We start from the raw sequence: 57,671 nt of genomic DNA, 5'->3' as shown, positions 1-57,671 counted from the left end.
GATGCGCCCCCATAGGGCTCAAGCCCACCCCGAAGGCGAGTCCGTTGGCGCGGCACTGGCGCGCCAGCTCGGCGAGATCCGCCAGCTGCTGCTCGGGCCAGGGGAGGGCCCAGTGCTTGCGCAGATAGCCATCCTCTTTCGGGGCATAGATATAGAAGCCGTAGCCGTGGCGTGGCAGCCACTGGGCGTAGCGGGCGCGGGCCTGCCAGCTCCATCCCTTGCCAAAAAAGCCTTCAATGACCCCCAGATTGGCAGCGGGGGGCAGGGGGCCGGACAGCAAACTTTGATATGGCATAACACTCTCCCTTCTTGCTGGGGACTTGATACGGGACGGTCGGTCAGACCGGGTCCTCTTCCTGAAAGCGCACCCCGATCTTGCTCGGCACGCTCTCGTCCATTTCGGCCACGGTCCAGATCAGGCCCTGCCATTCGATGTTGTCACCGACCACCAGATTATCGCCCAACTGGCTGGCAATAAAATCACCCAGTGTCTGATCCGCCACCTCGCTCACATCCAGCCCGTAGAGAGGGGCGAGATCCACCAGCCGCGCGGCTGCTTCCAGCAGGAAGTCACCGAAGAAGCGGGGGCCGAGATCCTGCTCCGGTGCCTGGCTAAAGAGCTGGCCGAGGGCAGGGAGGTCACGTTCGTGGCCGATCACGCAGAGGATGTCATCGGCCTGCAGACAGGTACTGCCTGAGGGGTGGAGCAGCTCGCGGCCACGAAACAGGGCGCAGATCCGGGTGCCGGCGGGCATCTGCAGATCCCGCAGCGGCGAGCCGATGCACCACTTCTCCTCCCCCAGCTGGTAGACGAAGGTCTCCCACTGGCTGTCGAGATCGATCTCGAGCCCCGAGCGGTTGATGGGCGACGGCGGGGCCGGTACTTCCACCCGCGCCAGTTTTGAGGCCAGCGGCAGCGAGCTGCCCTGCAAAATTAGCGAGACCAGCACCACGAAGAAGGCGACGTTGAAGTAGAGCTGGGCGTTGGGTAGCCCCGCCATCATGGGGAACACCGCCAGAATGATGGGCACCGCGCCGCGCAGGCCAACCCAGGAGATAAACCAGCGCTCGCGGGGGGCGAAGTTCTTGAATGGCAGCAGTCCGATCCAGACCGACACCGGGCGGGCAAACAGGATCATCCACATCGCCAGCGCCAGTGCGGGCAGGGCGATGGGCAGCAGTTTGTGGGGTGAGGCGAGCAGCCCCAGCACCAGAAACATGCCGATCTGGCTGAGCCAGGTCAGACCGTCCAGCACCGACAAGGTGGTGCTGCGGCTGCGCAGGGCGAGGTTGCCGAGCAACAGACCTGTGAGATAGATGGCGAGAATGCCGCTGCCACCGACCGCTGTGGTGAGGGCGAAGATCAGCAGACCGCCGCTGACGGTGAGCAGCGGATAGAGCCCCGGCGCCAGGCGGGCGGTGTTGATGAGACGCCACAGCAGCCAGCCGCCAACAAGGCCAATCCCGGCGCCAAGACCAAACTGCTTGACCAGTTGCAGCAGCAGGAAGCCCCCATCCAGCCCTTGCTGGGCGGTGGCGAGCACCTCGATGAGGGTGACGGTGAGAAACACCGCCATGGGATCGTTGCTGCCCGATTCTATCTCCAGCGTCGCGCTCACCCGCTCGTTGAGACTGCGCCCGCCAAGCAGGGAGAAGACCGCCGCCGCATCGGTGGAGCCGACGATTGCACCGATCAGCATCCCCTGCATCAGGTTGAGGTCAAACAGCCAGGCGGCGGCCAGACCCGTCAGGCCGGTGGTGATGGCCACCCCGACCGTCGCCAGCGACAAGGCAGGCCAGAGTGCAACCCGAAACGAGGAGACCCGGGTGCGCATGCCGCCGTCGAGCAGAATGATGGCCAGCGCCAGGTTGCCCACCAGATAGGCGATGGAGTAGTCAGCGAAGTGGATACCACCGGGGCCATCCTCACCGGCCAGCATGCCGACGGCGAGGAAGATAACCAGAATGGGAATACCGAGGCGGGAAGAGAGGGCGCTCAACAGTACGCTGGCTCCCACCAACAGGGCAGCGACAAAAAAGAAACTGTTGATGGTAGCGGCATCCAAGGGCGAACTCCTTCCTGGTAATGTGCAAAGTAGGCACATTATATGCAGTTAGGCCCCCCTTGTGTGGCTTATTTGTGCATCAATTTGCACTTTCTTACATTTTTCATCCCTTTTTTCAGCATGGCCGCGCCATATTCTGACAGTGACGGGGTTAACGAAAGCGGAGTCAAAGGAGCGTCGATTTCAGGATGCGCAGGGAGGAGAGGGCGGGGAAAAGCGAAACGGCACAGCAGAGGGAGAGGGGAGCACAAGGGCGCTCCCCACGGGATGGGGGCGGGATTCAGTCGTCCTCGTCATCCTTCACTTCGCGGATCTTGTCCTTGTAGTTGGGCAACTGCTTCTCCAGCCGTTTCATGTCTTTGATGGCATTGAGAAACAGCCCGAGCAGGAACAGCAGCGGCAACCCTATCCACAGCCAGAGATTCATGGGATTTTCCTTTCGTCAGGACAGGTGGTGACATAACGGGCCAAAATTTCATCAAGGTTGGCCAATATGGTCGACTTGCCTTCAATATCCGCCTGTTGCAGGCAAAGCGCCAGTGCTGCGGGATCGAGCCGCTGCTCATCGGACTCCAGCGAGAAGCTGATATGCCAGGGCTCGTAGGCGACCCCGCTCTCTGCCCCGACCGGCTTGGCATAAGGGAGGAAGAAGCCAAAGTCGCTCATATGGTCGCTGAGCCACTCGCTGAGATCTGCAAACCAGCCCCCGGCTTCATACTCCCAGGGCTCCAACGCCAGTTTGGTATCGGCAGGTAGGCAGTCCGGGTCGTAGATATCGAGATCGGTCCCCCAGTGGTGACGGCTGGTGCCGGGCAGGGCGCTCCAGCGCAGGATGGCGTGCAGCCGCTCTGTCTCACTCAGTTGCAGGGCATCGATGGGCTGACTGTTGGCATCGAGCAGTGGCCGCTCGCCGCGCCACTTGCCATTCCAGATGGCGAGCTGGCGCTCGAAGCTGCGCCAGCTGGAGGCCGCATGCAGGTTGAACCCCTCATAGGCGGCTGCCACCTGCATGTCGTTGAAGGCCGCCGCGGTGGCAGCAGTCAGCCGATGGGGGCCGCGCCCCACCAGAATAAGGTGGCTCTCGTCGAGCCCCAGCAGTTGTTCCTGCGTCATGCCAGCAATCTCTCGAGCACCCCTTGGTACATGTCTGCCAGCAGATCCAGATCGTCCGCCTTCACGCACTCGTTCACCTTGTGAATGGTGGCGTTGACGGGGCCGAGCTCAATCACCTCGGCGCCGGTGGGAGCGATAAAGCGCCCGTCCGAGGTGCCGCCGGTGGTGAGCAGGGCTGGCTGCTGACCGTTCACCGCCTCGATGGCCGCCACGGCGGCATCGAGCAGCGCACCGGTGTCGGTGAGGAAAGGCTGGCCGGAGAGGGTCCAGCTCAGTTGATAATCGAGGCCATGTCTATCCAGCAACGCTTCGACCCGCTCGCGGATATCCATGTCGGTCAGTTCGGTACTGAAGCGGAAGTTGAACTGGACGTGCAGCTCGCCCGGAATGACGTTGGAGGCGCCGGTGCCGGCCGAGATGTTGGCGATCTGGAAGCTGGTGGGGGGGAAGTAGGCGTTGCCCTCATCCCACACGGTGGCGGCAAGCTCTGCCAGTGCTGGCGCCGCCTTGTGGATCGGGTTGTCCGCCAGATGGGGATAGGCCACATGGCCCTGCACCCCGCGCACCAGCAAATCGCCGGTGATGGAGCCGCGGCGGCCATTTTTCACCACATCCCCGACCACGGCGGTAGAGGAGGGCTCGCCGACGATGCACCAGCGGATCTTCTCGTTGCGGGCCTCCAGGGTGTCGATCACCCGGGTGGTGCCATTGATAAAGGGCCCCTCCTCATCGGAGGTGATGAGAAAGGCGATGGACCCGGCGTGATCCGGATGCTCGGCGACGAAGCGCTCGACCGCCACCACCATGGCAGCCAGCGAGCCCTTCATGTCGGCGGCACCACGCCCGTAGAGCACGCCATCCTTGATGGTCGGCTCGAACGGCGGGGTGTGCCATTTGTCCAGCGGCCCGGCGGGCACCACGTCGGTGTGACCGGCGAAGCAGAACAGCGGCCCCTCGCTGCCACGGCGGGCCCAGAGGTTGGTGGTGTCCTCAAACACCATGGGCTCGATAACGAATCCAAGCTTGGCGAGGCGCTCCGCCATCAGGGTCTGGCACCCTTCATCCAGCGGGGTAACGGAGGGGCGGCGGATCAGATCCTTGGCCAGTGCGATGACATCCGACATCAGTTGTCCTTAGTTGTCCTTAACGGGAGAAGAGGGATTGGTAGTGATCAGCCTTGAAACCCAGAGTCAGTTCGCCGTCACGATCCAGCAGCGGGCGCTTGATCATGGCCGGATGTTCCAGCAGCAGGGCGCGTGCCTTGGCGGTGTCGAGCCCCTGTTTGGCCTCATCCGGCAGGGCGCGGAAGGTGGTGCCGCGGTTGTTGAGCAGCGCTTCCCAGCCGAGTTTTGCCAGCCAGCTGTCCAGATCGTCCGGGTTCAGGCCGTCGGCGCGGTGGTCGTGAAAGCGGTAGTCGATACCGGCCTCATCCAGCCACTTGCGGGCTTTCTTGATGGTGTCGCAGTTCTTGATGCCATAGAGGGTGGTGGCCATGGGGAGTCCTTCTCTTGTGGGCGCTGGCCGTGGCCGTGCCCGAAAATCCGAATCAACAGAGTGCAAGGGCCCGATTCTGGCATTGTGGCAATCCCATGGCAACGCTGATGGTCCGGCTTGCGGGTTTTACCGGAACTGGTCACACCTGAGCAGCGCTTTTGAAATCAAGATCAGAAGCGGTGCGGTGGGGATGCCCGATGGGGCGGTGATTGCGGAGAAAAGCCGCTATTGCAAGAGAAAAAGAGAAGGGGGCAAACGCCAGATAGCCAAAACGCGCCAGCGGGCGCGTTTTGGTCGGCATTATCAAGCATGTCAATCAGTGCAGGGTGGTCCACTCATGGTCAAAGACCCGGGCCCGTTCCCAAGGTGCATCAGGCAGGCTGGAAGAGAGGCCAGTGTATTTGCCCACGTCGTCCACCACGATGGCGGAGAGGATCGGCAGGTTGTTTTCGGTGCAGTACATGCGGATGCGTTGCAGCAGGGTGCGCAGTTCATCCTGGCACTGCTCCAGCCCGGCCTGCTTGGCCAGTTTGGAGTAACGAATGGTAGTGCGTTCCTTTGCAGACTCGACGAGGATGTCCCACAGCTTGTAGTCGCAGGTCGAAGCACCTGCGGTGGCTTGGCTTGTCATAACTCTCTCCGGCGCGAAATGGTCGCTATGTGTCGAAGCGCATCTTCGCCAGTTCGGCGCCGTCAGATGTTGATCCAACGCAAAAAAGAGGGGAGTCGCGTCACACAATTCCCGGATATGGGGTGATAAAGGTTTTTCGGTAGTTGAAATAACGAAAAATTGTTACATGACCGACATATTATGCTAATGAATCACGGTGACAGCACCTTTATTGATAGGGATCAAAGGCAAACAGTGGTCAGATCACTAGATTTCGCTCTTCGATAAATTTATCAGGAGTGAATATTGGAACTTTTATTCGTCTTGCTCGTTCTGGTCGCCGTGGTCTACGGCATCATCAAGGATTACAACCCGCAGGCGGTGCTGGCGCTGGCGGGCATGGCCATTTTTGCGGTGGCCTACTGGCTGGGGCTGCACCCCATTCTCCCCGCTGACAAGAGCACCGGTTTCGCCCTGTTCGACCTGTTCGAAGTGTTCAAGGGGATCTTCTCCTACCGTGCGGCGGGACTTGGCCTCACCATCATGGCGGTGGCGGGTTTTGCCACCTACATGTCCCATATTGGGGCCTCCCAGGCGCTGGTGCGTGTTGCGGTCAAACCGGTGGCGGGCATCCAGTCCAGCTATCTGATGCTCTCCATCTGCTATCTGGTGGCGGTATTCGTCTCCCTGTTCGTCACCTCCGCCACCGGCCTTGGCCTGCTGTTGATGGTCACCATGTATCCGGTAATGCGCAACCTCGGCATCAGCCCGGCCTCCGCTTGTGGCGTCATCGCCACCTCACAGGCGTTCGAGATTGGCCCGACCCAGACCAACGCCATCTTCTCCGCCGGTCAATCCGGCATGGATCCGACCAGCTATTTCGTCGACTACCAGATCTGGCTGGTGGCCCCCATGCTGCTGGTGACCATGGTGCTGCACTTCTTCTGGCAGCGTCACTGCGATCGCAAGGATGGTTGGGATCCGGCGCTCCATCGCGGCGATCACGCCGAGCTGGACGAGCAGGGCACCGAGAGCGTGCAGGCGCCTACCTGGTATGCCCTGCTGCCGATCATCCCCTTCGTGCTGATGATGACCTTCTCCAAGCTGCTGGTGAGCGATATCAAGATGAGCGTGGAGGTGGCTATGCTGCTGTCGGTCTTTATCGGCATGCTGTGCGAGCTGCTGCGTAGCCGCTCGGTGCGTACCGCGTTTGCCGGGCTGTCGAGCTTCCTCGACGGTATGGGCAAGGTGTTTGGCCCCGTGGTGGCGCTCATCGTCTGTGCCGAGCTGTTTGCCGAATCCCTCAAGGCCATCGGCGCCATCGATACCCTGCTGCACTCTGCCAGCAATGCCGGTATCGGCAGCGGTCTGATGACGCTGGTGATGGTGGCGCTGATCATGGTAGCGGCGGTCATCATGGGCTCCGGCAACGCGGCGTTCCTCAGCTTCTCGACCCTGGCACCGGCGGTGGCGGCCAAGTTTGGCGTACCTGCGGTAACCATGCTGCTGCCGATGCAGCTCGCTTCCAGTATCGGCCGCACCGTCTCCCCCATCGCGGCTGTGCTGATCGCCTGTGCGGGGATTGCCAAGGTGTCGCCCTTTACCGTGGTCAAGCGCACCAGCGTGCCGATGGCGGGGGCGCTGGTGACGGCGCTGACCCTCAACTATCTGCTGTTCATGTAGTGATGTGGGTTATGTAGTGGTGTTTGGAATTTACCGGTCGGGCGGGTGGCATGGCTGCCCGCCTTTTTCTCACTGTGTCGCATTGTTGCAATAGACGATCGGCCATCAACGCTGATTGTTGCATGGAGAAGATAATGACAGTTGTAAAGAGCCCGTTTTCCCTCGATAACTATCTGGCCGATTTGGCCCCGCTCATCAACCTCGATTGCGGTACTCGCACCCCGGCCGGAGTAGCGAAGGTGGCCGACATCATGACCGAGAAATATGAGGCCATCGGCTGGCAGGTGACTCGCCACCAGTTTGCTGCCGAGTGCGGCCCCTGCCTCGAGATCACCAATGCGCCGGGTGCCGATCACTACGACGTGATGCTGTGCGGCCACATGGATACCGTCTTCCCCGAGGGGACGGCGGCCAAGCGCCCGCTCAAGATTGAAGGCAATCAAGCCTTTGGCCCCGGTGTGTCGGACATGAAGAGCGGCCTGCTCTCTATCTGGTATGCCCTCAAAGAGATGGATCCGGCATTGCTTGCCAAGCTCAAGGTGCTGGTCTGCTACAACTGCGACGAAGAGATTGGCTCCCCCTGGTCGAAAGATTGGCTGGTGGAGAAGGCCAAACAGAGCGGCTGCGTGCTGGTGGCCGAGGCAGCCCGTCCCAACGGGGATCTCATCAGCGCCCGCAAGGGCAATGCCAAGTACCGCATCACCTTCCACGGCAAGGCGTCCCACGCCGGTTCGGCCCTGACCGAGGGGGTCTCTGCCATCACCGAGCTGGCGCATTGGGTGCTGGCCATCAACGAGCAGGTCAACATGACCACGGGCACCACCATGAACGTTGGCGTGGTACAGGGCGGCACTGGTGTCAACGTGGTGCCGGACTTTGCCGAGGCGATCGTCGATCTGCGCTTCTGGAGCAACGAAGAAGCCGCTGCGGTGCACGACCGGCTCACCTTTATGGCCAACAACCCCTTCCTCGCCGGTTGTCGGGTCGAGGTGGATCGCCAGACCTTCAAGCCGGCGATGCGCCCGAGCGGTGACACCGAGGCGCTGATGGCGCTGGTGGAGGCGGCAGCCAACGAGGAGGGGATCCCCTTCAACTGGCTGGAGGCCGGTGGCGGCTCGGATGCCAACTTCACCGCCGCCGCAGGTGTGCCGTCGCTGGATGGCTTCGGCCCCATGGGCGGCGGCTTCCACTCGGAGGCGGAATTCCTGATGCTGGAGAGCATCGAGCCGCGCATCCGTCTGTTGCAACGGGTGCTGGGCAAGCTGGCGAAATAAGCCGTTTTATCCCTTGTTCGGGTCGTCATGGCCCGCTCAAAACTGGTCCGTTCAAATCCAAACGGGAGGCTGTTGCCTCCCGTTTTTTTATCTCGATTTTTCGCGCGCTGAGTGAGCGGGCCAGATGGTTTGAGGCCGTTACCCCTGTGGCTCGGCCAGATAGGCCAGATGATCCTGCCGCGCCACCTGCCAGCCATCGAGGCGTAGCGGGGCGGCAAAGCACGGGCCGTCGGTCACCATGGTGTGGTACTCCCCCTGCTCGCCGCAGGCATCGAAGCCCTGTATTGCAGCAAGCTGCTGCAACTCGGCGAGGGTGGCGGCATCGAGGGTGCGTCCCACCCACTCGGGGGCCAGCACCCGGGTATCGACGCAGGAGAGGTGGGCGACGATGCCGCGGGCCAGCATATCCGCCAGCAAGGCTTGACGAGATTGCTGCCAGAGCGGGGTATGGACGGTGAGACCCAGCGGCTGGCAGCGTTCGCGGATCCAGTTTGGCGCGCCGCCCACGCTGTCGATATCGCCGGTCACCACCCCGTCGAGGTTCCACTCCTGCTGCAAGCTGCTCAGCGCCGTCTTATAGCTCTGCTCTAACGGCGCTTCTATGGTGACCAGCAGATGGGGCAGCCCGAGGGCTTCCGCCTGACGGCGCACCAGCGGCAAGGGGTGAGCGAGAAATCGGGGCTCTGGCGGGGCAAAGGTGGCCAGTGCCACCACCTGATGGCCCGCTTGGCGGGCATGACAGAGGGCCAGCATGGCATCTTTGCCACCGCTCCAGAGCAGGATGACGCGAGACATGGATGAGATTCCGGTGGTGAACGAGGAGGGGGCATGCTACCCAGCGGCGGGGGCAGAGGTAAAGGCATAGTGTCCGGAAATGGCGGCGGGGAAGTGGTTGAGGTAACTGAGCGGGGAAAAAAGCAGGCCCCCGAAGCGGGGGCCTGTATTGCAATAGCGTGGTAAACGCCGCTGCGATTAGAGCAGGATGCTGGTGAGGATAAAGCCCAGCGAGCAGGAGGTCACCACCCCGATCAGCCCCGGAATGATGAAGCTGTGGTTGATGATGAACTTGCCGATGCGGGTGGTGCCGGAGCGGTCGAAACCGATACAGGCCAGATCGCTCGGGTAGGTCGGCAGCACGAAGTAGCCGTAGCTCGCCGGCAGGAAGGCGATCAGCAGCTTCGGCTCCACACCCAGCGCCAGACCCATGGGGGCGATGGCGGTGAGGGCGGCGGCCTGGCTGTTTACCAGCTTGGAGATGAGGAACAGCACCAGGGCGTAGGTCCAGGGCTGGGCCTGTACCACATGGGCCAGAGTCTCTTTGAGCAGCGGCATGTGAGCCTGGAAGAAGGTCTCGCTCATCCATGCCACCCCGAATACGGAGAAGATGGCGACCATGCCTGCCTTGAAGACTGCACCGTTGGCGATCTCGCCCGGCTTGACCTTGCAGCGCATCAGTATGATGGCACCGGCGATCAGCATCATCATCTGGATCACCAGGTTCATGGAGAGCGGGCCAGTTTTGTCCTTGATGGTGAACACCGGACGCAGACCTTCGTTGGCACCGAGCAATACCACGGCAGCGATGGCGGCGAAGAAGATCCAGGTAGACCAGTAGGCCTCTTTCGGGAACTTGGTGTTAAGCAGGGTCTCGCCACCACCGTAGATGAAGGCACGCTGCTCCGGGTCTTTGATCTTGGCCTGGAACTCTTCGTCCTTGTCCAGATCCTTGCCGCGACGCAGGCTCCACAGGGCCGCCACGATGACACCGGTCAGGGAGGAGGGGATGGCGATCGTCAGGATGTCGAGCAGGCCGTAAGCCTGACCGATACCGTGACCGGCCGCCAGAATGGAAACCATGGAGACCACGGCAACGGAGACCGGGGAGGCGCAGATGGCCATCTGGGAGGCAACGGAGGCCACGGCCATCGGGCGCTCGGGACGGATGTTCTTCTGCAGCGCGATGTCAGCGATGATGGGGAACATGGTGTAGACCACGTGGCCGGTACCGCACAGGAAGGTGAGGGTCCAGGTGGTGAGCGGCGCCAGGATAGTGATGTATTGCGGGTGACGGCGCAGCAGACGCTCGGCCACTTGCATCATCAGGTTGAGGCCACCGGCAGTCTGCAGGGTGGCGGCACAGCCGATCACCGCCAGAATGGTCAGCATCACCTGCACCGGCGGTTCGCCTGGCACCAGGCCGAAGACGAAGGTCAGCAGGAAGAGACCGATACCACTGATGAGACCGAGTCCCATGCCCCCAAAGCGGGTACCCAGCAGCAAGCAGCCGAGTACCACTAAAAATTCCATCAAGATCATTCCGTTACCTCGTGTGATTCAACCCATATTGCCGCGGGTAGCCTGAACCATGAATTGTCATTGTCTGTTTTATTTAGCCCAAAAGGGTTAGTTGCTATTCTGCTCCCCTGAAAAAGTGAAAAAATTGAGTTACTTCAATAACTCGATGAATTTTTGATTAAACCACTTAAAAACCACGTACTAACAAAAACATCATTTTTGTCACCAAGTGGTATCACTCGGGGCCAAGCCATCGGGTGGTCATGGTGGCAGCACAGAGCGGCAACAGAGCTGCAGGGGAGGGACATAAAAAGGGCTCGATTGCGGCAGAAGAGGGTGAAAAAGCCAGCGCTCAGGCTATTTTTGCCAACAAGGGCTGACTTCGGCGGGTTGGCTCACTTGGCCGCAGGTGCTTGCTGCAGATAGCGGCGCTGATAATCCTCGCTCAGCTTGGCAATATCGAGTCTGGCAATGGCCTGTGCCACCCGTTGCTGCAACGCCTGCTGATCGGGGCGAAACATGATGTGCAGGCTCTTGTGTTCGAGGATCTTCGGGTGAAATTGCAATCCGGCGCTGCTCAGCTTGCGATCATGGTTGATGAGCCAGTGAAAGACATCCCTATCGATCACCGCTAGATCGAGCCGGTCGCGCTGTAATTTGCGCAGGTTGAGCAGGTCGGAATCGACGGCGGCAGTGTTGAGGCGCTTGCTGGCCATCAGAGCATCGAATTCCTGGGTGTTGACGTACCCCTCCACCACGCCGATCCGGTAGGTGGCGAGATCCGTGAGCTGCTGCCAGGGAATAGGGGGGCCTGAGCGCTGCGCCATACCCAGCACACTGTCGCCCACGCTGGGGGAGCTGCGCCACAGGGTGGGCAGGGTGTCGGAGAGGTACTCGGGAAAATAGCCGCTATAAGGCTGGGTCGGGTCGGCCGCCAGCCGTACCGCCCGCTGCCAGGGATAGAAGTCGAACGTCACCTCCAGTCCCGCTTCGGCAAAGGCGCGTTTGACGATATGACCGGTGAGGCCGCCATCGGGCAGGCTCTGGCTGGTGTAGGGGGGCCACTCCAGGGTGGTCAGACGAACGGGCTCGGCCCACAGTTGAACAGGTATGCAGGACAGCAATAGCGAGAGCAGCAGGCGATATCCCATAGGCGACGAGTTCCTTGTGCCGGTTGATCCTGAGTATCACCCATAACGGTGACAATAAAAAAGCCGACCCACAGGTCGGCTTTTGCAATGCAGTGACAAGATGCCGCTGATCAGAACTCGGCGGTACGCGGAGTACGCGGGAACGGGATCACGTCGCGGACGTTGCCCATGCCTGTCACGTATACAACCAGACGCTCGAAGCCCAGACCGAAGCCGGAGTGCGGCACGGTACCGAAGCGACGCAGGTCGCGATACCACCAGTAATCTTCCTTGTTCAGGCCCATCTCGGCCAGACGGGCATCCAGCACGTCCAGACGCTCTTCACGCTGGGAACCACCGATGATCTCGCCGATGCCCGGTGCCAGTACGTCCATCGCGGCAACTGTCTTGCCGTCGTCGTTGAGGCGCATGTAGAAGGCCTTGATATCTTTCGGGTAGTTCTTCACCACCACCGGAGACTTGAAGTGCTCCTCAGCCAGATAGCGCTCGTGCTCGGAGGAGAGATCGATGCCCCAGGAGACCGGGAACTCGAACTTCTTGCCGCAATTTTTCAGCACTTCGATGGCGTCGGTGTAGTCGATCTGGGCGAAGTCGGAGGAGACGAAACGCTCCAGACGGTCGATGGCATCCTTGTCGACGTGCTGGGCGAAGAACTCCAAGTCGTCGCGACGCTCGGTCAGTACGGCATTGAAGACGTACTTCAGCATGGCTTCGGCCAGTGCGGCGTTATCTTCCAGATCGTTGAAGGCCACTTCCGGCTCAACCATCCAGAACTCGGCCAGGTGACGGCTGGTGTTGGAGTTTTCGGCGCGGAAGGTCGGGCCGAAGGTGTAGACCTTGGACAGCGCACAGGCATAGGTTTCGGCGTTCAGCTGGCCGGATACGGTCAGGAAAGCCTCTTTGCCAAAGAAATCTTCGTTGTAGTCCACCTTGCCAGCGTCGGTGCGCGGCAGGTTTTCCATGTCCAGAGTGGAGACGCGGAACATCTCGCCGGCACCTTCGGTGTCAGAGGCGGTGATGAGCGGGGTCGCAACCCAGAGGAAACCCTCTTCGTGGAAGAAGCGGTGGATGGCTTGCGCCAGGCAGTGACGAACGCGGGTCACGGCGCCAACGATGTTGGTACGCGGGCGCAGGTGAGCCTGTTCACGCAGGTATTCGATGCTGTGGCGCTTGGCGGCCATCGGGTAGGTGTCCGGATCTTCGACCCAGCCGACTACCTTCACCTCGGTCGCCTGCAGTTCGAAAGCCTGGCCGCTGCCCTGAGAGGCGGCAACCACGCCGGTCACTTCCACGGAGCAGGCAGTGGTCAGACGCAGCACTTCATTCTCGTAATTGGCCAGGGTATTGGGGACAACTGCCTGTACCGGATGGAAACAGGAGCCATCGGAAATGGCCAAAAATGAGATCCCCGCCTTGGAATCACGGCGAGTCCGGATCCACCCTTTGACAGTTTGGGTGGTGCCGACCGGATACTTACCGGCCAGCACATCTACTACGGATGCGTGCGTCATCGAAATATTGTCTCCAGCTTGTTCTTGCAGCGCTATTTGCAACACTAGGGAGTCTGGCCCGGGCACAGATGGCCCACCATGGCAGACTAAGCCGTCAATCTTACCCGCGCGGGTTTGATAAACAAGCAAAAATGTCGGACTCTGGTGGGGTTTTCGGCATGGTTCACTCAACAAGAGTGTCACGGGCGCAGGAGAGGTGGGTGAAAGATCGGCGGCATGGGCCAGATTGGCTGACACGGGTGTTACAGGGGCTGGTGATGCTCTGCTGGGGCGGCTTTATCGTGCTGCTCTCCCTTTACCACTATGCCCGGCCCGAAATTGCCTACGGTTTTCTGGTCTATGGCGGGATCGAGGTGCGCGATTATTGGGACCCGGCCCTTACCCCTTGGCTGGTCTACGGGCTCTGGAGCTGCTGCGCCCTGACGCTGGCGGTGTTGCTGCTGGAGCGCAGCCGCAGCCGCCGTCAGGATGACTCCCGGCATGTCAATCTGGCCATCCTGCTATTGGTGCTGATCGCCAGTCTGCTTTTCTACTACGTCGGTTAAGCGCCCGCCTCAGTGGGGCTGATCCGGCTCCTGCCTGCTGGCCTTGGTGCGCTTGCCGAGTTGGCGCTCCACACTGTCGAGCATCTGGTTGTAGGCCACCGCCACCCGGCCAATCTCGTCGCCGTCATCCCCCTCCAGCCGGTGGCCGAAGTCGTGCAAGTCGGTGGCCTCTTCCATGGAGCGGGTGAGCTGGTTGAGGGGGCGCACGATCCAGGTGCGGATGACCCAGAGGGTCAGCAGCAGTCCCATCCCGAAGATGCCGGTGAGAATGAGCGCCGAGGTGAGAATATTCTGCTCGACCCGGGTAAACAGCGAATCGAGGGAGTAGTCAAAGCGCACCGCACCAAGCACAGTGTTCTCCGGCACCAGATGACAGCTGGTGCAGTCGGTGCCGCGAAAATCCTTCTTGGCCAGCAGCGGTCGGGTGACCACCAGACGGCTGTGCATGCCGTTGTGCACCACCTCCAGACTCCCTTTGCCCGCCAGAGCCAGCTCATCAAACTCATCTTTTACCTGCTCTGTCTCTCGTCCCGGCCCGAACTGTTTGCTCACCGCGTCGCCACGGACGATGCGGGCATCCTCCACATGGGCATGGTCGAGAAATTTGCCGCGCAGGGTATCGCGGGCATCCATCTTGCCGGTCAGCATCAGCATGTTGAGGCCGTCGAAATAGGCTTCGGTCTGCTCGCGGCTCTGCTCCTTGATGAGGGTCAGGATGAGATCGCGCTCGCGCACCGCCTGATAGGCTGCGGAGAAGACCAGTACCATGGAGAAGATGAAGAGCAGGAAAAAGTTGATTTTGGCAGCAATGGAGAGGCGCATGAGCAGTCTTTCTTGATGGTAAAACCGCAGCAGTTTACCCCTCTTGGGGCCTCAGGTCTGGTGTTTTGCTCACATTACGGCAAGTGAAACTGCACTGAAGTGGATAAAGTTGCCCTTTTTATATATCAAATGCCGGTAGTCAAACGGGCGGCTGCGATGGCCGCCCGCTGCATGCCTTAAAACTCGCCTTCGGTAATGGCCTGACTGATGGCGCCGGTCAATACCCGCAACTCTTCAGGGGGGATGACGAACGGGGGCATCAGGTAGACCAGCTTGCCAAAGGGGCGGATCCAGGCGCCCAGTTCGACAAATTTGCGCTGGATGCGCGCTACATCCACCCGCTCTTTCATCTCCACCACCCCGATGGCGCCGAGCACCCGCACATCCGCGACCGCCGGGTGCAGGGTCAGCTCTACCAGTTCTGTTCGCAGCTGATGCTCGATGGTGCGCACCCGCTCCTGCCAAGGTGAGGCCAGCAGCAACTCGATGGAGGCGTTGGCCACCGCGCAGGCGAGCGGGTTGCCCATAAAAGTGGGGCCGTGCATAAAGACGCCCGCCTTGCCGTCACAGATGGTGCGGGCGACATGCTCGGTGGTCAGGGTCGCCGAGAGGGTGAGGTAGCCGCCGGTAAGCGCCTTGCCCAGACACATGATGTCGGGGCTGATCCCCGCCCAGTCGCAGGCAAACAGCTGGCCGGTGCGGCCAAAGCCGGTGGCAATCTCGTCAGCAATCAGCAGCACGCCGAATTCGTCGCACAGGGCGCGCACCCACTGCAGATAGCGGGGGTGGTAGAAGCGCATGCCGCCAGCGCCCTGCACTATGGGCTCAAGCACGATGGCGGCGATCTCCTCGTGATGATCCGCCATGAGCGTCGCCAGCTCCACCACGCACTGCTCGTCCCACTCGGCGTGGAAGCGACAGCTCGGCGCATCGACAAAATAGTGTTCCGGCAGAAACCCCTTGTAGAGCTCGTGCATGCCGCCATCGGGATCGCAGACGCTCATGGCGCCAAAGGTGTCGCCGTGATAGCCGCTGCGCAGGGCGACAAACTTGGCTCTGGGCGTTCTCTTGGCGTGCCAGTACTGCTGCGCCATCTTGAGCGCCACTTCCACTGCCACCGAGCCGGAATCGGCCAGAAATACCCGATCAAGCCCCTTCGGAGTGATCTCCACCAGCTTGCGGCAGAGCTCAACCGCCGGGGCGTGGGTGAGGCCGCCAAACATCACGTGGGACATCTTGCCGAGCTGGGCGGTGGCGGCGGCGTCCAACTCCGGCACCTGATAGCCGTGCACGCAAGCCCACCATGAGCTCATGCCATCCACCAGTTCGCGGCCATCGCTGAGGGTGAGGGTCACCCCTTTGGCGCTGGTTACTTCATAGCAGGGCAGGGGGTGAGTGAGGGAGGTATAGGGGTGCCAGATGTGGTGCAGGTCGAATTCTTGGTTGGTCATTTGTTGTTCTGTTGTCAATTGATTTGATCTGGTCGGTGTTGACAGTCTACGCGTGCTCTCTACACTAGCCAACAATTTCAGCCACTTGGCACTGCGCATCATCCTGAGCGCGCGGGCCTGGCGACGGGTTTTGTGGCCGTCCATCCCAAGATGGCGGGCGCAGGATCCCACTAATAACAACCGGAAGCCATGTATGAATGCTCTCACCGCGGGCGGTCACGCCCTTCGTCACGACTGGACACTCGCCGAGGTTCAGGCCCTGTTTGCCCTGCCGTTCAACGATCTGCTGTTTCAGGCCCAGACCGTCCACCGCGCCCACTTTGACCCGAATGAAGTGCAGGTGAGTACTTTGCTCTCCATCAAGACCGGCGCCTGCCCGGAAGATTGCAAATACTGCCCCCAGAGCGCCCGTTACCACACCGGTCTTGAGGCCGAGCGGCTGATGGAGGTGGAAAAGGTGCTGGAGCGGGCCCGCGAAGCGAAGGCCAACGGCTCGTCACGCTTTTGCATGGGGGCCGCCTGGCGCAATCCCAAAGAGAAGGACATGCCCTACATCATCCGGATGATTGAGGAGGTGCGCGGACTCGGTATGGAGACCTGCATGACCCTGGGGATGCTCACCGCCGATCAGGCGGCGCGTCTTGGCGCTGCGGGGCTCGATTACTACAACCACAACCTCGACACCTCGCCGGAGTTCTACGGCGAGATCATCTCCACCCGCACCTATCAGGATCGGCTCGATACCCTGGAGCATGTGCGCAGTGCCGGCATGAAGGTCTGCTCTGGCGGCATCGTCGGCATGGGCGAGCAGGCGAAAGATCGGGCGGGCCTCTTGATGGCGCTCGCCAATCTGCCGCGCCACCCCGAAAGCGTGCCCATCAACATGTTGGTCAAGGTGAAGGGAACGCCGCTGGAGAACGAGGAGAACCTCGATCCATTCGAATTTATCCGCACCATCGCCGTGGCGCGGATCATGATGCCCGCCTCCCATGTGCGCCTCTCCGCCGGGCGGGAGAAGATGAATGAGCAGATGCAGGCCATGTGCTTTATGGCCGGGGCCAACTCCATTTTCTATGGCTGCAAGTTGCTGACCACTCCCAACCCGGACGAGAACAGCGATATGCAGCTGTTCAAGCGACTCGGTATTCGCCCCGCTCAGCGGGCCCAGAAGCCGGATCAGGTTCAAGAAGAGGAGCTGCTGGCCGAGGTGAGCCGCCAGAGCGAACCTGCCGAAATGTTTTATGACGCCACCCGCCCCCGTGCAGGGGCCGCTCGGTCATGAACGGCCCTGCAGTAACGGGCCCCTTTGGGTTGGGCGCGGCGCTGGCCGAGCGCGAGCAGGTGGGTCTGCTGCGTCGCCGCATCGCGACCGACGGGGCGAGTGGCGGGCGGCTCAGGGTTGCAGGGCGCGAATACCTCAATTTTTCCGCCAACGACTATCTGGGGCTGGCAGATCATCCCGCCATCAAGACCGCCTTCAACGCGGGGATTGAGCGTTATGGTACGGGCTCCGGCGCCTCGCCGCTGGTGACCGGTTACAGCCGTGCCCACCAACAGCTTGAGGAGATCCTGGCCGAGTGGCTCGGGGTGGAGGCGGTGTTGCTGTTCAATTGCGGTTTTTCCGCCAATCAGGCGGTGCTCAAAGCGCTGCTTGGCAAGGAACACCTGCTGTGGCAGGACAAACTCAACCACGCCTCTTTGCAGGAGATGGGTAGCCAGCTCCCTTGCAAGATGAAGCGTTTTGCCCACAACGATATGGCGGCCCTTGAACGGCAGCTTGAGCCCAATCGCGGACTGATTGTTTCGGAAGGGGTGTTCAGCATGGACGGGGATCAGGGCCCCTGGCGCGAGCTCGCAACCCTCGCCGCCCGGAGCGGCAACTGGCTGATGATCGACGATGCCCACGGTCTTGGTGTGCTGGGATCCGAGGGGCGCGGCACCCTGGCGGCGCAGGGGGTTCCTCCTGCCAGCGTACACATCCAGATGGGCACTTTTGGCAAGGCGCTTGGCGTCGCCGGTGCCTTTGTCGGCGGCAGCCGCGAGCTGGTGGAGTATCTGGTCAACTTTGCCCGCCACTATGTCTACAGCACCCATATGCCCGCCGCCCAGGCTTGCGCGGTCAGCAAGAGCATCGAGCTGGTGCGTGCCGCCGAGGATGCCCGCGCCCATCTTGGCCAGCTGATCGCCCGCTTCCGGCAAGGGGCAAAGGATCAGGGTTGGCAGCTTGGCGAGAGTGATACCCCGATCCAGCCGCTGCTGGTGGGGGAGAGCTGTGTTGCCCTGCAACTGGCCGAGCGGCTGCGGGAGCGCGGCGTCTGGGTGAGCGCCATCCGCCCGCCCACTGTGCCAGTCGGTACGGCCCGGCTGCGCATTACCCTGAGCGCGGCTCACTGCGAGCAGGATGTGGATCGCCTGCTCGATGCCTTGGGTGTCTGCCCTGCAGTTACAACGCTTGGGGAGGTTCACCATGGCTGAGCGTTTTCAAACGGTCGACAAGGCGCAGCTTGCTCGCCGTTTTGGCGCCGCCGCCCGTCACTACGATGCCCATGCCCGCTTTCAGCAGGAGGTGGGGCAGGCGTTGCTTGAATGGATGCCGAGCAGGCCGGTTGGCACTGATCTGACGGTGAGCGGGCTGGATCTGGGCTGCGGCACCGGTTTTTTCTTGCCCCAACTGGCGAATCGTTGTCATCAGTTGGTGGGGCTGGATCTCGCCCCCGGCATGCTGGCGCAGGCCGCCTTGCGTGGCAGCAGCGCCCGCCTGCTCTGCGGTGATGCGGAGCAGCTTCCTTTCGCCGATAACGCGTTCGACTGGATTTTCTCCAGTCTGGCGCTGCAGTGGTGCGAGCGTCCGGCCCAAGCTTTCGGCGAGCTGCTGCGGGTGGTCAAACCGGGCGGCCAGATCTTTTTCTCGACCCTGCTCGATGAGTCGCTCTGGCAGTTGCGAGCCGCCTGGCAGCAGCTTGATGGTCGCGCCCATGTCAATCGCTTCCTCAGCCTGCCACAATTGGAGCAGGCGCTGGCTAGCGCCGGGGTAGTTGCTCCCGAGCTGCGTTGTATCACCTGGGATCTCGCCTATCTTGAATTGCCGCAGCTGTTGCGCGATCTCAAGGGGATTGGGGCCAATCAGGTCAATGACAATCAGGGGCGCGTCGCCCCGGCCGGTCTGAGCGGTCGCGCCAGATTGCAGCAGCTGGCTCAGGCGTATGAGGCGTTTCGCCAGCCCGATGGCAGGTTGGTCGCCAGTTATCGAGTGTGCCTCGGCCGCCTCAGCAAGCCTCGCTGAGCGCCGGGAATCGCATTGTGTGCAGGGTAGTCAACGGGCCCTGCCAAGGAGAGAACCGTATGAAATCATTCTTTATCACCGGCACCGATACCGATGTGGGCAAGACGCTGGTGGCGCGCACCCTGCTGCGCGAATTCAGCGCACAGGGAATCAAGTGCGCGGGTTACAAGCCGGTCTCGGCCGGATGTGCTCGCACTCCGGACGGGCTGCGCAACCTGGATGCCGTTCTGTTGCAGGAGGCGGCGAGTCTGCCGCTGCCCTATGAGGTGGTCAATCCGTTCGCCTATGAGCCGCCGATTGCGCCCCACATCGCCGCCAGCGAGGCGCGCCAGCCCATCACCATGCAGGGGGTGAGCGAGGGGCTGCGCAAGATTGAACAGGCAGGGGCTGAACTGGCGGTAGTGGAAGGGGCAGGGGGCTGGTATCTGCCGCTCGATCGCAAGCATCTGCTGTCGGACTGGGTCAAGCAGGAGAACATGGCGGTGATCATGGTGGTGGGGGCCAAGCTGGGTTGCCTCAACCATGCGCTGCTCACCTTTTCCGCCATTCGCAATGATCAGCTGCCGGTGGCGGGGTGGGTAATTAATCGGCTCCATGGTTCCATGAGCCATTATCAGGAAAATCTGGACACCCTGAGGGGCTTGCTGCCAGCTCCCTTCCTCGGCGAAATTCCGTTTATAAACAATCCACTTGAAGCCGATTTGCAGGGGCGTCTCGATATCTCGCCGCTACTTTGACGGCATATTCAGCGAACATTCATCGAATCTCCCTAGAATGTCGACATTAACATGATCAGGTGGGGATTCTGAGTGGTCCCCGGTCATGTCCCTTATCTTCACAAGGAGTCAATATGAAGCGAATTATGCTATTCCTGGTGACCAACCTGGCCGTCATGCTGGTGCTGGGGGTGGTACTCAATATCCTGTTCTCGGTTCTGGGGATCAACAAGTCCAGCATTTCCGGGCTGTTGGTGTTCTGTGCCGTGTTCGGTTTTGGGGGTTCCTTTATCTCCTTGCTGATGTCCAAGTGGATGGCCAAGCGCAGCTATGGCGTCCAGGTCATCGAGCAACCCCGTAACGAGACCGAGCACTGGCTGGTGAGCACAGTTGCCCGTCAGGCCCGCGAAGCGGGTATCAAGATGCCGGAAGTGGGGATCTACGACTCTCCCGAGATGAACGCCTTTGCGACCGGTGCCCGCCGCGATGATTCGCTGGTGGCGGTCTCCTCCGGCCTGCTCTACAGCATGAGCCGTGACGAGGCGGAAGCGGTACTGGCCCACGAGGTGAGCCACGTGGCCAACGGCGACATGGTGACCCTGACCCTGATCCAGGGTGTAGTGAACACCTTCGTGATGTTCTTCGCCCGTATCGTGGCTGGCGTGATCAGCAATTTCTTCAGCTCCAACAACGAGGAAGAGAGCAGCAGTACCGGCGGTTTTGCCTACATGATCACCGTGTTCGTGCTGGAGATGCTGTTCGGCATTCTGGCCTCTATCATCGTCATGTGGTTCAGCCGTCAGCGTGAGTTCCGTGCCGATGCCGGTGCCGCCAAGCTGGCCGGTCGTGACAAGATGATTGCCGCCCTTGAGCGCCTCTCCCGCGGTGCCGAGCCGCAGCTGGAAGGCTCCATGATGGCCTTTGGCATCAACGGCAAGCGCTCCATGAGCGAGCTGTTTATGAGCCACCCGCCCATCGAGCAGCGTATCGCCGCCCTGCGTGGTTGATAGATACTGAATGACGGGGGATCACCCCGAATAAAAAACGGCTGCCTTCGGGCAGCCGTTTTGCTTTTCAGCGTTCTTTAAAGCTTGAAGTGTCCCATCTCCTGACGCAGTACCCGTGACAGCTGCTTGAGCTTGGCCGCCTCTTGGGACACGTGACGGGCGGCATCCCCCGATTGCTCGGAGAGGGAGGTGATGTTGCCGACGGTAGAGACCACCTCGTTGGCGGCGGTGGACTGCTCGCGCAGGGTGTGGCTGATCTCCCCCATCAGGCCGGTGAGGTTGGAGGCGTGGCTCTGGATGCTGGCGATCGCCTCGCCGGTCTGGTTGGCCAACGTGACCCCGCGAGAGACGTTGTTGACCGTGTTCTCCATGCTGCGGATGGAGGCATCGGCCCCGCTCTGGATTTTGCTAATCATCCCGGTGATCTGTTGGGTTGAAGCCGCCGAGCGGCTGGCCAGATTGCGCACCTCGTCGGCCACCACCGCAAAGCCGCGACCCTGTTCACCGGCCCGCGCTGCCTCGATGGCCGCGTTGAGCGCCAGCAGGTTGGTCTGATCGGCGATGCCGCGGATCACCCCGATGATCTCCGAAATCTGCTGGGTATGGCCGTTGAGCTCGGAGATGGTGCTGGCCGCATCCCCCACAGTGGTGGAGATATTCTCGATGCTGCCGAGAGTCTCTTTAATGACCCCCGAACCCTCCTCCAGGGTATTGGCGGAGACCTTGCTCAGCTCGTCGGCATGGGTGGCATTGTCGGAGAGGTGGCTGATGCTCACCACCAGCTCCTCGATGGCGGCGGCCATGGTCTGGGTGCTGGTTTGCTGATCGGTGGCAAACTGGGCGGTCTGCTCGGCAATTTGGGCGATGCTGTCGGCAGAGTGGGACAACTCCTCGGTGGAGTGGGAGACCTTGGCGATGATCCCCTTGAGGGTGGTCTGCATACCGCCGAGCAGACCGATCAGGCTCTCTTTCGATCCTGGCGGCACCTTGATGGGGCGTGAGAAGTCCCCTTCCGCCATCATATGGAGATCTGTCTTGAGCTGTTCGACCGAGGTGCCCACCAGATCGAGCAGGGAGCGATAGGTGCGCCAGAGGAAGAACATCAACACCAGACCGAGGGCGATAAAGAGATAGCGCAGCATGTCGGTATTGGCGATGGCGCTCTCGACTGCCTCCTGGTTGCGCTGCTCCATCATCACGTAGAAGTCATCGATGGGGGACATGATGCGTCCCTTGTTCTGGTGATAGGCCTTGTCATGCATCATGGCGATGGCTTTTTGCTGGTTGGCAACCGGATCGCCATCGGTCTGCTGCACCAGTTTGAAGGCGGCGACCTCGGTGTTGACCAGCGCATCCGAGTTGTTTTTGGCCTCGTTCAGTTTGGCGAGTTCACCGTCGGTGAAACCGGCATCCTTCATCAGGTCGATCAGGCCACGGCGAACATTGCTGTCGGGGCGGGGATTCTGGCCGTTGGCGGCGACAAAGTCCCAGTAGATACGGTTGTAGCCATCCGGCCTCGGCTGCTCGCCGTTGCGAATGGCCAGGATCCGCATGTACTGCTGTTCGTAGGCTGGATCCTTGGTGATGACGTAGGTGCGCCCGAGTCGGGTCAGATCATCGGAGGATTGGCGCAGTTCGTCGGCCAGCAGGTAGGAGACATATTGTTGTCGATAACTCTCTTCCAGTTGTTTACCCGCCCAGCTGTAGGCGAAAAACACCAGTGACAGCAGGATCAGGGTGATGACGGATAGCAGCAGGTTGAGCTGAAAGGCGGGCTTGTTCTGTTCCATGGTATGGGCGTCCTTTCCCTATGGCTGAGTGTCGTATGGAGCATCGCCAAGTCAATGGCTGGCAAGGCTTTTTGCTCTGAGAGTATAGGAAGGGAAACTCACTGATGAAGGCGGTGGGGACAAATTAAGGGCGGATCAGCTGAACAAGTGCGGAAAAAGATGACCGGGGTCAAATCCCCGGTCATCTGGATTGGCGTGAACTAATGCGGCTCGATCACCCGTTCATAGGATTTCAAGGTCGGTGAGTGGCACGGCGCAGCAGGCAAGGATCTTGCCCTCGGCCCGCTCGGCGGCGGTGATGGCGGGGGCGTCGGAGTGATCCACCTCGCCCGAGATCAGCGTCTGTTTGCAACTGCCGCAGATGCCGGCGCGGCAGCTCCATGGCAGCTCTACGCCTTGCTTGTTGGCCTGATCCAGCACAGTGCCCTGATTGTTGCCGGTAAAGGCTTGGGCGCCGATACGCAGTTGCACCGCCTGATGGGGGCGGGCCACCGAGAGAATGGCGCCGCCAAAGCTCTCCTGTCTGATGCGTGCGGCAGGTACGCCGCGCGCTGCCACTTTTGCCGCCGCATCGGCCATAAAGCCGTGGGGGCCGCAGATAAACACCTCCCGTCCGGCCAGCCCTTTGATCAGTTGCAGATGCTCATCATTGAGTCGCCCTTGCAGCCCCTGCCAGTGATTGTCCGGCTGGCTCAGGATAATGGTGAGGGTCATGCCCTGCTGCGCCATGGCGTGCAGTTCGCTGGCGACGGGAATGTCCGCTTCGCTGCGGCACTGGTGCATAAAGTGAACCTCTTCCAGCTCCCCGCGAAGGGCCAGGGTGCGGGCCATCGCCAGCATGGGGGTGACGCCGGAGCCTGCGGAGAGCAACAGGAGGTTGCGCTCGGACCCTAAGTGAAACTCACCAGCGGGGTTGGCGGCCAGCAGCCGGTCGCCCACCTGCAACTGCTGGTGCAGCCAGTGGGAGATGCGGCCACCCTCCACCTTTTTGACGCTGATGCTGTAACGCTCCGGGTGATCCGGCGTAGAGCTCAGGGTATAGCGCCGCTGGATCCGCTCATTTTTGATATCGAGACTGATGGGCAGATGCTGGCCCGGCAGGTAGTCGGGCAGGGGCTCGCCATCTGCTGCTTCGAACCAGAAGGTCTCCAGATCCCTCGCCAGCGGTTCGCGGGCCACGCAGACCAGCTCCCGCTTCTTCGGGGCGGCGGCGGGATAGACCACCGGACGGGTGCGCTCCAGTACCTCGATCTCGCTGGCTGCCTCAATCCACCCTTCGTTCAGCGCCACCAGATTCTGGCCGAAGTAGACCTCGCCATCTTCGCCACAGCGGTAGCGGGTGAGGGTGGCCAGCGGCTCTTTCAGGGCGTTGAAGCGATCGGTGCCCGCTTCCACCGTGGTCATGATGCAGCGGCTGCAGGGCTTGACCACTTTAAATTCCACTTCGCCGATGCGGATACGCACCCAGCTGTCCTCCTCGAAGGGCTGGGTATTGCTTGCCACCAGATTGGTGCGGAACTGGCTCATCTGGTGCAGCGCATCGGAGCGCAGATTGAGATCCTCAAGGGAGGCCTGACTTATCAGCAGCAGCGGATAACCGTCGGCAAAGCTGACCCGGGTGCCGGTCTTCTCGCGAAAGCGATCAGAGGTTTCACCCAGCCAGAGCAGTTGCACCGTCTCCCCTGCCACCCGGCTTAGCCACCCATCGGCTTTGGGGTCGGTGTGCAGGGCGGTGAAACGGTCGCTCCAGACTCCGGTAGCTTGCGGGGCGCGGCTGAAGTCGACCTCTTGCAGGGTGAGCGGTTCAAAGCCCGGATAGCGCAGTTGCAAGCCTCCTTCGATGGGGGTGGCCACGACCTGTTGCAGTTGGGGATGGGTGCGGGCGGTAATAAAGGTGCCGTCCGGTTTGACCACCATGTAGCGGCGATCCCCTGCCAGTCCCTCTTCGGTCACCCGGGCGCGAGCCAGCGGCATACCTGCAGTCGATTTGATGGGGTAGAGGTGAATGCTGTCTAGCCTGGGCATCTTCATATCCTTGTGACGCGGCGCGATCGCCTGGAAAAAGGGGAACATAACGGTTCCCCGGCGATCCGGCAATCCTTTCAAGGGGGCGGTCTATAGTTGGGAAAACAGAACAAGAGGGCATCGGGATGAAAATAAGCTGGTTGCTGGCGGGGAGCCTTTTTTGCCAGGGGCTCTGGGCGCAGGAGCTGACCCTGACCACGGGAGAGTATCCCCCTTACTGCTCCGAGACGCTGAAATATCAGGGGCTTATCCCTCATGTGGTGAGCGAGGCGTTCAAGAGTGAAGGGGTGAGCGTCAAGTTTCAGTTTCTGCCCTGGAAGCGGGCCTTTCGCTTGTCGGAGGAGGGGGTGGTGGATGGCACACTCCACTGGTATGAGTCGAGCGAGCGGCGCAAAACCCATCTCTACAGCGATCCCATCCTGAGCGAAACCTACGTCTGGTTCTATCTCAAGTCAGATCCGCTGGAATGGCGCAGCTATCAGGATCTGGCGGATCGCAAGCTGGCTGCGGTCAGTGGCTATACCTACAATGCAGATTTTTTTGCAGCCATCGCGCAGGTGCCGCTGCAGGTGCAGTTCGTCACCCGGCTGCGCCAGAGCTTCGATCTGCTGCTCTCCGGCCGCGCCGACCTGACCCTGGAGAACATCGATGTCGGCTACTACTCCCTGCGTCAGTTCTACCCGGCCAGCACGGTCGATCTCTTTGCAACCCATTCAAAACCCGTGATGAAAGTTGAAGGTCACCTGCTGATCAGCCGCAAGCGTGCCAACGCTGACGAGCTGATCAAAACCTTCAACCGGGGGCTCGCCAAACTGAAAGCCAGCGGTCAGCTGGAGAAGATGTTACTTGAGTCACGTTCTGGTCTCTATGAACCATAAAGTGCAACATTTTTTGATCCTGATTCGCTAATCAGTACAAAAAAGCGGCCATTATCGACTCAGTTCCCAGTTTCTAACGCTTTCGCTTCTTCCTCATCCGGCCACCGTCCGCCTCGGCTAAACGGTATCAAGCGCCATCGGGTGGGGCCTGTCACACAAAAAGAAGAAAGCAATGTATGAGCAAACAACTGGACATGACCCCATTGCCGGATCTTTCCCTGAAAACGGGAACAGGCCCGGTGCGTACCCGGCTACCCGTCTGGCGGCCGGCCCTGCCACCCTGCAATCACGCCTGCCCGGCCGGAGAAAATATCCAGGCCTGGCTCTCTTTGGCGCAGGCCGGCCGTTTTGAGGCGGCCTGGCAGACCCTGATCGAAGAGAACCCCTTGCCCGCCATTCATGGTCGGGTCTGCTATCACCCCTGCGAGAGCGCCTGCAACCGCGGTCAGGTGGATGAATCCGTCTCCATCCACGCTATCGAGCGTTTCCTCGGCGACGAGGCGCTGGCCCGTGGTTGGCAGCCTGCGCCACCCGCGCCCGCCAGCGGCAAGAAGGTGCTGGTGATCGGTGCCGGCCCCTCCGGTCTCTCCTGCGCCTGGCACCTCAACCGGCTCGGCCATCAGGTGGAGATCCGCGAAGCGGGGCCGCTTGCTGGCGGCATGTTGCGCTTCGGTATTCCCGCTTACCGTCTGCCCCGCGATGTACTGGATCGGGAGGTGGCCCGCATCGTGGCGGCCGGGGTGACGCTGACTCTTAACCACAAGGTTGAGGATGTGCTGCGCGAGCGTGACGAGGGGGGCTTTGATGCCGTCTTTATGGCCATCGGCGCCCATCTGGCCAAGCGGGTCGATATTCCGGCCCGGGAAGCGGGCAAGATCCTCGATGCGGTGAGTTTCCTTGAACAGGCGAGTCTGGCCGAAGAGAAAGGCTTGCCGCCGCCCAAATTGGGACGGCGGGTAGCCATCTACGGCGGCGGCAACACCGCCATGGACGCGGCCCGTACCGCCCGTCGCCTCGGGGTCGAGGAGGCGATGATCATCTACCGCCGCGATCGGGACCATATGCCGGCCCACGCCTTTGAAGCCGACGAGGCCGAGGAGGAGGGGATCAAGATCAACTGGCTGCGCAGCATCCGCCAGCTCGACAGCACCAATATCGAGGTGGAGGTGATGGCGCTGGATGCCGAGGGCAAACCGGTGCCCACCGGCAAGTTTGAAACCCTCGAAGCGGATTCCCTTATTTTGGCGCTCGGTCAGGAGGTCGACCTCTCGGTGCTGGAGAGCATTCCCGGCGTGCGGGTCAACAAGGAGGGGGTCGTACAGGTGGCTGGCAACCTGATGACGGATGTGCCGGGTCTGTTTGCGGGCGGCGACATGGTGCCCTCCGAGCGCACCGTCACCATCGCCACCGGCCATGGCAAGAAGGCGGCGCGCCATATGGATGCCTGGCTGCGCGGTCGCCACTACCACAAACCGCTCTCCTACCCTCTGGTGGGGCCGGAGCAGTTGCAGCTCTGGTTCCAGACCCACGCGCCCGCCAGCAGTCAGCCGGTCAAACCGGCGTGGGCGCGGGATGACTTTGGCGAGATCATCGGCGGGCTGGATGAGGTAGCCGCTCGCTACGAGGCGGCGCGCTGCTACTCCTGCGGCAACTGCTTCGAGTGCGACGGCTGCTATGGCAGCTGCCCCGAGCAGGCCATCGCCAAGCTGGGGCCGGGCAAGGGGTATCAGGTGGATGCCGAGCGCTGCACCGGCTGCGGTGCCTGTCATGACCAATGCCCCTGTCACGCCATTGAGCTGCGCCAACCGGAGGAGTCCCAATGAAACATGAACTGATCATGGTCGACGGCAACGAAGCCGCGGCCCGGGTGGCGTACCAGCTGAGCGAAGTGTGTGCCATCTACCCCATTACCCCGAGCTCGACCATGGCCGAACTGGCCGATGCCTGGGCGGCGGAGGGGCAGACCAACCTGTGGGGCAACATCCCCACCGTAGTGGAGATGCAAAGCGAAGGGGGGGCGGCCGGCACGGTACACGGCGCCCTGCAGGCGGGGGCGCTCGCCACCACCTTCACCGCCAGTCAGGGGCTGATGCTGATGCTGCCCAACATGTACAAGATCGCAGGTGAGCTGACCTCGGCGGTGTTCCATGTGGCGGCCAGATCGCTCGCGGCGCAGGGGCTGTCGATTTTTGGCGACCATCAGGATGTGATGGCGGCGCGCAGTACCGGCTTTGCCATGCTCGCCTCCGGCTCGGTGCAGGAGGCGCAGGACTTGGCCTTGGTTGCCCACAGCGTCACCCTGCAGTGCCGGGTGCCCTTTATCCACTTCTTCGACGGGTTCCGTACCTCCCACGAGGTGAACAAGATCACCGCCCTGCATCGGGATGAAATTCGCGCCCTTATTGACAACGACTGGGTACGCGCCCACCGTGCGAGGGCGCTGAACCCGGATCATCCAGTGATGCGCGGCACCGCCCAGAACCCGGATACCTATTTCCAGTCCCGCGAGAGCGTCAACCCCTTCTACGAAGCGGTACCGGCGCGGGTGCAGCAGTGCATGGACAATCTCGGCGAGCTGACCGGCCGCCACTACCGGCTGGTGGAGTACCACGGTGCACCGGATGCCACCGATGTCATCGTGCTGATGGGCTCGGGGGCGGCCACCGCCCGCACCACAGTGGATTGGCTCAACCAGCAGGATCGCAAGACCGGGGTCTTGGTTGTGCGCCTCTATCGCCCCTTCCCGGTACAGGCGTTGCTCGATGCGCTACCCGCGAGCGTGCGGCGCATGGCGGTGCTGGATCGCACCAAGGAGCCGGGCGCAGGGGGCGAGCCGCTGCTGCTGGATGTGCAGAGCGCCCTCATCGACGGTTTGCAGCGCGGCCTTATCAAGCGGCTGCCGTGGCTCAGCGGCGGTCGCTATGGCCTATCTTCCAAAGAGTTCACCCCCGCCATGTGCGCGGCGGTATTCGAGGAGCTGGCATCCGATGCGCCGCGCCCGCGCTTTACCGTGGGGATTGTCGATGATGTGTCGGGCCTCAGTCTGGCATGGCACCCCATCGGCGATCTGGAGCCCGCCAGTCGGGTACGGGCGCTCTTCTTCGGCCTCGGTGCCGACGGCACGGTGGGCGCCAACAAGAACAGCATCAAGATCATCGGCGAGCTGGAGGGGTTCCACGCCCAGGGCTACTTCGTCTACGACTCCAAGAAGTCGGGCTCGCGCACCGTCTCCCACCTGCGCTTTGGCCCCGAGGCGATCGACGCCCCCTGGCTTATCGAACAGGCGAGCTTTATCGGTTGCCACCAATGGGGCTTTGTCGAGTCGGTCGATCTGCTGGAACATGCCGCCGAAGGGGCAATCCTGCTGCTAAATGCTCCTTATGAGGCCGACAAGGTGTGGGGCCAGCTGCCCGAGCGGCTGCGGGCTCGTATCCGCGCCCTCAACATCCAGCTCTATTGCATCGACGGGGATCGGGTGGCCGAGCGCAACGGCATGGGCAATCGCATCAACACCATCATGCAGACCTGTTTCTTCGCGCTGGCTGGCATCTTGCCGCGGGATGAGGCGATTGCGCTGATCAAGGAGAGCATCGAGAAGAGCTATGCCCGCAAGGGGCCCGAAGTGGTCGAGCGCAACTTCGCGGCGGTGGATGACACTCTGGCTCATCTCCATCAGGTGGCCATCCCGGCCGGTGAGGAGCAGATCAGCGACTATCCGCTACCGTTGGCTCCCGGCGGCAGCGAGTTTGTCCAGCGGGTCACCGGCGAGATGCTGGCAGGGCGCGGCGATCTGATCCCCGTCTCCATGCTGCCGGTGGATGGCACTTACCCCACTGCCACCAGCCGCTTCGAGAAGCGCGATATTGCCCGCGAGATCCCGATCTGGCACTCCGATATCTGCATCCAGTGCGGCAACTGCGTCTTTGTCTGCCCCCACGCGGCGCTGCGGGCCAAGTTCTACCATCAGGACTGGCTGGCGACCGCCCCCGAGGCTGCCCAGTCGGTGCCCGTCACCGCCAAGGGCTTCCCCGATAGCCGCTACACCTTGCAGCTCTATCCGGAAGATTGCACCGGCTGCGGCCAGTGCGTGCAGGCTTGTCCGGTGCGGGCCGGAGCGGATGAGAGCCATGAAGGCGAGCGAGCCATCGTCATGATGGACAAGGCGCCCCATCTGGCTGGTCAGAAACAGGCGCTGCGCTGGTTCGAAAGCCTGCCCTGGCCTGCCCGCGAGCGGGTGGACTTCTCCACGGTGCGCGGTGCCCAGTTCCTCGAACCCCTGTTCGAGTTCTCCGGCGCCTGCGCCGGTTGTGGCGAGACCCCCTATCTCAAGCTGCTGACCCAGCTGTTTGGCGACCGCATGTTGGTGGCCAACGCCACCGGTTGCTCCTCCATCTACGGCGGCAACCTGCCGACTACCCCGTGGGCCAAGAACGGCGAAGGGAAGGGGCCGGCCTGGTCGAACTCCCTGTTTGAGGACAACGCCGAGTTTGGCTTTGGTTTTCGTCTCACCGCCGATCAACATCACGGTCAGGCGGTGGCGGCCCTTGAAGCGATGAAGGGAGAGCTGGGCGCAGAGCTGGTCGATACCCTGATTAGCGCCCCGCAGCGGCTGGAGTCGGAGATCCGTGCCCAGCGCACCCGGGTGGCGCAAGTGCGGGAGCGGCTGGAGGAGGTGAAATCCGGCAAGGCTCGCGAGCTACTGTCACTCATCGATCAGCTGGTTCGCCGCTCGGTCTGGATCATCGGCGGCGATGGCTGGGCTTATGACATCGGCTCATCGGGGCTCGATCATGTGCTCGCCTCCGGCCGCGATGTGAACGTGCTGGTGATGGATACCGAGGTCTACTCCAACACTGGCGGTCAGATGTCGAAATCGACCCCGCTCGGCGCCGTCGCCAAGTTCGCGGCGGGAGGCAAGACGCTGGCCAAGAAGGATGTGGCGCTGCAGGCCATCTCCTATGGCAACGTCTATGTTGCCCGCATCGCCTTTGGTGCCAACCCGCAGCAGGCGCTGCAGGCCTTGCGTGAGGCCGAAGCCTATCCGGGCCCGTCGCTGATCATCGCCTACAGCCACTGTATCGCCCACGGCATCGATATGGAGTTTGGCCTGACCCAGCAAAAACGCGCCGTGGCCTCCGGTCACTGGCCGCTGATGCGCTACAACCCGGTATTGCGCAGATCGGGGCAGAACCCCTTCAGTCTCGACAGCCTGCGCCCCTCCATTCCCCTTGCTGAATACCGGCAGGAGGAGACCCGTTATCGGGTGCTGGCCCAGAGCCATCCGGAGGAGGCCGAGCGGCTGATGCAGGTGGCACAAAAAGTGGCGTGGCAGAAGTGGGCCACCTATGAGGAGATGGCGACCCGCGAGGCCAGCCATTTCCATCCGCCGGTATGAGGATTGAGTGAGTGAAATATAACCAAGCGGGCCAATGGCCCGCTTTTTTAGGTTAAATAGAAAACAGGAAACCTATATATCCCAGAGTAGGGCTGGCAATTATGACTGTTAATAATTGAAAGCAAACAAAATTTGAATTAATGTACTGGGATGATTGATAAGGCTGCAAATAACATGATTCTTTATCTATTTAGGTCATAGGGGAGAGTATGGATTGGTTTGAAGAATATAAGAAGTTGGTGTTTTCCAATGCAACATCTGTAGAGCAAATTAAAAAAGCTATTTCTCTTAAGTACGAACACATACCTAAGATTCTTTATAAATATCGCTCGGTAAATGATAACTCTATAAAAAATTTATTGGATGACACAATATGGTTGTCAGACCCGAAAAACTTTAATGACCCTTATGATTGCTCATTTCATTACAATGTAGATTTAGATCCTGACGATAGGGATCTGGTTTTATCAATGGTTCAAGCGAATGGTTTATTGAGTCGGTTCACTGAAGAGCAAATTCAATCAATTTCAGAAAACAGTCATCCAATGGTCAGACTTCTTGAACTTAGCTACCCAGATGAACCTGATTTAGGTCGTATGTATGGGGAGGCTATACGTAGTGTAATGAAAGACCGAGAAAAATCACTTATTCGAGAAACTTCAGAAGGGTTCAAACAGGCATTCAAAATTTGTTGCTTTTCTGAAAACCCAAAATCCATTCTTATGTGGTCACATTATGCTGATTATCATAAGGGCTTTTGTATTGGTTATGATTTTCGTGAATTAGGAAATGAAGACTTAAGAACTAGATCGATTTATCCTGTCATTTACTCTGATGAAATGTTTGATGCTAGCAATGTTTTTGGTGAAAATAAAAGCATAAGCAATATACTTTATATTAATCAAGTTGCGCTTATGAAAAGTACAGAGTGGGCTTATGAAAAAGAATGGAGGCTTGTATTTGGCAATATGGCATTGCCAAAAGAAATGCCTTATGTTATGCCAAAGCCAAAACATGTTATTTTAGGTGCAAAAGTATCCTCGATTGATGAGGCCAGAATCAGAGGAATATGTGAAATTAAAAATATAGAAGTATTTAAAATGACTATGTCACATAACCAGTTTCTCTTAAATATTAAAAAGTGAACCTTATCAAATGTGTTTATTTTCGATTTAACTAATGAGCTGGTGCGAGATGTTGCATCTTGGCGGCATTTGTCTATCTGTAGGCTGTAGGAGAGTTGGCCAAGCTTTCTTTTTATGCCAAGGCAGGTAAGCTGCGGGGCATATAGCGTCAAGCGGGAGAAGGGACAATGACAGAGCAACATATCGCCGGGACGATCGGCATTCTGGGGGCGGGGTGGCTGGGGCTGCCGCTGGCGCGGGCTCTGCTGGCGGCTGGCAAGCAGGTGGCGGTGACGGTCAGCAGCGCCGAGAAGGCGGCACGTCTGCAGGGGGAGGGGATCAACGCCTATCCGCTGACCATCTCTGCCAACATGGGCTCTGCCGAGATGCCCGTCGCTGATCAAGCTGATCAAAAAGAACAGTGGCCCATCCCCTGCGAATCGCTGGTTATCTGCGTACCGCCCAGCAAGACCGATGACTATCCGCAGGCGGTGGCAAAGGTCTGCGCGTTGGCCAAAGCGAATGGCACCCGGCGGGTGCTGTTTGTCAGTGCCACCTCGGTATGGGGTGCAGGGCAGCAGGAGGGGGAAGAGCCCCAACCCCGTCATGCCCGTGGCGAGCGGATGCTGGCGGCGGAGCAGGCGGTGCTGGCAGCAGGTTTCGAGGCGGTGATGATAGTGCGCCCCTCCGGCCTTTATGGCCCGGATCGCCATCCCGGCCGTTTCCTCGCGGGCAAGACTCTCGATGGCGGCGCCCAGTCGGTCAATCTGGTCCATCTGGACGATGTGGTGGCGGCTTGCATCTTGCTGCTGGAGCGGGGCAAGGACGGGGATGTCTTCAACCTGAGTGCGCCTGTGCATCCGCGCCGCGAGCAGTTCTACCCCTTTGCGGCGCGCCAGCAGGGGCTGCCCGCGCCGGTTTTTATCGAGCCTGCCGGTGAATTTCAGCCCATCGACGGTCAGCTGATTTGCCAGCAGATGGGATTCAACTATCGCTGGCCCGATCCGGCCCACTGGTTTGCCGAGCTCGCCGCCTCGGGCAATTGAGGTTTGCCAAGGGGGTGATCGCCCCCTATCATGCCGCCATCCATGAGAGAGAGGCGGTAATGATGGTAGATACAAAACGTCACCCCGATGGGGAGTTGTTGCTGAGAACCCTGGCAATGCCAGCCGATACCAACCCCAATGGCGACATCTTTGGTGGCTGGATCATGTCCCAGATGGATATAGGTGGGGGCATTATGGCCAAGGAGCTGGCAAAAGGACGTATTTGTACCGTATCCGTCGAAGGCATGACGTTTCACAGTCCGGTCAAGGTGGGCGATGTGGTCTGCTGCTACGGCCGCTGCATGAAGATCGGCCGCAGCTCCATGAAGCTCAAGCTGGAGGTGTGGGTCAAGCCGGTACTGCGGGAAAACGATGCCCAGCGTTACTGTGTGACCGAGGGGATCTTCACCTATGTCGCCATCGACGAACAGGGCAAATCCCGCCCGGTTCCGGTGAGTGCCTGATTAAATCAGCCGGGCATTGATGATGGATATTTCCTGCTCAAGCCCGGTTTTTTGCCGTATCATGCGTTCCAGCATCTCTTCCGAGCCCACATATTGCAGGGTGTCGAACAGGCAGAGATCGCATTGAGGGTCCCGTCTTATCTGGTAGACGGTGGCCAGCTCCACTTGATGACAATTTCCTTGTTGATCATAAAACGTCACGTTGTACCGAAGTTCTTTCGCCATGAGACAAGGTCCTTCTGGTTGGGTGGAACAGGGACTATCAGCTTAGTCGGCGTGGATGACGTTTGTGATGGTCGCAACAAAAAGCAAAGGCGGGCGGTTGTTAGCCAATGAAAAATAGTTATCGCATTCTTGGCACCTCCCTGCTGACCCTGGGGTTGGTAGGCTGTTTTGAGGTGCCAGATCAGAACCATCTGGTCACAGCTCAAGGGATTGTGCCGGGACTCGACTGCCAGCGTCCGCCGCTGGTAGCGTTGGCGACCACGGCGTTGCCCCGTGAGTTCGGGGTGACGGTGTGGAATCTCTACAAGGGCCAGCGCAAGAACTGGCGTGAAGGGATGGACAGTTATGCCAAGGGGCAGGATCTGGTGCTGTTGCAAGAGTCGGCCACCCGTCCCGATATGCTCGACTGGCTGCGCGCCGGTGATTTCCAGTGGCAACAGCTGCAAGCCTTCACCCAGGGCGGCGTGTCGTTCGGGGTGATGACGGTGGCCAAGACCCCGCAGGCGTTCGTCTGTGGCGTGCGCTCCCCCGAGCCCTTGCTGCGCATCCCCAAATCTGGGCTGGTGAGCCTCTATCCGCTGCAGGGCGATCCTGATGGCGTCATGGTCATCAATATCCATGCAGTCAATTTCGAGCTGGGGATGGCCACCTTCCGCGAGCAGCTCAACGATCTGACAGCCTTGGTGCGCCGCCATCAGGGGCCGGTGATCCTGGCCGGTGATTTCAATACCTGGAGCGACAAACGCCAGTTCTGGTTAAGCAAATTGGTGGACGAGCTGGGCCTGCAAGAGGCCGTGCCGGTGCCTGACCTGCGCCGCACCGCCTTCGGCCGCCCGCTGGATCACCTCTACTACCGCAATCTTGACTTGGTCGAGGTGAGTTCACCGGCGACCGACAGTTCGGATCACAACCCCATCATTGCGCGCTTTGCTGCCCAGTCTGTGACCCCCTGATCGGGGATGATGTGCGCGTGTTGCCCATAAAAAATCCGGCGCCTGATGGCGCCGGATTTTTATATGCTCTGACGGTCAACCCGCTTGGGATGACCCGTAAGGATTACTGGTAGAGACCCAGATTCGCTTTGGCGTAGGCTTCGAAATCGGTGCAGCCACCGATGTGCTGCTCGTCCAGGAAGATCTGCGGCACGGTATTGACCGGCTTGCCGGCGCTCTTGGCCAGATCTTCTTTGGTGATGCCTTCGGCGTGGATATCCACGTAGCGGAATTTGAAGTCATCGCGCTGTTCGGTTAGCTGCTCGGCGATCTGTACGGCACGGACACAGTAGGGGCAACCCGGGCGACCAAAAATCACTGCAAACATATTTTCTCTCCGTTTTTTAAGCCGTTTATGTATGGCCGTTGATATGAGGCAGGCAACAGCATAGCCCTGCCTCGTGGCGACTTGAAGCCGAAATTATCGATACCGTGATTCGAGTGGGCCTATTGGCTCAGCTCTCATCGGCGATCTGGATCGGCTGCTGCTGATAGATGCTCTCCAGCACCCCCTTCTCGAATACAGTCCAGGGCCACGGCGCCTTGCTGGCACGGTAGCGCTCATGGGTGGCCGGATCTTGGGACAGGCCGCGCTGGAACATCACGAACGCCTTGCGCTGGCCGCCTGCCGTGTCGATAAAGCCCACCAGATTGGAGGTGCCGGTGATGGTTCCCGTCTTGGCGTGGACCTTGTTCTTCATCATGGGGGCGGTGACACTGCGGCGCCACGCCAGGGTGCCATCCACCTGAGAGCTTGGCAGCAGCTTGATCAGGCCAAGTTCGGCATCATTTTTCTGGATGAAGTTCAGCACCGACATCATCTGACGGGCGCTGATGAGATTGTGAGCGGAGAGACCGGAACCGTCAGCCAGGGTGGCATTGCCCAGATCGATGCCGTTCTTGGTCAGGATGGCGCGCACCGCCATGGTGCCGCTGCGATAGCTGCCCGGCTTGTTGTAGTAGTGACGGCCCACGGTTTTGAGGAAGGTATCGGCATAGAGGTTGTCCGATTTCTTCAGCATCTTGGCGAGCATCACCGGCAGGGAGACCGAGTAGTGGGTGCCGAGGGTCTCAGCCCCTTCAGGGGCCTTGTGGGTGACCCGCAGCAGGCCATCATGCTTGATACCGGCCCGGTTCATCGCCCAGCGGATGTTGTCCCAACCCCAGGCTTCCACATCGTGAATGGCGAAACGCAGACCCTGCGGCTCCTTGTTCGGGGTGATGCAGCCCTTGAGCTCGTAGAAGTTGCCCTTGGCCATATCCACTTCCAGCGCGCAGAACTGGCGCGCCATGTCGCCGTAGCTCATCACCTCCACGTTGTCGGCACCGATGCCGATGGGGACGCCGGTAGCTACATTGCCCACCGCCGGTTTGCCAATCTGGGTGGCAGTGATGGTGCCGTAGGCGCAGTTCTTGTCGATGATGACCGAGGAGACGGGAGCGGCGAAGCAGAGGGTCTGATCCCCCCACGACCAGCCGTTGCCGCGCTCGTAGCCGTTGTAGGCGCCGGTGTTGACGTAGACGTTGCCCTTGATCTGGTTGACGCCAAGTTGCTTGAACAGGGCCAGCAGATCCATCCGTGACAGAGTGGGGTCGCCGACGAAGTTGATCCAGATATCGCCGTTGATGGTGTCACCCTGTTTGGCTCCGGATTGGGCCTGAATGTCGGTGGCGAAGCGGAAATCGGCACCCAGCTCGAGGCGGGCCGCCAGTGCGGTGAGCACCTTCATGGTGGAGGCGGGGGCGATCATCTGATCCGCGTGGCGGGCGAACTCGACGCCGTTATTGCCCTGCACCATGATGGCGTACTGGCCACCCTGAGGGGGCGTCAGCGGGGCGGCATGAGCCGCCAGAGAAGAAAAGAGAGCACAAAAACCAATCAACAGCCGCTGCATAACATCCTCTAACGTGACGAAGGGCCCGGCAGTGGTGCCGAACCTGATAATTCAACCCGCCGATGCGGGATCGACGGGGTAACGCAATTCATGCCATGTATGCCGGTCGCCATCATGCCATCGAGTTGGCGGTACGATAGCGACCCTCATAATCAAAAATCTTCTCTTTTATCTGCCAGAAGCGCCCCGATTTGCGGGCGATGACAAAATCCGGATGACGGAACTGGCTTTGCGCGGCCAGCACGCTCGCCAGGGTGGCAAATTCGGGCTCCAGCCCCGGGGCGGGCCAATGATGACGCACAAAGTGCTGTTGAAACAAGCGCCGCGCGCCCTCGGAGTGAAATCCGAAGTACTCATTGAGGGTCAACCCATCCTCATCGTGGTAGGTCACCTCCAGCCGCTCCCCCTGTTTGCCGCGTCCAGCGGTGAGGGTCAGCCCCGCGCAGCGGATCACCATGCAATCCTTGAGATTGAGCGCCTCTTTAAGCTTGTCGTCCGGATCCACCAGCAGCTGATCGCAGCGCTGGCAGCGGCGGGCGGCGATGTCATTTTCGGCACCACAGCCGGGGCAGATCTTGGCGCGAAAGCGGTAGTCACACTCCTCGCGGTTACCCTCGTCATCTTCAAACAGCCCCTGACAGCGGCGGCCGTAGTGCTCGATCACCTTGCCATCCTCGTCGGTCTTGCCCCAGAAGGTGTTGGCAAAACCGCAGGCGGGGCAGGGCACCTGTACCGGCTCGGTACCGGCGTGGGGGCGAGGCTCCCCCACTTCGGGGGCGAACAGGTTGAAGTTGTTGCCCGCATAGTCGAGCAGCAGACAATCGCTCTTGCCCGGCGAGAGACGCAGGCCCCGCCCGACGATCTGCTGGTAGAGGGAGACCGACTCAGTGGGCCTGAGCATCACGATAAGATCGACATGGGGGGCGTCGAAGCCGGTGGTGAGTACCGCCACGTTGACCAGAAACTTGATCTCGCGCGCCTTGAAGGCGCTGATAAGGGCGTCGCGCTCCGGCCCCGGTGTCTCGCCGGTGATAAGGGCCGCACTCTGGGACTGTGCCTGCAGCAGCCCCTCAATTTCTCGGGCGTGTTCGACGGTGGCTGCGAAGATCATCACCCCTTGCCGGTCGGCGGCATACTCCAGCACCTGACTCAGGATATGAGGGGTAACCCGCTGCTGGCGTTTGAGCTCGCCGTTGAGCTCCGCCTCGCTGAAGAGGCCATTCTCCCGCGGTACCAGCTTGCTGAAGTCATAGTGAACGATGGGGGCATCCACCATGCGCGGCGGCGTCAGGTAGCCGTTTTTCACCATAAAACGCAGGGGCAGCTCGAACACGCAGTCGCCAAACAGCCGCTCGCCGTGGCTCTTGACCATGCCGTGGTAGTGGCGCCGGTAGATCCAGCCCAGCCCGAGCCGATAGGGGGTGGCGGTGAGGCCGAGGATCTTGAGGGCCGGATTGGCGGCCTTGAGATGGTCGATCACCTGATGGTACTGGCTGTCGTCATCGAGCGAGACCCGGTGGCACTCGTCGATGATGAGCAGCGAAAACGCCCCGTCGAAGGCCGCCAGATTGCGCGCTACCGACTGCACCGAGCCAAACACCACCTGGGCGCTTGCCTCCTTGCGATCCAGCCCGGCAGCGAAGATATCGGCCTTGAGCCCCCACGCCTCGTACTTGGCGTGGTTCTGCTCCACCAGCTCCTTGACGTGTGCCAGCACCAGCACCCGACCGCGTGCCTTGCGGGCCAGTTCGGCGATCACCAGACTCTTGCCAGCCCCGGTGGGCAGCACCACTACGGCGGGATCCGGGTGTTTGCGAAAGTGGCTGATAACGGCGTTGACGGCGTCGGTCTGGTAGGGTCTGAGAACGAACATGAGGGCGTGGCGTTTGGGCATGGTGCGGCGCAGGGTGGCGCCATTATAGGGTGCTTGCCGCCACAAAAACAGCGGGCCGACATGCTGCCGGCCCGCTGGGAGGGATGGTGCTGATCAATGGAACGGGAAGATGTAGTTCATCCAGCTTGCCATACGTAGCAGTATTTTCCGCATCACAGATACATGGTGGAAGTAGTGGGTGTAGACTGCGGCCTGACCGCTGGAGCCTGCAATCACCTGATACTTGGCCCACTCGGGGTCTGTGATGGAGATGACTACCGGCAGCCGGCCCGGACGCACTGCGGTGGTCTGATCCAGCAGTCCCAGGTTGGCCTGCACGTTACCGGCGGCAATAGCCGGAATCACTGCCGTCACCTTGCCTTTGAAGATCTTGCCGGGCACGCCATCGATCACAACTTCCGCCTCGTCGCCAACGGCCAGACGTTGCATGCTGTTCTGCCAGAACCAGCCCACATAGGCGGTATCGTTCTGGTGGATGAAGGTCATCACCGGACGGTACATGAAGGGAGTGGCGATCATGCCGGGGCGCAGGGCCAGTTGCACCACATGGCCATCACTCGGGGCATAGACTACGGTTTGGGCCAGTTGATACTTGGCTTCCAGCAGCTGTGCTTGCAGATCGTTCAGGGTGGCTTTCTGCTGGTCAATCTGGGCCACGATATCGTCTACGTTGGCCTGGCTGACATCCAGATCCCGCTGTTTGCCGACATTGCGTTGCATCAGCTCTTTGGCGCGATCCCGATCCAGCTTGGCGGAACGCAGTCGCGCCTCGATGGACTTGAGGTGCTCGCGGTTGGATTCGACCCGTGCGGTCAGACTCTCCACTTTCAAGCGAAACGGCTCGTCATCGATGCGAAACAGCACATCTCCTTTTTTCACCGGCTGATTGGCCTGCACCGGCACCTCGACTACCCGGCCCTTGACCAGCGGTACGATGGGGGTGGAGACGTAGTAGTTACGCGCCATCTCGGAGTAGGGGTGGTTGTAGTTCATCAGCATGATCAGGGTGCCGATGAGCACCACGCCACCCAGTGCTGCGGTGGGGACGGTCCACTTGTTGAGCGGGATGCGGAAGATTTTGAATACGGCCACACACAGTGCCGTATAAGTCAGGATCAGTAGCAGGTCCATAGTTTATCCCTGTTGCTCACTCTGTTCGATAGTGTTGATACGGCTCTTCAGATCCGCCAACTCCTGCTTGAGGGTCGCCAGCTCCTCTTCATCTTTTTGCAGCCGCTGACTAAAGCCCCAGCCGCGATCGGGGCGATAGAGGGTGGCCCAGATCCAGAGGAAGGGCCACAGCACATGCAGGGTAAACAGGCTGACCCAACCTGCCACGTGAATGGCATCCTGATGAGGGTGATTGCGATGTTTGGCAATCTCGTAAGGAATATCGTGGATCACGATGACTCCATAAAAAATGACCAGCCCGACAAAGATGAGCAGGCCAAGAGCAAAATAATCAAGGGCCATTTATAACCTCCACTGGCATGAAGCACAGCTTAATCATTGGTTCCAACAAGCGCTAAAGCAATTAAGAATCACACATTTATCGTCAGTTCGCCCGGAATCTTAAAGCTATTCGCTGTATTGAAGCTGAAGCGGTTCAATAGTTGTCTTATTAGTGTTTTTGTCATTAAAAAAGGCGCCATCAGGCGCCTTTTTGTGCTGCTTTCGCTGCATTTTTTGCTGTTTTACCCTTCGCTGGTACTGCTGACCAGCGGCTGGCGGAACTTCATCAGGAAGGCCACGGTAATGGCTGCCGTTGCAGTAAGGCCGATGATGGTGGAGGTCCCCATCTCCAGCCCGAACCCGATGGGGGCGTTGGCCAGATAGGTGATCACGACAGCAGTCATGAACATGGCGGGAATGGTACAGATCCAGTGCAGCTTGCCCTCTTTGATGAGGTAGGCAGCCGCAGCCCACAGCATGATGACGGCGGTGGTCTGGTTGGCCCAGCCGAAGTAGCGCCAGATCACCCCGAACTCGGCCTTGGAGATGATGAAGCCAAGGATAAACATGGGGATGGCGATCAGCAGACGCTTCATCAACGGCTTCTGGGTCATCTTCAGGAAGTCCGCCACGATCAGGCGAGCGCTGCGAAACGCGGTGTCACCGGAGGTGATGGGCAGGATCACCACGCCGAGGATGGCCAGAATGCCGCCCACGGTGCCGAGCAGGCTGGTGGAGACTTCGTGTACCACGGCTGCCGGGCCGCCGTTGGCCATGGTGGCGTTGAGTGCTTCGGTGCTGTCGTAGAAGGAGAGACCCAGGGTGCACCAGATCAGGGCGATGATCCCTTCACCGATCATTGCACCGTAGAAGATGAAACGGCCAGATTTTTCGTTCTGCATGCAGCGCGCCATCAGTGGTGACTGGGTGGCGTGGAAGCCTGATACCGCGCCACAGGCGATGGTGATGAAGAGCAGCGGCCAGAGCGGCAGCTCGGTCGGGTGCAGGTTGGAGAAGTCCATCCCGGTGTTGTAGAAGCCTTTGCCGGAGGCGATCAGGCCAACGATGAGGCCGACCGACATGAAGACCAGCAGGGCGCCGAAGATGGGGTAGAAGCGACCGATGATCTTGTCGATGGGCACTATGGTCGCGAGGATGTAGTAGGCAAAGATTGCCACGATCCAGTAGACCAGATCGGTGGAGGTGAGGTTGGCGAGCAGCCCTGCCGGGCTCAGCACAAATACCACGCCCACCAGCATCAGCAGCACCACGGCAAACAGGTTCATGAAGTGCTTGGCGGCGGTGCCCAGATGCTCACCCACCACGGTTGGCACCGAGGCACCCTTGGCGCGTACCGACAGCATGCCGGAGAAATAGTCATGTACCGCACCGGCGAAGATGCAGCCAAAGACGATCCACAGCATGGCGACCGGGCCGTAGAGGGCGCCCAGGATGGGGCCGAAGATGGGGCCGACACCTGCGATGTTGAGCAGTTGAACCAGATAGACTTTCTTGTCCGACATGGGGACATAGTCCACCCCGTCAGCCATGGTGATGGCGGGGGTTTTCAGCTCGGGTTTCGGGCCAAATATCCGTTCGATGAATTTGCCGTATATGAAGTAGCCGGCCACAAGTAAGCCGACACAGAGGAAGAACCAGATCATTGCTACGCTCCTGCATTGTTATTTTTTAGTGTGCAGAGCGAGTCTAAAACGGTTGCGCCTGACTGGCAGGTGAAACTCCCCGAGCGGCGCTTTGGCGCGCCGAGCGGTCGGCGGCTGTGATCAGGCGCACACTCCGCGGCTCAGTCCAGTCCCAACTGATCTTTGAGCTCCTTGAGATAGCGACGACTAACCGGCACCCGGGCGCCGCTCGGGGTGACAATCTCTGCCAGCTGGTTATCCAGCAGCCGGATCTCGAAGATGGCGTTGGGGGAGACCAGATACTGGCGGTGGCAGCGCAGCAGCGGGCTTTTTTCTTCCAGCGATTTGAGGGTGAGCTGGGTGTGGAACAGCTCCCCCTGACAGGCCACATGGACCCCGCCCAGATCGGAAAAGGCATACTCCACCTGCACTATGGGCAGCAGCCTGACCCGATTGTGCAGATAGCCCGGAATATGTTCGATAGTCGGGGCCAGCCGCTCGATAGGCTGCGGGGAGATATCCTGCTTGAGGCGAGCCAGCGTCTTGGCGAGCCGGGCAGGCTCCACCGGCTTGAGCAGGTAGTCGAAGGCGTTCTCTTCAAAGGCCTGAATGGCATATTCGTCAAAGGCGGTGACAAAGACGATCCGGGGCAGGGGGTCGAGCATGGCGACCAGCTCCATGCCGCTCAGCTTGGGCATCTGGATATCGAGGAACACCACATCAGGCTTGAGGCGCTGAATAAGCGGCAGCGCCTCGATGGCGTTGGCCGCTTCCCCCACGATCTCGATGGCAGGATCGCAAGCCAGCTGCTGCCTCAGCTCTTCGCGGGCGTAGTGTTCGTCATCGACTATAAGGGTGCGGATCATGGTAGCTCCTTGGGGATGGTGAACGAGACCCGGGTCCACTGCTCAGGCTCGCAGGCGATAGTCACGCCATAGCGCTCGCCAAAGGCGCTTTTCAGTCGCCGATCGACAATGGTCATGCCCAGGCCGTCGCCAGCGGGGTGCGCTTGCCAGGTGCCTGCATTATCTTCCACATGGATGGTGACGCTGGCGGGATGCTCATCGGTCCAGAGGCGAATGCGCCCCTGCTCCAGCAGGGTCGAGATGCCGTGCTTGATGGCATTCTCGATCAGCGGTTGCAGGGTGAAGCTGGGCAGTCGCAGTGTGGCCAGCTGGGGCGGGATCTCGTTTATCACCGTCAGCCGATCGCCAAAGCGGGCAAGCTCGATCTCCAGATAGGATTGGCAGTGCTCCTGCTCCTCCTGCAGGGTCGCAAGGCCGCTCTGGCGTTTGAGGTTCTTGCGAAAGAACAGCGACAGATGCAGCAGCAGATCCCGCGCCTTGTCCGGATCGCGCCGGGTGATGGCACTGATGGTGTTGAGGGTGTTGAATAGAAAGTGGGGGTTGATCTGGGCCTGGATCAGCTTGAGTTCGGACTGCACCAGCAGTCGCTGATGCTGCTCCAGCCGACCGGCCAGCAACTGCTGTGACAGCAGGTTGGCAATCCCTTCCCCCAGGGTGTGGTTGATCTTGAGAAACAGCCGCTTCTTCGGCTCGTAGAGCTTGATGGTGCCGATCACTCCTTTGTCCCCCTGCAGCGGGATCACCAGCACCGAACCCAGCTGGCATGCGGAGGAGAGGCTGCAGCGATAGGGCTGGCTGTTGCCATCGGCAAACAGCACCTTGTTCTGGGCGATAGCCTTCATGGTGATAGCCGATGCAATGGGGGTGCCCGGCAGATGGTGGTCTTCGCCGGTGCCGATAAAGGCGAGGATCTGCTCGGTGTCCGTGATGGCGACCGCCCCCACGCCGGTCTCCTGCTGAATGATGCGGGCAATCTTGTTGCTCGCCTCCGGGGTAAAGCCCTGACTCATGATCCCCACTGTGCGGTTGGCGATATTGAGCGCCTTGGCGGAGAAGACCCGGGAGAACTTCTCATACATCCGCTGCTGGTCGCGGATCATGCTGATAAAGAGCGCCGCGCCGCAGGAGTTGGCCAGAATCATCGGGGTGGCGATGGTGCGCACCAGCAGCAGGGATTTGTCGAACGGGGCCGCCACCAGCAGGATGATGACCATCTGCATGATCTCGGCGTAGAGGGTGGTAAAGAAGGCGATACGCGGTTCAAACAGGGCATCCGTTCGTCCCGAGCGCATCAGTCGCCAGTGCACTATGCCCCCGAGCAACCCCTCGCAGGTGGTGGAGATGGCGCAGGCGAGATCGGTAAATCCTCCCAGCGTATAGCGGTGCAGGCCGCCGGTCAGCCCCACCAGAAAGCCCACCAGCGGCCCCCCCAATAATCCCCCCAAGACGGCGCCGACCGCCCGGGTGTTGGCGATGGCATCGTCGATATCGAGGCCCACATAGGTGCCGAGGATACAAAAGCTGGAAAAGATGATGTATATCAGTATCTTGTGAGGTAGTCTCACGGAATAGTTGGCAAGCGGGCGCAGCAGTGGGCTTTTCGAGAAGAGATAGGCGATCACCAGGCTGACGCTCATCTGTTGCAGCAAGGAGAGGACCAACTGCATAAAAAACGCTCCTCATAAGCCAGCTGAAAAAATAGCCAGCCCGTGAATAAGTGTGATCAGGATCTTGTTCTGTTGGCCCAACTGGGCGCAACGGGCCGTCAGTTTGCCAGAACAAGTGGATAAAACCATATTAAATCAGCATGTTAAATTGATATTTGTGTAAGCGGCAGCGGGTTGATATTGATGGATGGAGCATGAATGTATCCGCTGGATACGCCACACGGAGGTGGCATGCTCCGCCCAGCCCCTTGGCTGGGCGTTTTTTATACATGGTCAGTCGGCAACCTTCTGATGGGGGTTTGAGCAATTATTCCGGTTTGTCCAATGAGTTATCCCCAGCTTCTGGGGATAACTCAGAATGCAAAGTAGTAGCAGAAGCGGCGGGTCAGGTTGAAGAACTGCCGTTGTCCCTCATCGAGCTCTTCCTGTTTGATAAAAGCAGTGATGGTGCGTTCATCTTCCCGCAGATCGATCATGGCGACGGCTTCCGGCCGCTGGGCCTTGATATAGGGCAGGATCTTCGGTTTGAGGGGCATGGTGGGCTCGGTGGAGAGCACCAGCGCAATGCTCTCGTCCGAGAGTTTCACCAGTGATCCCGGCGGATAGACCCCCAGCACCTTGACCAGCAACTTGACCAGATTCTGGTCGAACTTCTTCTGGGATAACTTGTAGAGCTGGCTGATGGCCTGACTCGGCGCGGCCGGGTTACCGCTGTTGCGGGGATGGAGCAGCTCGTCGTAGAAGTCGACCAGCCCGATCAATCGGGCCAGCGGCGGGATCTCCCCGCCCTTGATCCCGAGCGGATAACCGCTGCCGTCGAGCCGCTCGTGGTGCAGATGGGCGACCTGACGGATTTTCGGTTCAAAGGCGTTGAGCTGGGTCAGCATCTCCAGCCCGTACTGGGGATGCATATTGAGGAAGTTCTGCTCGGCCTTGCTGAGATCCCCGCGTTTTTGGGTGATCTGGCTCGGGATTTTCAGCTCGCCGATGTCGTGGATAAGTCCCGCAAGTCCCGTCTCCTCAATCTCGATGGGGTTCATGCCGAGTTCGCGGGCCATCAGCATGGCAATAAAAGCCACATTGAGGCTGTGTTGCAGCAGGATATCGGTGTGGGGGCTGCGAATAAGGTGGAGCCCGAGAGGCCCTTCATGCTGACTGAGGGTGAAGGCGGCATTGCGGACAATCTGGGCGGTATTGGCCAGCCCTTCATCCGGTTTGAGGTTGAGTGCCCCGAGTGCATCACGCAGCTCGCTCATGGATTGGCCAAAGGCTTTGTCAGCGGCGCGCATGGAGCGGCGAAAGGCCTTTTCGTCAAAGGGGGGCGGGCCCGAGGCAATCAGCTCTTCCAGCTCATCAAGATCAGGCCCGGCATCCGGGATATCGCCGCGCAGCAGCGGCTCGATGGGCAGATCGCTCTTGTCGGGGTCGACCATCAGCAGGGTGAGATCAAGATGACGGAGAATGTCGAGTTGCTGCTGATCCTTGATCTTGAAGGTATTGAACATAAACGGGTGGTTAGTCCATCCCGTGGGGAGATGGATATAGTGGCCTACTCTCAATTGCTCTATCGAGGCTTGGATCAGTGCCATCGGTTAACCTGCATTTCATGAATGCCTACTCAACAAGCTAGCAAAATCCGATGGATAGACAACTAAAAATCCATTTCGGGGCCACGGAGCGCCCCGTGCTGTGATGGGGCGCACGAGCGCCGTGCTTCTCCTCTTAATTCGCGCTTAAGTTTTACTTCCTACGCTGGCCCCGTCGTTTTTGTTGGCTTGGCCGGCCCGCTGCGCTGCAGGCCGGTATGTAGGAGTTGTTTATGCGTGTAACCCTCGGTGTACTGCAGACCAATCTGTTGCTGGTGCTCTTTTTCGCCCTGGTACTGAACTGGCCAATCTTTTTGCATTTCTATACGGTGCTCAGCACCCATGACCCATGTCAAAGCCGGATTTGCCATCTCGATCCCGCTGGTGCTGATCGCGGCGCTCAATGCCGTGTTTATTCCCTTCACGTTCCGGTTTGTGCTCAAGCCCTTTTTTACCGTGCTCATTCTGACTGGCTCCATCGTCAGCTACGCCATGCTCAAATACGGCGTCATCTTTGATGCTGGCATGATTCAGAACATAGTGGAGACCAACAGTGGTGAGGCGGGGGCCTATTTGAATGGCTCGGTTGCGCTCTGGTTTCTGCTGACCGGGCTGCTGCCTGTCCTGGTGCTCTGGTCGCTGCGGATCCGCTATCCGGCTCGCTGGTATCAGGGGTTGGCGTGGCGGGCTGGTGCACTGGCTATCTCTCTGCTGTTTATCGGGGGAGTTGCGTCACTTTACTATCAGGATTACGCCTCGGTCGGGCGCAACAACAAGTCGCTGGCCAAAGAGATTGTGCCCGCCAACTATGTGCACGGCCTCTACAAATATGGGCGGGATGTGCTGTTTGCCACGCCGATCCCCTACCAGCATCTGGGGACAGATGCCAGGGTGGTGGCGCGGGGAAGCAAGCCGACTTTGATGTTCCTGGTGGTGGGTGAGACGGCGCGCAGCCAGAACTACTCCCTTAACGGGTATGGCAAGGCGACCAACAGCTTTACGGCCAAAGAGCAGGGGGGGGGTCGTTCAGGGATGTGCGCTCCTGCGGCACGGCCACCGCCGTCTCGGCGCCCTGCATGTTCTCCAACCTCACCCGTCGCGGTTACGATGATCAGCTTGCCAGCTCCCGTGACGGCCTGCTCGATGTGCTGCAACATGCTGGAGTCTCGGTATTGTGGAAAGAGAACGATGGCGGTTGCAAAGGGGTGTGCCGCAATGTGCCGACCATCGAGATCCTCCCCAAATCCTTTCCTGCGCTCTGTCAGGGGGAGTCCTGCTATGACGAGGTGTTGCTGGAGGGGCTGGATCAGCAGATTGCAGGCATGAAGGGCAACAAGTTGGTGGCTTTTCACCTGATGGGCAGCCATGGCCCGACCTATTTTCGCCGTTATCCCGCCAGCGAGCGCGCCTTTATGCCGGACTGCCCGCGCAGCGACATTGAAAACTGCAGCAACGAAGAGCTGGTCAATACCTATGACAACACCATCCGTTACACCGACAAGGTGGTGGGGCTGCTGATAGACAAGCTCAAGTCGCTGGAGAGCCAGTACGATGTGGGACTGGTCTATCTCTCCGATCACGGCGAATCCCTCGGGGCCATGGGGCTCTATCTGCACGGCACGCCATACAAGTTTGCGCCGGATGATCAGACCCGGGTGCCGCTGCTGACCTGGTTCTCGCCCCAGTTACAGGCCGATCGCCAGCTGGATATGGGTTGCCTGGCGGCGGAGGCGAGCAGCCAGCGTTTCTCCCACGATAACCTGTTCCACTCCATGCTGGGGATCATGGATGTGCAGACGAGTGTTTACGACAACAGGCTGGATCTGTTCAAGCCATGTCGGGCGGGCTAAACCGCCAGCAAGCACACAATAGAAAACGGCAGCCACTGGCTGCCGTTTTGTTATCTCGCAAGGTCAGTGCCTTACTTCTGCTCCATGATGATCTGCAGCAGATCTCCCTCCAGCAGGGCGCGCTTGACCAGTGCAAAGCCGCCATAGGTCGGCTGGTTCTGGAAGCGGGCTTTCACGATGGGCAGGCCACGGTGGAAGCTCGGCAGGGATTGATGCTCGACGCAGCGACGGATGGCCGGGAAGAGGATCTCTTCGGCGGCGGTGATTTCACCGGCGATCAGCACCTTCTGCGGGTTGAACAGGTTGACCGTAATAGCCACCGCTCGTCCCAGATGCTCACCCACGTTCTCGATCACGCTGCGGGCCAGCTCATCACCTGCCAGTGCCGCCTTGCACACCTCCTGAATGGTGATGTGCTTCTCTTGCAGCGCGCTCTGGTGACCGCGGCTGATGAGCTCCTTCACCTTGTCGATGATCGCTTCGTTGGAGGCGATGGTTTCGAGGCAGCCGAAGTTGCCACAGTGGCAGCGCTTGCCGAGGGGCTCGACCTGGATGTGGCCGATCTCGCCGACGTTGCGGTTCTGGCCGAGGAACACCTGACCCTTGGTGATGATCCCCGAGCCCGTCCCCTGGTGGACGCTCACCAGAATGGAGTCCATGCAGTCGCGGGACTCGCCGAAGAAGTGTTCGGCCAGCGCCAGCGAGCGGGTGTCGTTGCCCACATAGCAGGGGAGGTTGAAGTGGTTCTCAAGCAGCTTCGCCAGTCCCAGATTGCGGATCTGGTACTTGGGGGTGTAGATGACCATGCCGGATTCCGGGTTGACCAGACCCGGCATGGTCAGCGCGATGCTGATGAGGTTGCGACAGCGTTCGCGGTTGGCATCGATAAAGGCGCCAATCTCCCGCAGCAGCATGTCGACCACGGGTTGCTGGTCGATCTCGGTCACCTGAATGACGTGCTGGTCGAGCTCCTTGCCATCGAGGTCATAGAGACTCAGTTGCAGGTAGCCGCGGCCCAGCTTGGCAGAGACAAACTGAAAGCGATGTTTGATGGTGGTCAGGGAGATGGCACGCCGCCCGCCGGTTGAGGCTTGCGGAGAGGTCTCCTTGATCAGGCCATGCTCGATCAGTTGCCGGGTTATTTTGGTCACGCTGGCCGGGGCCAGCTGACTCAACTCGGCAATCTTGACCCGGGAGATGGGGCCTTGCAGGTCGATGAGCCGATACACGGCTGCACTGTTGACCTGCTTGATAAGATCTACGTTTGCTATTTGTCCGCCAGTCATGATGTCACTGTTGTGTGTAGTGTCCGTTAACCACGGTCCCACGGACCGTGAAGTCCTGATCGAAGACAGTGAGGTTGGCTACTTTACCGACCTGGATACTACCGAGACGTGAGTCCCATCCAATGGCGCGAGCGGGGTAGAGGCTGGCCATTCTCAGTGCTTCATCGAGCGGTAATCCGACCTGCTTGACCAGATTTTCCACCCCCTCAATCATGGTGAGGGAGGAACCGCCGAGTGTACCATTCTCGTCGACACACTGACCATCGCGTAAAAAGACGGTGGTGCCACAAAAATCAAATTTCTCAAAGCCTTCCGGCGCTCCGGCTGCTGCGGTGGCATCGGTGACCAGCACCAGTCGCTCCCCCAGCACCTTGTGAGCCAGACGCACGTTGGCCCAGTGCACATGGTGGCCATCGACGATGATGCCCGCATAGACATCCTTGCGATCATAGATGGCACCCACCACGCCCGGCTCGCGACCGTTGAGAGTAGGGGTCATGGCGTTGTAGAGGTGGGTCGCAAAGCGAATACCGTTATCGAACCCGGCCATGGCCTGATCGTAACTGGCGGCAGTGTGACCGGCCGAGACCAGAATGCCCGCTTCCACCAGACGGCGGATATGGGCCGGCTCGTTGCGCTCCGGAGCAAGGGTGATCTTGGTGATGGCATCCGCGTTGGCGCAGAAGAAGTCGAGCATCTCGTCCGCTGGCTGGCGAATTTGCGCGGCAGGGTGGATCCCCTTGCGCTTGAGGTTGGTGTAAGGCCCTTCCAGATGGACGCCCAGCACCTCGTTGGGGTGTGCCGCCATGTAGTCACGGGTCACCGCAACGGCCTGCTTCATATCCGCATCCGGACTGGTGATCAGGGTCGGCAGGAAGCTGGTGGTACCGGATTTGAGGTTGGCCGCCTGCATGGTCGCCAGGGTCTCGACCGTAATGTCAGTGTTGAACATCACACCGCCACAGCCGTTGAGCTGCACGTCGATAAAACCGGCAGTCAGGTTGGCGCCTTTGAGGTCAATCTGCTCGATGCCCGCAGGCAGTTCGGCCTGGTGAGAGATGGCGACAATCTTGTCGCCCTCGATAAGCACCCCGTAGCCGGTCAGCACGCAGCTGCCGGTGTAGAGGGTGCAGTTGGTCAATGCGTACATGACGACTCCTTACAGACGGCCGATGTTGGCGGCTTCCAGCTGCTGGAAGTAGCGAACGGTCTTGACCTTGAGCTCCATGGTAGAGGGCTCGTCGCACACCATCATTCCCTTCGGATGCAGTTGCAGGGTGGAGATGGTCCACATGTGGTTGACGCTGCCTTCTACGGCGGCCTGCAGGGCCAGTGCCTTGCCGTGACCGGTGACCAGGATCATGATCTCTTCCGCATCCATCAGGGTGCCGACACCCACGGTCAGGGCCAGTTTGGGCACCTGCTCCATGTCGCCACCGAAGAAGCGGGAGTTGGCGATACGGGTGTCTTCGGTCAGGGTCTTGACCCGGGTGCGGGAGGAGAGGGAAGAGGCCGGCTCGTTGAATGCGATGTGGCCGTCGTTACCCACGCCACCCATGAACAGGTGGATCTTGCCGTAGGACTTGATCTTGTCTTCGTAGCGCTTGCACTCGGCCACCAGATCCTCGGCATTGCCGTTGAGGATGTTGATGTTCTCGGGACGAATGTCGATGTGGCTGAAGAAGTTGTTGTGCATGAAGCTGTGGTAGCTCTCCGGGTGATCTTCCGGCAGGCCGACGTACTCGTCCATGTTGAAGGTGACCACGTTCTGGAAGCTCACTTCACCGGCTTTGTGCAACTCGATCAGGCGCTTGTAGGTGTTGAGCGGGGTGCCACCGGTGGGCAGGCCCAGTACGAAAGGGCGATCGCTGGTCGGCTTGAACGCGTTGATGCGGTCAACGATGTAACGAGCAGACCACAGGCCTACTTGGCTGGCAGATTTCAACGGGATCAGGCGCATATGGGATACCTCTGTGTCGGGTTGCGACCGGTTTGGCGGTGGCAATTGGCTAAGACGGATTCAAGTTGTTTTATAGCGTAAATAAAGATTGCGAACTAAGCCACATCTATCCACCACCTTTATCTTGTTTGGGTGATAACGATCACGATTATCGGTTTATTAATTTGCGCAGCGAAATAAAAGCCCTAGACTGCCAATCAAGCCTTGATGGCTTATGCGTCAAACGTGATAAGCACTTAATTTCTAGAAAAACATTAACTAAGGAGAGGAACCGTGAACATTCTCGGTTATTTGCAAAAGATCGGCCGTGCCCTGATGGTGCCGGTAGCGGTATTGCCTGCCGCAGCGATCCTGATGGGGGTTGGCTACTGGATTGACCCGAATGGTTGGGGTGGTGACAGTGCGCTGGCTGCCTTCCTGATTAAAGCGGGCGCAGCCATTATCGATAACATGTCCGTACTGTTCGCAGTCGGTGTCGCCTACGGTATGTCCAAGGATAAAGACGGTTCTGCTGCTCTGGCAGGTCTGGTCGGCTTCCTGGTCGTTACCACCCTGCTGAGCCCGGGCGCTGTGGCCCAGATCAAGAGCATCCCGGTGGAGCAGGTTCCTGCCGCGTTTGCCAAGATCAGCAACCAGTTCGTGGGTATCCTGTGTGGTGTTATCGCCGCTGAGCTGTACAACCGCTTCAGCAGCGTCGAGCTGCACAAGGCACTCTCCTTCTTCTCCGGTCGTCGTCTGGTACCGATCGTAACCTCCGTGGTGATGATCGTCGTATCCTTCATCCTGATGGCCGTATGGCCGGCAATCTACGGTGGTCTGGTCTCCTTCGGTGAGTCCATCGTGAGCCTGGGCTCTACCGGTGCCGGTATCTACGCTTTCTTCAACCGTCTGCTGATCCCGATCGGTCTGCACCATGCCCTGAACTCCGTGTTCTGGTTCAACGTGGCCGGTATCAACGACATCCCGAACTTCCTGGGTGGTCAGGCTACCATCGATGCCGCTCTGGCCGCTGGCAAGAGCCTGGATCAGGTGAAAGGCGTGGTCGGTATGTACCAGGCTGGCTTCTTCCCCATCATGATGTTCGGTCTGCCGGGTGCTGCGCTGGCCATCTACCACTCCGCCAAGAAAGAGAACAAAGAGAAAGTTGCCTCCATCATGATCGCAGCTGCCTTTGCCTCCTTCTTCACTGGTGTAACCGAGCCGCTCGAGTTCTCCTTCATGTTCGTGGCGCCGGTACTGTATGTCATCCACGCCGTACTGACCGGTATCTCCGTGTTCATCGCTGCCTCCATGCAGTGGATGGCCGGTTTCGGTTTCAGTGCCGGTCTGGTGGATATGGTGCTCTCCAGCCGTAACCCGCTGGCGACCAACTGGTACATGCTGATCCCTCAGGGTCTGGTCTTCTTCGGCCTCTACTACACAGTGTTCCGCGTAGTGATTGCCAAGCTGAACCTGAAAACCCCGGGTCGTGAAGATGACGAAGATACTGCTCCGGCTGCCGCTCAATCTACCAACCGTACCGAGCTGGCCAAGCAATACCTGGAAGTGCTGGGTGGTCAAGAGAACCTGGTCTCCATCGATGCCTGCATCACCCGTCTGCGTCTGACTCTGAAAGACCGCAGCATCGTCGATGAGCGCAAGCTGAAAGCCCTGGGTGCGGCCGGTGTGGTCAAACTCGGTGAGCAGAACCTGCAGGTGATTCTGGGCCCATTGGCCGAAATCATCGCCGGTGAGATGAAAGCACTGCGTTAATCGAGCGACTCGCTCACCTCAAGTCTAAGTCCATTGTTGACATAACTAAGGGCCCCGCTCAGGGGCCCCATATAAAAAAGCCAAGAAAATCCAACCTTTACTTCAAATGAGAGCAGCAGTTATGAACTTGAAACATTCTCTGTTAGCCATTGCCATGTCTACCGTTTTTGTCAGCCAGGTCCAGGCAGCCGATGCCGCCAAGCAGGCCGTGGTCGACTCCCTCGCCAACAACCTGGTGGTCAAGTATGAAGTGGTCACCAACGACGGTGCCGGTGCCGGCCTCGATTGCCAGGCGCTCGGTTCCGAGTGGGCGAGCTGTGGTGTTGCCAAGCTGCACCTGACCAATACCGGTGCGGACGTGACCTCCAAAGACTGGAGCATCTACGTTTCCTCCATCCGTCGTATCCAGCGTGTGGATAACGACCAGTTCACCATCACTCACCTGACCGGCGATCTCTATCGTTTGACGCCAACCGAGAAGTTCCAGGGCTTTGCCAAGGATGCCACGGTCGAAGTGCCGCTGGTGGTGGAATACTGGGTACTGTTCGAATCTGACATCATGCCGAACTGGTATGTCGCCAGCGAAGGTGCCGAGCCGAAAGTACTGGCCAGCATGAGCAACATCAATGATGCCAGCACCTACGAGAAGCCGATGCCCGCTGATGGCTGGAAGCGTACCAAGGATGACAAGAACATCCTGATGAACAGCGAGACCCGTTTCGCGGCCAACCAGACCAGCACCCTGCTGCCGGCTGGCAAGATTGACAACCAGATCCTGCCGACTCCGATGAAGCAGGTAGTCAAAGCGGGCCCGCAGGTTGACTTCTCTACCATCAAACTCAATGCCCTGGATCTGCCGAGCGATCGCGCCGAGGCCCTGAAGGCTCAACTGACCAAGCTGGGTGTTACCCTCTCCGACACCGGCTATCCGGTGACCATCAAGCTCGGCAGCAAACTCAAGCACGCCGAAGGCTATGACATGACCATCGGTCAGAAGGGCACAGTGATCCAGGGCCGCGACATCGACGGGGCATTCTGGGGTGCACAATCCCTGATCTCCCTGCTGGGTGTTGATGACAAGCTGGTGAGCCCGATGACCGTCGAGGATGCGCCGCGCTTTGAATATCGTGGCATGCAGACCGACGTGGCCCGCCACTTCCGCAGTCTGGATACCATGAAGAAGCTGGTTGACCAGATGTCTGCCATGAAGCTCAACGTGCTGCACCTTGGCCTGACCAACGATGAAGGCTGGCGTCTGGAGATCCCGGGTCTGCCGGAGCTGACCCTGGTCGGTAGCCAGCGTTGCCACGACGAGTCCGAAACCAAGTGCCTGATGCCGCAACTGGGTTCCGGCCCGACCAGCGACAACCAGGGTTCCGGTTTCTACAGCAAGTCTGACTACGTGGATCTGGTGCGTTATGCCAAGGCCCGCGGTGTGACCGTGATCCCCGAGATCAACATGCCGGCTCACGCCCGTGCTGCCGTGGTCTCCATGGAAGCGCGCTACAAGCGTCTGATGGCGGAAGGCAAAGAAGCGGAGGCCAACCAGTTCCGTCTGACTGATCCGGCTGACACCTCCAACGTCACCTCCGTCCAGTTCTACGACAAGATGTCCTTCATCAACCCTTGCCAGCCAGGTGCTGCCACCTTCGTGGCCAAGGTAATGGATGAAGTTGCCCAGATGCATCAGGCCGCCGGTCAGCCGCTGACCGCATGGCACTACGGTGGTGATGAGGCGAAGAACATCATGCAGGGCGGTGGCTATCAGGATCCGGCCGTCACCAAGAAAGAAGAGCTGGTCGCCTGGAAAGGCAACGTCGACTCCAGCAAGCAGGACAAGCCGTTTGGCAAGTCCCCGATGTGCCAGAAGATGATCGATGAAGGCAAGATCAAGGAAGTGGGCGAGCTGCCGGTTTACTTCGCCAAGGAAGTGGGCCAGATGGTCAAAGACCGCGGCTTCTCTACCCTGCAGGCGTGGGAAGATGGTCTGAAGTACGCCAGCGGTGCCAAGGACTTCGCCACCGACAACACCCGTGTCAACTTCTGGGAAACCCTCTACTGGGGTGGCTTCAACGAAGCGATGAAGTGGGCCCACAAGGGTTACCAAGTGGTGCTGTCCAACCCGGATTACCTCTACTTCGACTTCCCGAACGAAGTACACCCGGCCGAGCGTGGCTACTACTGGGCAACCCGTTTCAACGACACCCGCAAGGTGTTTGCCTTCGCCCCGGAAAACCTGCCGCAGAACGCCGAGACCTCGGTTGACCGCGATGGCAACGCCTTCGTGGCCAAGGGTGACCAGGATCCGGTCAAGTTCAAGGGGATCTCCGGTCAGCAGTGGAGTGAAACCGTGCGTACCGATGCTCAGTATGAGTACATGGTCTACCCGCGTATCTTCTCCGTGGCCGAGCGTGCCTGGCACAAAGGTGGCTTCGAGCTGAACTATGTGAAGGGTCGTGAGTTCTCCGGCGAGACCAAGTTCGTCAACAAGGCCACCCTCAACAAAGAGTGGAACCAGTTTGCCAACGTACTGGGTCAGCGCGTGCTGCCGAAACTGGATCAGGCCGGTGTTGAATACCGCCTCTCCGTACCGGGTGCCAAGGTAGTGAACGGTGTGCTGGAAGCGAACGTGGATCTGCCGGGTCTGCCCATCCAGTACAGCCTGGACGGTACCAACTGGAGTGCCTATGACGCCGCGGCCAAGCCGAGCGTGAATGGCAAGGTCTACCTGCGTACCACCAGCTTCGATGGCAAGCGCACCAGCCGCGTCACCGAACTGAACTGATAGCCGTCAACCGTTAACATCAGGTGGGTCGCAAGACCCGCCTTTCCCAAGGGCGATGGCGCATCGGGTTTGGGAAAGGTTGACTGTGCGTGTGAGCCTTTGTTGTGTGTAATTGTCTGTTTTGTGTTTTTCATCACTTTCAGCCCCGCCTCGTGCGGGGCTTTTTTATGCATTTGGTGTGCAATGTGCCAAGCCACGCCGTTTTTAGCGGTGCAATGGCCGGGAAATGGCCAGGAAGTGCCAAATTCAGGTTGAGACAGCGCCCGTAATAAGGGATCATACCCGGCTTGACGGCGGGGGGATGAGGGTGCCAGCCGGCACAACTTCCGCCAGTGACGCTTTTTTGAGGTGAGCCATGAGTCAGGCGAACAGCCCAACTAACTTTATTCGTCAGATCATTGATGAAGATCTGGCCAGCGGTAAGCACAGCAGCGTGCATACCCGTTTTCCGCCCGAGCCGAACGGTTATCTCCATATCGGCCACGCCAAATCCATCTGCCTGAACTTCGGCATCGCCCGCGACTATCAGGGCCAGTGTAACCTGCGTTTCGATGACACCAACCCGGTGAAGGAAGATATCGAGTACGTAGAGTCCATCAAGCAGGACGTACAGTGGCTCGGCTTCCAGTGGAACGGCGAGATCTGCTACTCCTCCGACTATTTCGACAAGCTGCACGGCTACGCCATCGAGCTGATTGAAAAGGGTCTGGCCTATGTGGACGAGCTGACGCCCGAGCAGATGCGCGAGTACCGTGGCACCCTGACTGAAGCTGGCAAGAACAGCCCGTTCCGCGATCGCAGCGTGGAAGAGAACCTGGCGCTATTTGCCAAGATGAAGAACGGCGAGTTCGCCGAAGGCACTGCCTGCCTGCGCGCCAAGATCGACATGGCATCTCCCTTCATGGTGATGCGAGATCCGGTTATCTACCGCATCAAGTTTGCCCACCACCACCAGACCGGTGACAAGTGGTGCATCTACCCGATGTATGACTTCACCCACTGCATCTCGGACGCGCTGGAAGGGATCACCCACTCCATCTGTACCCTGGAGTTCCAGGACAACCGTCGTCTGTACGACTGGGTGCTGGACAACATCACCATCGATTGCCACCCCCGTCAGTACGAGTTCTCTCGTCTGAACCTCGAATACACCGTCATGTCCAAGCGCAAGCTGAACCTGCTGGTGACCGAGAAGCACGTTGATGGTTGGGACGACCCGCGCATGCTGACCGTCTCCGGTCTGCGTCGTCGTGGTTACACCCCGGCCTCCATCCGCGAGTTCTGCAAGCGCATCGGCGTCACCAAGCAGGACAACATCGTCGAGATGAGCATGCTGGAAGCCTGCATCCGTGAAGACCTCAACGAGAATGCGCCGCGTGCCATGGCCGTGCTGCATCCGGTGAAAGTGGTTATCGAGAACCTGGCTGCCGACGAAGTGCTGACTGCCCCGGCCCACCCGAGCAATGCCGAGATGGGTACCCGCGAGCTGAACTTCACCCGCGAAATCTTCATCGACGAAGCGGACTTCAAAGAAGAGGCGAACAAGCAGTTCAAGCGTCTGGTGCTGGGCAAGGAAGTGCGTCTGCGCAATGCCTATGTGATCAAGGCCGAGCGCATCGAGAAAGATGCCGATGGCAAGGTCACCTGCATCTACTGCTCCTACGACCCCGAGACCTTGGGCAAGGATCCGGCCGATGGCCGCAAGGTGAAAGGGGTGATCCACTGGGTCAGCGCCACTCACTCCCTGCCAGCGGAAGTGCGTCTCTACGATCGTCTGTTCAAGGTGCCGAACCCGGGCGCCGAGGATGACTTCGAAGCCGCGCTGAATCCGGAATCCCTGGTGATTATCGAGGGGGCCCGTGTCGAGGCTTCCCTGAAGGACGCCAAGCCGGAGCAGGCTTACCAGTTCGAGCGTGAAGGTTACTTCTGCGCCGACAACAAGCTCTCCAGCCCGGAGCATCTGGTGTTCAACCGCACCGTTGCCCTGCGCGACTCCTGGGGCAAGGTAGAAGGCTAAGCCGATGGGGCAGGGGAGACCCTGCCCTGTGCGATGCCACGGCCTGCGCCGGTGTCTA

Annotated in this window: 46 protein-coding genes and 1 pseudogene (1 of these 47 running past the window's edge); 19 read left to right on the top strand and 28 right to left on the bottom strand. The window is 59.9% G+C overall.

Annotated features, from left to right (window positions below; all coding sequences use genetic code 11):
• From A9G06_RS07230 to A9G06_RS07205, 7 genes are all read right to left on the bottom strand, one after another.
• Window positions 1–295, bottom strand: partial view of a beta-N-acetylglucosaminidase domain-containing protein gene (locus A9G06_RS07230; RefSeq protein ID WP_069554737.1) — the beginning only. Its footprint begins 809 nt before the window's first position; the window shows 295 of its 1,104 coding nt (coding positions 1–295); it begins with the start codon at window positions 293–295; the stop codon falls past the left edge of the window.
• Window positions 296–338: 43 nt separating this feature from the next.
• Entirely contained in the window at window positions 339–2,066 is a 1,728-nt protein-coding gene (locus tag A9G06_RS07225; RefSeq protein WP_069554736.1) for a potassium/proton antiporter, read from the bottom strand.
• 280 nt (window positions 2,067–2,346) lie between these two features.
• Complete coding sequence (locus A9G06_RS21885; RefSeq protein WP_005337933.1) at window positions 2,347–2,493, bottom strand: hypothetical protein; 147 nt, start codon at window positions 2,491–2,493, stop codon at window positions 2,347–2,349.
• Window positions 2,490–3,179 carry a M15 family metallopeptidase gene (locus tag A9G06_RS07220; RefSeq protein ID WP_069554735.1) on the bottom strand — a complete coding sequence of 230 codons (690 nt, stop codon included), beginning with the start codon at window positions 3,177–3,179 and terminating at the stop codon, window positions 2,490–2,492. The genes A9G06_RS21885 and A9G06_RS07220 overlap by 4 nt, the downstream gene beginning before the upstream one ends.
• Window positions 3,176–4,303, bottom strand: a complete 1,128-nt coding sequence (gene dapE / locus A9G06_RS07215) for a succinyl-diaminopimelate desuccinylase (RefSeq protein ID WP_069554734.1) — start codon at window positions 4,301–4,303, stop codon at window positions 3,176–3,178. The genes A9G06_RS07220 and dapE overlap by 4 nt, the downstream gene beginning before the upstream one ends.
• A 19-nt stretch (window positions 4,304–4,322) precedes the next feature.
• Complete coding sequence (locus tag A9G06_RS07210; protein ID WP_069554733.1) at window positions 4,323–4,673, bottom strand: ArsC family reductase; 351 nt, start codon at window positions 4,671–4,673, stop codon at window positions 4,323–4,325.
• A gap of 316 nt (window positions 4,674–4,989) precedes the next feature.
• Window positions 4,990–5,304, bottom strand: coding sequence for a hypothetical protein (locus A9G06_RS07205; protein WP_005337929.1), 315 nt, complete (start codon window positions 5,302–5,304; stop codon window positions 4,990–4,992).
• 285 nt (window positions 5,305–5,589) lie between these two features.
• Here A9G06_RS07205 and dcuC point away from each other — a divergent pair, with 285 nt between their 5' ends.
• Window positions 5,590–6,966 (top strand): C4-dicarboxylate transporter DcuC, encoded by a 1,377-nt coding sequence (gene dcuC, locus A9G06_RS07200; protein WP_005350454.1) that lies wholly within the window; start codon window positions 5,590–5,592, stop codon window positions 6,964–6,966.
• Window positions 6,967–7,100: 134 nt separating this feature from the next.
• Window positions 7,101–8,240: a M20 family metallopeptidase gene (locus A9G06_RS07195; RefSeq protein ID WP_069554732.1), complete on the top strand. Its 1,140-nt coding sequence runs from the start codon at window positions 7,101–7,103 to the stop codon at window positions 8,238–8,240.
• Window positions 8,241–8,378: 138 nt separating this feature from the next.
• Here the strand turns inward: A9G06_RS07195 and A9G06_RS07190 are convergent, their stop codons facing one another.
• From A9G06_RS07190 to asnS, 4 genes are all read right to left on the bottom strand, one after another.
• Window positions 8,379–9,035, bottom strand: coding sequence for a hypothetical protein (locus A9G06_RS07190; RefSeq protein WP_069554731.1), 657 nt, complete (start codon window positions 9,033–9,035; stop codon window positions 8,379–8,381).
• Window positions 9,036–9,212: 177 nt separating this feature from the next.
• Window positions 9,213–10,556, bottom strand: a complete 1,344-nt coding sequence (locus A9G06_RS07185) for an anaerobic C4-dicarboxylate transporter (protein WP_069554730.1) — start codon at window positions 10,554–10,556, stop codon at window positions 9,213–9,215.
• A gap of 374 nt (window positions 10,557–10,930) precedes the next feature.
• The gene (locus A9G06_RS07180) at window positions 10,931–11,686 is read right to left on the bottom strand and encodes an ABC transporter substrate-binding protein (protein WP_069554729.1); all 756 of its coding nucleotides are present in this window, start codon (window positions 11,684–11,686) and stop codon (window positions 10,931–10,933) included.
• 110 nt (window positions 11,687–11,796) lie between these two features.
• Window positions 11,797–13,197, bottom strand: coding sequence for an asparagine--tRNA ligase (gene asnS, locus A9G06_RS07175; protein WP_069554728.1), 1,401 nt, complete (start codon window positions 13,195–13,197; stop codon window positions 11,797–11,799).
• Window positions 13,198–13,397: 200 nt separating this feature from the next.
• Here asnS and A9G06_RS07170 point away from each other — a divergent pair, with 200 nt between their 5' ends.
• Window positions 13,398–13,742, top strand: coding sequence for a hypothetical protein (locus A9G06_RS07170; RefSeq protein ID WP_083243741.1), 345 nt, complete (start codon window positions 13,398–13,400; stop codon window positions 13,740–13,742).
• 9 nt (window positions 13,743–13,751) lie between these two features.
• Here the strand turns inward: A9G06_RS07170 and A9G06_RS07165 are convergent, their stop codons facing one another.
• Both A9G06_RS07165 and bioA read right to left on the bottom strand, forming a co-directional pair.
• A complete protein-coding gene (locus tag A9G06_RS07165) occupies window positions 13,752–14,564 on the bottom strand; it encodes a HAMP domain-containing protein (RefSeq protein WP_005359357.1) in 813 nt (270 codons plus the stop codon).
• A gap of 176 nt (window positions 14,565–14,740) precedes the next feature.
• Window positions 14,741–16,015 carry an adenosylmethionine--8-amino-7-oxononanoate transaminase gene (bioA, locus tag A9G06_RS07160; protein ID WP_069554727.1) on the bottom strand — a complete coding sequence of 425 codons (1,275 nt, stop codon included), beginning with the start codon at window positions 16,013–16,015 and terminating at the stop codon, window positions 14,741–14,743.
• A gap of 193 nt (window positions 16,016–16,208) precedes the next feature.
• On the opposite strand from bioA, the gene bioB reads away from it, so the two are divergent.
• From bioB to htpX, 5 genes are all read left to right on the top strand, one after another.
• Window positions 16,209–17,297, top strand: a complete 1,089-nt coding sequence (bioB, locus tag A9G06_RS07155; protein ID WP_069554726.1) for a biotin synthase BioB — start codon at window positions 16,209–16,211, stop codon at window positions 17,295–17,297.
• Window positions 17,294–18,490, top strand: a complete 1,197-nt coding sequence (gene bioF / locus A9G06_RS07150) for an 8-amino-7-oxononanoate synthase (protein ID WP_069554725.1) — start codon at window positions 17,294–17,296, stop codon at window positions 18,488–18,490. Before bioB ends, bioF begins: the two co-directional genes overlap by 4 nt.
• Window positions 18,483–19,298 (top strand): malonyl-ACP O-methyltransferase BioC, encoded by an 816-nt coding sequence (gene bioC / locus A9G06_RS07145; protein ID WP_069554724.1) that lies wholly within the window; start codon window positions 18,483–18,485, stop codon window positions 19,296–19,298. The genes bioF and bioC overlap by 8 nt, the downstream gene beginning before the upstream one ends.
• Window positions 19,299–19,357: 59 nt before the next feature.
• The gene (gene bioD, locus A9G06_RS07140) at window positions 19,358–20,035 is read left to right on the top strand and encodes a dethiobiotin synthase (protein ID WP_069554723.1); all 678 of its coding nucleotides are present in this window, start codon (window positions 19,358–19,360) and stop codon (window positions 20,033–20,035) included.
• 113 nt (window positions 20,036–20,148) lie between these two features.
• Window positions 20,149–21,021 (top strand): protease HtpX, encoded by an 873-nt coding sequence (gene htpX / locus A9G06_RS07135; protein WP_005337890.1) that lies wholly within the window; start codon window positions 20,149–20,151, stop codon window positions 21,019–21,021.
• A 77-nt stretch (window positions 21,022–21,098) separates the two neighbouring features.
• Here the strand turns inward: htpX and A9G06_RS07130 are convergent, their stop codons facing one another.
• Window positions 21,099–22,811 carry a methyl-accepting chemotaxis protein gene (locus tag A9G06_RS07130; RefSeq protein WP_069554722.1) on the bottom strand — a complete coding sequence of 571 codons (1,713 nt, stop codon included), beginning with the start codon at window positions 22,809–22,811 and terminating at the stop codon, window positions 21,099–21,101.
• Between the two features lie 222 nt (window positions 22,812–23,033).
• Complete coding sequence (locus tag A9G06_RS07125) at window positions 23,034–24,884, bottom strand: hybrid-cluster NAD(P)-dependent oxidoreductase (RefSeq protein WP_171903380.1); 1,851 nt, start codon at window positions 24,882–24,884, stop codon at window positions 23,034–23,036.
• Window positions 24,885–24,961: 77 nt separating this feature from the next.
• Here A9G06_RS07125 and A9G06_RS07120 point away from each other — a divergent pair, with 77 nt between their 5' ends.
• The 6 genes from A9G06_RS07120 to yciA all read left to right on the top strand — a co-directional run bounded on the left by A9G06_RS07120 (window position 24,962) and on the right by yciA (window position 33,743).
• Complete coding sequence (locus A9G06_RS07120) at window positions 24,962–25,714, top strand: ABC transporter substrate-binding protein (protein WP_069554721.1); 753 nt, start codon at window positions 24,962–24,964, stop codon at window positions 25,712–25,714.
• Between the two features lie 176 nt (window positions 25,715–25,890).
• Entirely contained in the window at window positions 25,891–27,537 is a 1,647-nt protein-coding gene (locus A9G06_RS07115; RefSeq protein ID WP_069554720.1) for an NAD(P)-binding protein, read from the top strand.
• Entirely contained in the window at window positions 27,534–31,109 is a 3,576-nt protein-coding gene (gene nifJ, locus A9G06_RS07110; protein ID WP_069554719.1) for a pyruvate:ferredoxin (flavodoxin) oxidoreductase, read from the top strand. Before A9G06_RS07115 ends, nifJ begins: the two co-directional genes overlap by 4 nt.
• A 209-nt stretch (window positions 31,110–31,318) precedes the next feature.
• The gene (locus tag A9G06_RS07105) at window positions 31,319–32,254 is read left to right on the top strand and encodes a DUF2971 domain-containing protein (protein WP_069554718.1); all 936 of its coding nucleotides are present in this window, start codon (window positions 31,319–31,321) and stop codon (window positions 32,252–32,254) included.
• Between the two features lie 167 nt (window positions 32,255–32,421).
• Window positions 32,422–33,279 carry an NAD-dependent epimerase/dehydratase family protein gene (locus A9G06_RS07100; RefSeq protein WP_069554717.1) on the top strand — a complete coding sequence of 286 codons (858 nt, stop codon included), beginning with the start codon at window positions 32,422–32,424 and terminating at the stop codon, window positions 33,277–33,279.
• Between the two features lie 59 nt (window positions 33,280–33,338).
• Window positions 33,339–33,743 (top strand): acyl-CoA thioester hydrolase YciA, encoded by a 405-nt coding sequence (yciA, locus tag A9G06_RS07095; RefSeq protein WP_005337875.1) that lies wholly within the window; start codon window positions 33,339–33,341, stop codon window positions 33,741–33,743.
• Here the strand turns inward: yciA and A9G06_RS07090 are convergent, their stop codons facing one another.
• On the bottom strand, window positions 33,744–33,968 hold the full coding sequence (locus tag A9G06_RS07090) for a hypothetical protein (RefSeq protein WP_005337874.1): 225 nt from the start codon (window positions 33,966–33,968) through the stop codon (window positions 33,744–33,746).
• Window positions 33,969–34,075: 107 nt separating this feature from the next.
• Here A9G06_RS07090 and A9G06_RS07085 point away from each other — a divergent pair, with 107 nt between their 5' ends.
• Window positions 34,076–34,921, top strand: a complete 846-nt coding sequence (locus tag A9G06_RS07085; RefSeq protein WP_005350508.1) for an endonuclease/exonuclease/phosphatase family protein — start codon at window positions 34,076–34,078, stop codon at window positions 34,919–34,921.
• Window positions 34,922–35,024: 103 nt separating this feature from the next.
• Here A9G06_RS07085 and A9G06_RS07080 read toward each other — a convergent pair whose 3' ends face one another.
• The 9 genes from A9G06_RS07080 to A9G06_RS07040 form a co-directional block, all read right to left on the bottom strand.
• Window positions 35,025–35,321, bottom strand: coding sequence for a GrxA family glutaredoxin (locus tag A9G06_RS07080; protein WP_223849348.1), 297 nt, complete (start codon window positions 35,319–35,321; stop codon window positions 35,025–35,027).
• A gap of 94 nt (window positions 35,322–35,415) precedes the next feature.
• Complete coding sequence (gene dacB / locus A9G06_RS07075) at window positions 35,416–36,855, bottom strand: D-alanyl-D-alanine carboxypeptidase/D-alanyl-D-alanine-endopeptidase (RefSeq protein WP_069554716.1); 1,440 nt, start codon at window positions 36,853–36,855, stop codon at window positions 35,416–35,418.
• 112 nt (window positions 36,856–36,967) lie between these two features.
• Window positions 36,968–38,728: a DEAD/DEAH box helicase gene (locus A9G06_RS07070; protein WP_069554799.1), complete on the bottom strand. Its 1,761-nt coding sequence runs from the start codon at window positions 38,726–38,728 to the stop codon at window positions 36,968–36,970.
• Between the two features lie 114 nt (window positions 38,729–38,842).
• Window positions 38,843–39,880 carry an HlyD family secretion protein gene (locus tag A9G06_RS07065; protein WP_069554715.1) on the bottom strand — a complete coding sequence of 346 codons (1,038 nt, stop codon included), beginning with the start codon at window positions 39,878–39,880 and terminating at the stop codon, window positions 38,843–38,845.
• A 3-nt stretch (window positions 39,881–39,883) separates the two neighbouring features.
• Window positions 39,884–40,222, bottom strand: a complete 339-nt coding sequence (locus tag A9G06_RS07060) for a DUF3302 domain-containing protein (RefSeq protein ID WP_069554714.1) — start codon at window positions 40,220–40,222, stop codon at window positions 39,884–39,886.
• A 221-nt stretch (window positions 40,223–40,443) separates the two neighbouring features.
• Window positions 40,444–41,865 carry a carbon starvation protein A gene (locus A9G06_RS07055; protein ID WP_069554713.1) on the bottom strand — a complete coding sequence of 474 codons (1,422 nt, stop codon included), beginning with the start codon at window positions 41,863–41,865 and terminating at the stop codon, window positions 40,444–40,446.
• 140 nt (window positions 41,866–42,005) lie between these two features.
• Window positions 42,006–42,710: a two-component system response regulator BtsR gene (btsR, locus tag A9G06_RS07050; protein ID WP_069554712.1), complete on the bottom strand. Its 705-nt coding sequence runs from the start codon at window positions 42,708–42,710 to the stop codon at window positions 42,006–42,008.
• Window positions 42,707–44,377, bottom strand: coding sequence for a sensor histidine kinase (locus tag A9G06_RS07045; protein ID WP_069554711.1), 1,671 nt, complete (start codon window positions 44,375–44,377; stop codon window positions 42,707–42,709). Before A9G06_RS07045 ends, btsR begins: the two co-directional genes overlap by 4 nt.
• 353 nt (window positions 44,378–44,730) lie before the next feature.
• On the bottom strand, window positions 44,731–45,966 hold the full coding sequence (locus A9G06_RS07040; RefSeq protein ID WP_058056006.1) for an HD-GYP domain-containing protein: 1,236 nt from the start codon (window positions 45,964–45,966) through the stop codon (window positions 44,731–44,733).
• Between the two features lie 230 nt (window positions 45,967–46,196).
• Between A9G06_RS07040 and A9G06_RS07035 the strand changes: the two are divergent.
• Window positions 46,197–47,813 (top strand): annotated as a pseudogene (locus A9G06_RS07035) (phosphoethanolamine transferase).
• A gap of 71 nt (window positions 47,814–47,884) precedes the next feature.
• On the opposite strand, the gene A9G06_RS07030 reads toward A9G06_RS07035, so the two are convergent.
• From A9G06_RS07030 to nagB, 3 genes are read right to left on the bottom strand one after another with little or no spacing between them, the layout of a single operon-like run.
• The gene (locus A9G06_RS07030; RefSeq protein WP_005334312.1) at window positions 47,885–49,099 is read right to left on the bottom strand and encodes an ROK family protein; all 1,215 of its coding nucleotides are present in this window, start codon (window positions 49,097–49,099) and stop codon (window positions 47,885–47,887) included.
• A gap of 4 nt (window positions 49,100–49,103) precedes the next feature.
• Entirely contained in the window at window positions 49,104–50,249 is a 1,146-nt protein-coding gene (gene nagA / locus A9G06_RS07025) for an N-acetylglucosamine-6-phosphate deacetylase (RefSeq protein ID WP_069554710.1), read from the bottom strand.
• A 9-nt stretch (window positions 50,250–50,258) separates the two neighbouring features.
• A complete protein-coding gene (nagB, locus tag A9G06_RS07020; RefSeq protein ID WP_005334308.1) occupies window positions 50,259–51,059 on the bottom strand; it encodes a glucosamine-6-phosphate deaminase in 801 nt (266 codons plus the stop codon).
• Between the two features lie 273 nt (window positions 51,060–51,332).
• Between nagB and nagE the strand changes: the two genes are divergently transcribed.
• The 3 genes from nagE to glnS all read left to right on the top strand — a co-directional run bounded on the left by nagE (window position 51,333) and on the right by glnS (window position 57,613).
• Complete coding sequence (gene nagE / locus A9G06_RS07015) at window positions 51,333–52,811, top strand: N-acetylglucosamine-specific PTS transporter subunit IIBC (protein WP_043818489.1); 1,479 nt, start codon at window positions 51,333–51,335, stop codon at window positions 52,809–52,811.
• Between the two features lie 121 nt (window positions 52,812–52,932).
• Window positions 52,933–55,596 carry a beta-N-acetylhexosaminidase gene (locus A9G06_RS07010; RefSeq protein ID WP_069554709.1) on the top strand — a complete coding sequence of 888 codons (2,664 nt, stop codon included), beginning with the start codon at window positions 52,933–52,935 and terminating at the stop codon, window positions 55,594–55,596.
• A 355-nt stretch (window positions 55,597–55,951) separates the two neighbouring features.
• Entirely contained in the window at window positions 55,952–57,613 is a 1,662-nt protein-coding gene (gene glnS / locus A9G06_RS07005) for a glutamine--tRNA ligase (RefSeq protein WP_069554708.1), read from the top strand.
• Window positions 57,614–57,671 lie beyond the last annotated feature (58 nt).

The sequence above is a fragment of the Aeromonas sp. DNP9 genome, assembly GCF_001728955.1.
Lineage (GTDB): Bacteria > Pseudomonadota > Gammaproteobacteria > Enterobacterales > Aeromonadaceae > Aeromonas > Aeromonas veronii.
Note: the sequence above shows the minus strand (reverse complement) of the source record. Positions and strands in the feature narration are given on the sequence as shown.

Coding starts and splice junctions, on each gene's coding strand:
- A9G06_RS21885 (WP_005337933.1), bottom strand. CDS start 2,493: ATGAATCTCTGGCTGTGGATAGGGTTGCCGCTGCTGTTCCTGCTCGGG.
- A9G06_RS07220 (WP_069554735.1), bottom strand. CDS start 3,179: ATGACGCAGGAACAACTGCTGGGGCTCGACGAGAGCCACCTTATTCTG.
- dapE (WP_069554734.1), bottom strand. CDS start 4,303: ATGTCGGATGTCATCGCACTGGCCAAGGATCTGATCCGCCGCCCCTCC.
- A9G06_RS07210 (WP_069554733.1), bottom strand. CDS start 4,673: ATGGCCACCACCCTCTATGGCATCAAGAACTGCGACACCATCAAGAAA.
- A9G06_RS07205 (WP_005337929.1), bottom strand. CDS start 5,304: ATGACAAGCCAAGCCACCGCAGGTGCTTCGACCTGCGACTACAAGCTG.
- A9G06_RS07195 (WP_069554732.1), top strand. CDS start 7,101: ATGACAGTTGTAAAGAGCCCGTTTTCCCTCGATAACTATCTGGCCGAT.
- A9G06_RS07190 (WP_069554731.1), bottom strand. CDS start 9,035: ATGTCTCGCGTCATCCTGCTCTGGAGCGGTGGCAAAGATGCCATGCTG.
- A9G06_RS07185 (WP_069554730.1), bottom strand. CDS start 10,556: ATGATCTTGATGGAATTTTTAGTGGTACTCGGCTGCTTGCTGCTGGGT.
- A9G06_RS07180 (WP_069554729.1), bottom strand. CDS start 11,686: ATGGGATATCGCCTGCTGCTCTCGCTATTGCTGTCCTGCATACCTGTT.
- asnS (WP_069554728.1), bottom strand. CDS start 13,197: ATGACGCACGCATCCGTAGTAGATGTGCTGGCCGGTAAGTATCCGGTC.
- A9G06_RS07165 (WP_005359357.1), bottom strand. CDS start 14,564: ATGCGCCTCTCCATTGCTGCCAAAATCAACTTTTTCCTGCTCTTCATC.
- bioA (WP_069554727.1), bottom strand. CDS start 16,015: ATGACCAACCAAGAATTCGACCTGCACCACATCTGGCACCCCTATACC.
- bioB (WP_069554726.1), top strand. CDS start 16,209: ATGAATGCTCTCACCGCGGGCGGTCACGCCCTTCGTCACGACTGGACA.
- bioF (WP_069554725.1), top strand. CDS start 17,294: ATGAACGGCCCTGCAGTAACGGGCCCCTTTGGGTTGGGCGCGGCGCTG.
- bioC (WP_069554724.1), top strand. CDS start 18,483: ATGGCTGAGCGTTTTCAAACGGTCGACAAGGCGCAGCTTGCTCGCCGT.
- bioD (WP_069554723.1), top strand. CDS start 19,358: ATGAAATCATTCTTTATCACCGGCACCGATACCGATGTGGGCAAGACG.
- htpX (WP_005337890.1), top strand. CDS start 20,149: ATGAAGCGAATTATGCTATTCCTGGTGACCAACCTGGCCGTCATGCTG.
- A9G06_RS07130 (WP_069554722.1), bottom strand. CDS start 22,811: ATGGAACAGAACAAGCCCGCCTTTCAGCTCAACCTGCTGCTATCCGTC.
- A9G06_RS07125 (WP_171903380.1), bottom strand. CDS start 24,884: ATGTTCCCCTTTTTCCAGGCGATCGCGCCGCGTCACAAGGATATGAAG.
- A9G06_RS07120 (WP_069554721.1), top strand. CDS start 24,962: ATGAAAATAAGCTGGTTGCTGGCGGGGAGCCTTTTTTGCCAGGGGCTC.
- A9G06_RS07115 (WP_069554720.1), top strand. CDS start 25,891: ATGAGCAAACAACTGGACATGACCCCATTGCCGGATCTTTCCCTGAAA.
- nifJ (WP_069554719.1), top strand. CDS start 27,534: ATGAAACATGAACTGATCATGGTCGACGGCAACGAAGCCGCGGCCCGG.
- A9G06_RS07105 (WP_069554718.1), top strand. CDS start 31,319: ATGGATTGGTTTGAAGAATATAAGAAGTTGGTGTTTTCCAATGCAACA.
- A9G06_RS07100 (WP_069554717.1), top strand. CDS start 32,422: ATGACAGAGCAACATATCGCCGGGACGATCGGCATTCTGGGGGCGGGG.
- yciA (WP_005337875.1), top strand. CDS start 33,339: ATGATGGTAGATACAAAACGTCACCCCGATGGGGAGTTGTTGCTGAGA.
- A9G06_RS07090 (WP_005337874.1), bottom strand. CDS start 33,968: ATGGCGAAAGAACTTCGGTACAACGTGACGTTTTATGATCAACAAGGA.
- A9G06_RS07085 (WP_005350508.1), top strand. CDS start 34,076: ATGAAAAATAGTTATCGCATTCTTGGCACCTCCCTGCTGACCCTGGGG.
- dacB (WP_069554716.1), bottom strand. CDS start 36,855: ATGCAGCGGCTGTTGATTGGTTTTTGTGCTCTCTTTTCTTCTCTGGCG.
- A9G06_RS07070 (WP_069554799.1), bottom strand. CDS start 38,728: ATGTTCGTTCTCAGACCCTACCAGACCGACGCCGTCAACGCCGTTATC.
- A9G06_RS07065 (WP_069554715.1), bottom strand. CDS start 39,880: ATGGACCTGCTACTGATCCTGACTTATACGGCACTGTGTGTGGCCGTA.
- A9G06_RS07060 (WP_069554714.1), bottom strand. CDS start 40,222: ATGGCCCTTGATTATTTTGCTCTTGGCCTGCTCATCTTTGTCGGGCTG.
- A9G06_RS07055 (WP_069554713.1), bottom strand. CDS start 41,865: ATGATCTGGTTCTTCCTCTGTGTCGGCTTACTTGTGGCCGGCTACTTC.
- btsR (WP_069554712.1), bottom strand. CDS start 42,710: ATGATCCGCACCCTTATAGTCGATGACGAACACTACGCCCGCGAAGAG.
- A9G06_RS07045 (WP_069554711.1), bottom strand. CDS start 44,377: ATGCAGTTGGTCCTCTCCTTGCTGCAACAGATGAGCGTCAGCCTGGTG.
- A9G06_RS07040 (WP_058056006.1), bottom strand. CDS start 45,966: ATGGCACTGATCCAAGCCTCGATAGAGCAATTGAGAGTAGGCCACTAT.
- A9G06_RS07030 (WP_005334312.1), bottom strand. CDS start 49,099: ATGACTGGCGGACAAATAGCAAACGTAGATCTTATCAAGCAGGTCAAC.
- nagA (WP_069554710.1), bottom strand. CDS start 50,249: ATGTACGCATTGACCAACTGCACCCTCTACACCGGCAGCTGCGTGCTG.
- nagB (WP_005334308.1), bottom strand. CDS start 51,059: ATGCGCCTGATCCCGTTGAAATCTGCCAGCCAAGTAGGCCTGTGGTCT.
- A9G06_RS07010 (WP_069554709.1), top strand. CDS start 52,933: ATGAACTTGAAACATTCTCTGTTAGCCATTGCCATGTCTACCGTTTTT.
- glnS (WP_069554708.1), top strand. CDS start 55,952: ATGAGTCAGGCGAACAGCCCAACTAACTTTATTCGTCAGATCATTGAT.